35 protein-coding genes and 3 pseudogenes (1 of these 38 cut by a window edge) are annotated in these 43,226 nt (G+C 73.9%); 13 read left to right on the top strand and 25 right to left on the bottom strand.

Annotated elements, in window-relative coordinates:
• On the bottom strand, positions 1 to 456 hold the start of the coding sequence (locus V6U82_RS16410; RefSeq protein WP_334462102.1) for an MFS transporter. It extends 798 nt beyond the left edge of the window; only the first 456 of its 1,254 coding nucleotides appear in the window; it begins with the start codon at positions 454 to 456; its stop codon lies beyond the left edge, outside the window.
• Positions 457 to 660: 204 nt separating this feature from the next.
• On the opposite strand from V6U82_RS16410, the gene V6U82_RS16415 reads away from it, so the two are divergent.
• The 3 genes from V6U82_RS16415 to V6U82_RS16425 all read left to right on the top strand — a co-directional run bounded on the left by V6U82_RS16415 (position 661) and on the right by V6U82_RS16425 (position 2,418).
• Complete coding sequence (locus V6U82_RS16415) at positions 661 to 1,641, top strand: helix-turn-helix domain-containing protein (protein ID WP_128137304.1); 981 nt, start codon at positions 661 to 663, stop codon at positions 1,639 to 1,641.
• 71 nt (positions 1,642 to 1,712) lie between these two features.
• Positions 1,713 to 1,952, top strand: a complete 240-nt coding sequence (locus tag V6U82_RS16420; RefSeq protein WP_128137305.1) for a DUF397 domain-containing protein — start codon at positions 1,713 to 1,715, stop codon at positions 1,950 to 1,952.
• Positions 1,953 to 2,148: 196 nt separating this feature from the next.
• Positions 2,149 to 2,418 carry a hypothetical protein gene (locus tag V6U82_RS16425; protein WP_128137306.1) on the top strand — a complete coding sequence of 90 codons (270 nt, stop codon included), beginning with the start codon at positions 2,149 to 2,151 and terminating at the stop codon, positions 2,416 to 2,418.
• 147 nt (positions 2,419 to 2,565) lie between these two features.
• On the opposite strand, the gene nudC is transcribed toward V6U82_RS16425, so the two are convergent.
• From nudC to V6U82_RS16440, 3 genes are read right to left on the bottom strand one after another with little or no spacing between them, the layout of a single operon-like run.
• Entirely contained in the window at positions 2,566 to 3,513 is a 948-nt protein-coding gene (gene nudC, locus V6U82_RS16430) for an NAD(+) diphosphatase (RefSeq protein ID WP_334462108.1), read from the bottom strand.
• Positions 3,510 to 4,850 carry a M16 family metallopeptidase gene (locus tag V6U82_RS16435; protein ID WP_334462110.1) on the bottom strand — a complete coding sequence of 447 codons (1,341 nt, stop codon included), beginning with the start codon at positions 4,848 to 4,850 and terminating at the stop codon, positions 3,510 to 3,512. The genes nudC and V6U82_RS16435 overlap by 4 nt, the downstream gene beginning before the upstream one ends.
• Positions 4,847 to 6,157, bottom strand: a complete 1,311-nt coding sequence (locus V6U82_RS16440; RefSeq protein WP_128137309.1) for a M16 family metallopeptidase — start codon at positions 6,155 to 6,157, stop codon at positions 4,847 to 4,849. Before V6U82_RS16440 ends, V6U82_RS16435 begins: the two co-directional genes overlap by 4 nt.
• Before the next feature lie 148 nt (positions 6,158 to 6,305).
• On the opposite strand from V6U82_RS16440, the gene V6U82_RS16445 reads away from it, so the two are divergent.
• From V6U82_RS16445 to V6U82_RS16460, 4 genes are read left to right on the top strand one after another with little or no spacing between them, the layout of a single operon-like run.
• Complete coding sequence (locus tag V6U82_RS16445) at positions 6,306 to 7,364, top strand: ABC transporter substrate-binding protein (protein WP_334462113.1); 1,059 nt, start codon at positions 6,306 to 6,308, stop codon at positions 7,362 to 7,364.
• The gene (locus V6U82_RS16450) at positions 7,361 to 8,140 is read left to right on the top strand and encodes an ABC transporter ATP-binding protein (protein ID WP_128137311.1); all 780 of its coding nucleotides are present in this window, start codon (positions 7,361 to 7,363) and stop codon (positions 8,138 to 8,140) included. Before V6U82_RS16445 ends, V6U82_RS16450 begins: the two co-directional genes overlap by 4 nt.
• Positions 8,130 to 9,014: an ABC transporter permease gene (locus tag V6U82_RS16455; RefSeq protein ID WP_128137312.1), complete on the top strand. Its 885-nt coding sequence runs from the start codon at positions 8,130 to 8,132 to the stop codon at positions 9,012 to 9,014. Before V6U82_RS16450 ends, V6U82_RS16455 begins: the two co-directional genes overlap by 11 nt.
• A 4-nt stretch (positions 9,015 to 9,018) precedes the next feature.
• A complete protein-coding gene (locus V6U82_RS16460) occupies positions 9,019 to 9,462 on the top strand; it encodes an RrF2 family transcriptional regulator (RefSeq protein WP_128137313.1) in 444 nt (147 codons plus the stop codon).
• Between the two features lie 111 nt (positions 9,463 to 9,573).
• Here the strand turns inward: V6U82_RS16460 and V6U82_RS16465 are convergent, their stop codons facing one another.
• From V6U82_RS16465 to V6U82_RS16495, 7 genes and pseudogenes are all read right to left on the bottom strand, one after another.
• Positions 9,574 to 9,759, bottom strand: coding sequence for a hypothetical protein (locus V6U82_RS16465; RefSeq protein WP_334462116.1), 186 nt, complete (start codon positions 9,757 to 9,759; stop codon positions 9,574 to 9,576).
• 64 nt (positions 9,760 to 9,823) lie between these two features.
• Positions 9,824 to 11,153, bottom strand: a pseudogene (locus tag V6U82_RS16470) (DEAD/DEAH box helicase); the annotation flags it as partial.
• 178 nt (positions 11,154 to 11,331) lie between these two features.
• A complete protein-coding gene (gene cspE / locus V6U82_RS16475) occupies positions 11,332 to 11,535 on the bottom strand; it encodes a transcription antiterminator/RNA stability regulator CspE (RefSeq protein WP_013288421.1) in 204 nt (67 codons plus the stop codon).
• A 204-nt stretch (positions 11,536 to 11,739) separates the two neighbouring features.
• Positions 11,740 to 15,144 carry an ATP-dependent helicase gene (locus tag V6U82_RS16480; protein ID WP_334462122.1) on the bottom strand — a complete coding sequence of 1,135 codons (3,405 nt, stop codon included), beginning with the start codon at positions 15,142 to 15,144 and terminating at the stop codon, positions 11,740 to 11,742.
• Between the two features lie 173 nt (positions 15,145 to 15,317).
• A complete protein-coding gene (locus V6U82_RS16485; protein ID WP_334462173.1) occupies positions 15,318 to 18,947 on the bottom strand; it encodes an ATP-dependent helicase in 3,630 nt (1,209 codons plus the stop codon).
• Between the two features lie 361 nt (positions 18,948 to 19,308).
• On the bottom strand, positions 19,309 to 19,854 hold the full coding sequence (locus tag V6U82_RS16490) for a TIGR00730 family Rossman fold protein (protein WP_128138047.1): 546 nt from the start codon (positions 19,852 to 19,854) through the stop codon (positions 19,309 to 19,311).
• A gap of 3 nt (positions 19,855 to 19,857) precedes the next feature.
• Positions 19,858 to 20,710 (bottom strand): annotated as a pseudogene (locus tag V6U82_RS16495) (TIGR00730 family Rossman fold protein); the annotation flags it as partial.
• Between the two features lie 184 nt (positions 20,711 to 20,894).
• Here V6U82_RS16495 and V6U82_RS16500 point away from each other — a divergent pair.
• A complete protein-coding gene (locus tag V6U82_RS16500; RefSeq protein ID WP_181726661.1) occupies positions 20,895 to 21,056 on the top strand; it encodes a hypothetical protein in 162 nt (53 codons plus the stop codon).
• Positions 21,057 to 21,104: 48 nt separating this feature from the next.
• Here the strand turns inward: V6U82_RS16500 and dapE are convergent, their stop codons facing one another.
• On the bottom strand, positions 21,105 to 22,178 hold the full coding sequence (gene dapE, locus V6U82_RS16505; protein WP_128138048.1) for a succinyl-diaminopimelate desuccinylase: 1,074 nt from the start codon (positions 22,176 to 22,178) through the stop codon (positions 21,105 to 21,107).
• Positions 22,179 to 22,281: 103 nt separating this feature from the next.
• Here dapE and dapD point away from each other — a divergent pair, with 103 nt between their 5' ends.
• On the top strand, positions 22,282 to 23,241 hold the full coding sequence (gene dapD / locus V6U82_RS16510) for a 2,3,4,5-tetrahydropyridine-2,6-dicarboxylate N-succinyltransferase (RefSeq protein WP_120573234.1): 960 nt from the start codon (positions 22,282 to 22,284) through the stop codon (positions 23,239 to 23,241).
• Positions 23,242 to 23,292: 51 nt separating this feature from the next.
• Here the strand turns inward: dapD and V6U82_RS16515 are convergent, their stop codons facing one another.
• Positions 23,293 to 26,643 carry a S8 family serine peptidase gene (locus tag V6U82_RS16515; RefSeq protein WP_334462128.1) on the bottom strand — a complete coding sequence of 1,117 codons (3,351 nt, stop codon included), beginning with the start codon at positions 26,641 to 26,643 and terminating at the stop codon, positions 23,293 to 23,295.
• 141 nt (positions 26,644 to 26,784) lie between these two features.
• Here V6U82_RS16515 and V6U82_RS16520 point away from each other — a divergent pair, with 141 nt between their 5' ends.
• Together V6U82_RS16520 and V6U82_RS16525 are read left to right on the top strand one after the other, a co-directional pair.
• Positions 26,785 to 27,351 carry a sugar O-acetyltransferase gene (locus V6U82_RS16520; RefSeq protein ID WP_128138391.1) on the top strand — a complete coding sequence of 189 codons (567 nt, stop codon included), beginning with the start codon at positions 26,785 to 26,787 and terminating at the stop codon, positions 27,349 to 27,351.
• 83 nt (positions 27,352 to 27,434) lie between these two features.
• Positions 27,435 to 30,020 carry a hypothetical protein gene (locus tag V6U82_RS16525; RefSeq protein WP_334462131.1) on the top strand — a complete coding sequence of 862 codons (2,586 nt, stop codon included), beginning with the start codon at positions 27,435 to 27,437 and terminating at the stop codon, positions 30,018 to 30,020.
• A 35-nt stretch (positions 30,021 to 30,055) separates the two neighbouring features.
• Here the strand turns inward: V6U82_RS16525 and V6U82_RS16530 are convergent, their stop codons facing one another.
• Genes V6U82_RS16530 through fdxA form a run of 5 tightly spaced genes read right to left on the bottom strand, consistent with a single transcriptional unit; the run spans position 30,056 to position 33,803 of the window.
• Complete coding sequence (locus V6U82_RS16530; RefSeq protein WP_334462133.1) at positions 30,056 to 30,703, bottom strand: nucleoside/nucleotide kinase family protein; 648 nt, start codon at positions 30,701 to 30,703, stop codon at positions 30,056 to 30,058.
• Positions 30,703 to 31,347, bottom strand: coding sequence for an SIMPL domain-containing protein (locus V6U82_RS16535; RefSeq protein ID WP_318335611.1), 645 nt, complete (start codon positions 31,345 to 31,347; stop codon positions 30,703 to 30,705). Before V6U82_RS16535 ends, V6U82_RS16530 begins: the two co-directional genes overlap by 1 nt.
• Positions 31,348 to 31,352: 5 nt before the next feature.
• Positions 31,353 to 32,369, bottom strand: a complete 1,017-nt coding sequence (locus V6U82_RS16540; RefSeq protein ID WP_334462136.1) for a prephenate dehydrogenase — start codon at positions 32,367 to 32,369, stop codon at positions 31,353 to 31,355.
• A gap of 1 nt (position 32,370) precedes the next feature.
• Entirely contained in the window at positions 32,371 to 33,480 is a 1,110-nt protein-coding gene (gene dapC, locus V6U82_RS16545) for a succinyldiaminopimelate transaminase (protein WP_334462175.1), read from the bottom strand.
• On the bottom strand, positions 33,477 to 33,803 hold the full coding sequence (fdxA, locus tag V6U82_RS16550) for a ferredoxin (RefSeq protein WP_007464872.1): 327 nt from the start codon (positions 33,801 to 33,803) through the stop codon (positions 33,477 to 33,479). Before fdxA ends, dapC begins: the two co-directional genes overlap by 4 nt.
• 79 nt (positions 33,804 to 33,882) lie before the next feature.
• On the opposite strand from fdxA, the gene V6U82_RS16555 reads away from it, so the two are divergent.
• Positions 33,883 to 34,938 carry a GNAT family N-acetyltransferase gene (locus tag V6U82_RS16555; protein ID WP_334462138.1) on the top strand — a complete coding sequence of 352 codons (1,056 nt, stop codon included), beginning with the start codon at positions 33,883 to 33,885 and terminating at the stop codon, positions 34,936 to 34,938.
• A 12-nt stretch (positions 34,939 to 34,950) separates the two neighbouring features.
• On the opposite strand, the gene V6U82_RS16560 is transcribed toward V6U82_RS16555, so the two are convergent.
• The 3 genes from V6U82_RS16560 to mshB form a co-directional block, all read right to left on the bottom strand.
• Entirely contained in the window at positions 34,951 to 35,415 is a 465-nt protein-coding gene (locus V6U82_RS16560) for a hypothetical protein (RefSeq protein ID WP_128137773.1), read from the bottom strand.
• 86 nt (positions 35,416 to 35,501) lie between these two features.
• Positions 35,502 to 35,996 (bottom strand): hypothetical protein, encoded by a 495-nt coding sequence (locus tag V6U82_RS16565; protein ID WP_334462141.1) that lies wholly within the window; start codon positions 35,994 to 35,996, stop codon positions 35,502 to 35,504.
• The gene (mshB, locus tag V6U82_RS16570; RefSeq protein ID WP_334462142.1) at positions 35,993 to 36,916 is read right to left on the bottom strand and encodes an N-acetyl-1-D-myo-inositol-2-amino-2-deoxy-alpha-D-glucopyranoside deacetylase; all 924 of its coding nucleotides are present in this window, start codon (positions 36,914 to 36,916) and stop codon (positions 35,993 to 35,995) included. The genes V6U82_RS16565 and mshB overlap by 4 nt, the downstream gene beginning before the upstream one ends.
• A gap of 85 nt (positions 36,917 to 37,001) precedes the next feature.
• Here mshB and V6U82_RS16575 point away from each other — a divergent pair, with 85 nt between their 5' ends.
• Positions 37,002 to 39,146, top strand: coding sequence for a prolyl oligopeptidase family serine peptidase (locus V6U82_RS16575; RefSeq protein ID WP_334462143.1), 2,145 nt, complete (start codon positions 37,002 to 37,004; stop codon positions 39,144 to 39,146).
• A 49-nt stretch (positions 39,147 to 39,195) separates the two neighbouring features.
• On the opposite strand, the gene V6U82_RS16580 is transcribed toward V6U82_RS16575, so the two are convergent.
• The 4 genes and pseudogenes from V6U82_RS16580 to V6U82_RS16595 all read right to left on the bottom strand — a co-directional run.
• Positions 39,196 to 40,938 carry an ABC transporter substrate-binding protein gene (locus tag V6U82_RS16580; protein WP_135241947.1) on the bottom strand — a complete coding sequence of 581 codons (1,743 nt, stop codon included), beginning with the start codon at positions 40,936 to 40,938 and terminating at the stop codon, positions 39,196 to 39,198.
• 108 nt (positions 40,939 to 41,046) lie between these two features.
• Positions 41,047 to 42,033 carry an ABC transporter permease gene (locus V6U82_RS16585; RefSeq protein ID WP_013288442.1) on the bottom strand — a complete coding sequence of 329 codons (987 nt, stop codon included), beginning with the start codon at positions 42,031 to 42,033 and terminating at the stop codon, positions 41,047 to 41,049.
• A gap of 11 nt (positions 42,034 to 42,044) precedes the next feature.
• Positions 42,045 to 43,052, bottom strand: coding sequence for an ABC transporter permease (locus V6U82_RS16590; protein ID WP_334462150.1), 1,008 nt, complete (start codon positions 43,050 to 43,052; stop codon positions 42,045 to 42,047).
• Positions 43,049 to 43,226 (bottom strand): annotated as a pseudogene (locus V6U82_RS16595) (dipeptide/oligopeptide/nickel ABC transporter ATP-binding protein); the annotation flags it as partial. The gene V6U82_RS16590 and the pseudogene V6U82_RS16595, both read right to left, overlap by 4 nt.

The raw sequence follows: 43,226 nt of genomic DNA on the forward strand, positions 1-43,226 counted from the left end.
CAGCGGCCCGATCAGCCGCAGGCCCTGCCGGACGGTCTGCAGCAACCCGTTCGCGTCCGCCAGCAGCTCGGCCGGTACCAGATGCCGGATCAGTCCGTTGAGCACGGCGGTGAGGGTGATGTACGAGAGCCCGTAGAGCGCGGCGACCACGTAGATCACCCAGACGTCGGAGCGGTCCCGGACCGTGAGCAGCGGGCCGAGCAGCACTGCTGCGACCAGGTTGGCGGCGATGAAGAAGGGTCGCCTGCGGTAGCGGTCGACCACCCAGCCGACCAGCGGGGCGAGCACCATCGGCGCGATGACCGCGAAGATGGTCGCCCCGGCCATGCTGTCCGAACCGGTCAGATCCTTGACCCAGACGGCCAGGGCGAGCAGCAGGACCGACTCCGCCGCCATGCTCGCGACGAGCGCGGCGAACAGCAGACGGAAGTCGGGGCGGCGCAGGACGGTGCGCATCGGTTCCCTCCGGCGGGGGTGCGCCACCAGCGGCGCGTCGGGGGCGGGCGCTGGTGAAGACGCCCTCCACAGTCCTCTTTTTGTCTCGTGACACGCCCTTGCCGGAACCTCCGGCGCCGGTCGCGCCGTCCATACTGACCGTGGGGGGCGAATTTCATACAGTTACCGTCGCGTCAAGCGGCGGTCGACGGGAAAGAGGACGCCGTGCCTCCTGCCGTACCAGGCCCGATTCTGCGCCGTCGTCGACTCGGCACCGAGCTGCGTCGGCTCCGCGAACAGGCCGGTCTGACCGGTGACCAGGTCATCGAGCGGATCGGCTGGGCCTCCGCATCCAAGTTGTCCCGCCTGGAGAACGGCCGCAGCCGTCCCGACCCGGACGACGTGGACGTGTTGCTGACGCTCTACGGCGCCGACGAGGAGCAGCGCGCGGAACTGACCGGGATCACCCACGAGGCCGGCGACATGCGCGGCTGGCTGCGCAACTTCCCGGTGATGACCCAGCAGCAGCGCGCCTTCGCCGAACTGGAGGCCGGCTGTGCGGAGATCTCCGAGTACAACCCGGTGCTGGTGCCGGGGCTGTTGCAGACGCCCGGGTACGCCCGGCACCGGATCATGTCCGCCGCGCAGGTCGCCGCCGAGGCCGGTGACCCGGAGACCGAGGACCCCGAGACCGAGGTACGCGCGCGGCAGGCCCGCCAGTCGCTGCTGACCCGCTCCCCCGAGGTGCCCCGTTACACCGCGGTGCTGGAGGAGGCCGCGCTCGGCCGCCGCGCCGGGCCGCCGGAGGTGCTGCACGAGCAGCTCGTCCACCTGTGCGAGATGGCGCTGCTGCCGAACGTGACGCTGCGTCTGCTGCTGCGGGACACGCGGGTCGGTGACTGGTACCTTCCGCCGACCGCGTTCTCGGTCTACCGGTTCGCCGATCCCCTCGATCCGGAGACGCTCGCCATCGAAGGTGGGTTCACCGACGTCATGTCGACCGAGGTAAACACCCTAAATCGCTATAAAGTGGTGTTCGAGTGGCTATGCTCGTCGGCACTCTCCGCATCGGACACCCTCTCCTGGTTGATCGAGGCGACGGGACGGCTGACCGGCACGGCAGTCGAGTCCACGGTGGCGTACGGGCCGGCAACGGCGCCGGCCCAGCGACGCCGGGACTCGGGGCGCCTCACCACGGAACGGTGATCCGGCACGGACACCGCCCGCGCTCCGGCGTCGCTCGATCCCATCGGAGCACCTCACCAGGAGCAAGCACCATGAACGAGATCCACACCAGCACGACCGCCCTGTCGGGACGGCTCGCCGGCGCCGCCTGGCGCAAGAGCACCCGCAGCCAGACCTCCAACTGCGTGGAGGTCGCGCCGCTCGGCTCCGGGCCGGCCACAGTGGCGCTGCGGGACAGCAAGGACCCGAGCGGGCCGGTCCTGCTGTTCGACCGGGCCGGCTGGCTCGGCTTCCTCACCGGCACGAAGAGCGGCCAGTTCGATCTGGACTGATCCGGCGAACCACGGGGGGCCGTCGGCGCGAGCCGGCGGCCCCTCGCGCGTCCATCCCCGACAACGGTGCTGACCTGGGATCCCCCGATCGGTCGAGCTGGCGCGTTCCCCTTGCCGGGCGGACACATCGGCGTAACATGACGCGGGAGTGACGTGGAAGTTCCAGCGTGTAACCGCCGATTGTCCGGGGGACACCATGCGGTTCCTGATCGTCCGCACCGAGATCCGTAGCGCCGCCGACGCCGACATCGCCGCCGCCTGGGCGGGCGGGGGCCGTCTGCGTGACGAGACGAGCACGCCGGAGCCCCGCCGCCAGGTCGTCCACGCCGAGGACCGGGACGCCGCACTCCTGCTCGCCCGCGCACTGTCCGCAGTCGGTGCGGTACGCGCGGGCCGGCACCGGGTCAAGGTGCTGCCGATCGAGGAACCAGCCCCCGGCCACCCGTACCGCTGGGACGGCGGATGACCGGACGCTGACGTCCGTCGTGGCCGGACCGGCCTCCCCCGCCGCTTTCCCGCCTCACCCGGCCACGACGGCACGTGTTCCCGGCCCGCGACTGTCGCGGCAACGACGGTCCGGGTCGGGGCCGCGTCCACCCGCGGCGGCGGCCGGTCAGCAGTGGCCGTCGAGCCAGCGGTGCACCAGGAACAACGCGATCGAGGACGGCGGCGGCAGGACCAGCCGATCTCCCCCGCCCACCGGCACCGGCTCGCCCGCGAGCGCCGCGCCGATCTCCCGGCGGGTGAACCAGCGTGCGTGCGCGATCTCGGCCAGGTCCACCCGGATCGGCGCGTCCGCGTCGGCGCGGGCCAGGAAGCCGAGCATCAACGAGCCGGGGAACGGCCAGGACTGGCTGCCCACGTACGCGATCTGCTCGACCGGGACGCCCACCTCCTCGCGGACCTCGCGCAGCACGGCGGCCTCGGCCGACTCGCCGGGCTCGACGTATCCGGCCAGGCACGAGTAGCGGCGCTGTCCGGGGGTGCGCGGCCAGGCCGCGTTGTTGCCGAGCAGGCAGCGGCCGTCCGGACCGTCCACACCGTCGTGCACCAGCACGATCATGGCCGGGTCGGTACGCGGCCAGACCCGGTCGCCGTCCGGGTCGATCCGCGACCAGCCGGCCTCGTCGGCGCTCGTCGGCTTGCCCGTCGTCGACGAGTAGCCGTGCCGCAGGTGCCAGTTGAGCAGCGCCAGCGCGGTGGTGAACAGGCCCGAGTCCCGGTCGGTCATCAGGTGGCCCACCTCACGCAGGTGGGCCGGACGGGTGTCCGGCAGCGCCGGAAGCGGCCCGTCCACCGCGAACACGGGTACGCCATCGGGCTCGACGCCGAGGAACATCGGCACCGACCGGGGCACCTCGGGCAGCTCGCCGGGGCCGACCAGGACCAGCTCCGGCGGGTTCGCCGCGCCCCGTACCAGCGCCCTGCCCTCGGCGGCCGAGTCCAGCACCAGCACCCGGGCCCGTTCCCACGCCTCGGTCAGCCAGCCCGGATCGGTACGCCGGTGCGCGGCCCGGTCGAGCGTCGACCGGGCCAGCGGCGGGGCGGACTCCCCGCTCATGCGGATTCCGTACGCACCGGTGTCAGCGCGGCGAGCGAGTCGGCCACCCGCTCGGCGTCGCCGAGCACGACGGTGACCGCGCGGGCCGGGGCCAGGTAGCGGGCGGCCACCTCGGCCACGTCGTCCACAGTCGCGGCGGCCAGCCGGGCGGCGTGCTCGGCGAGGAAGTCCAGACGCAGCCCGTTGCCGGCGTACGCGCTGGTCAGCGATGCGAGACCGGCCTGGGTGGACATGCCGAGCTGAAGCGTGCCGAGCGCGTACTGGCGGGCCTGCTCCAGTTCGTCGGCCTTCGGCGGCACCGTCGCCAGGCGGCCCAGCTCGTAGTTCGTCTCCACCAGCGCCGCCGCGGTGACCTCGGTGGCCACCTCGGCGCCGGCGACGAGCAGCGAACCGGCCACCGAGTGCTCGACGAGCGAGTGCGGCCCGTACGTGTAGCCCTTGTCCTCGCGGATGTTCTCCACCCAGCGGGAGGAGAAGTAGCCACCGAAGATCAGGTTGGCGAGCTGCAGCGCGGCGTGGTCCGGGTGGGTACGCGGCACCGCGGGGAGCGCGAGGCGTACCGAGGACTGCACCGAGCCGGGCCGGTCGACCAGCAGCAGCGGCCCGGGCTCCAGCGGCGGCGCGGGGGGCAGCTCGGCGACGTGCCCGTCACCGCGCCACCCGGACAGCGCCTGCTCGGCCGCGTTCAGCGCCCGGTCCGGGGCCACGTCGCCGACGAGCACCAGCACCGCGCCGGCCGGATGCACCCGCTCGGCGTGCAGCCGGCGCAACGCGGCCGGGCGGACCGCCCGGACCTGGTCCGGGTCGGGCGTCTGCACCGCGTACGGGTGCCGGCCGTACACCCGCTTGAGCAGCGCGGTGCGGACCAGGTGGGACGGCTGACTCTGGGCGACCTGGATGCGGTCGACCAGCCGGTCCCGCTCGGTCTCCACCCAGTCCGCGGGGTAGGTGGCCCCGGTGAGCACCTCGGCGAGCAGCTCCAGCATCCGGTCCAGGCCGGTGACCAGGCCCGCGCCGGAGAGCATCAGCCGGTCCGGGTCGAGACCGGCGGTCAGCCCGCCGCCGACCTTCTGCAACTCGGCCGCCAGCTCGGTGGCGCTGTGCGCCTCGGTGCCGGAGAGCATGGTCTGCGCCAGCATCGCGCCGCGGGCCAGGTGGGTACGCCCGAACGGCATCCACAGTCGCAGCTCGACGAGCGGTACGGCGGAGCGGCGTACCGCGATCACGGTGAGTCCGTTGGCGAGCGTGCGCTCGGCCTGCTTGGGCACCTTGAGGCGGCGGTTCGGGCGCAGCGCCGGCAGCGGCCGGACGGTGGTGGCGGTCGTACTCGTGCTCATCGGCCACCTCCGGCGACGACCTCGACGGACGCGCGGCGCTCGGGCCGCAGGGTGGCGGCGGCGGCGCGGACCTGCTCCTCGGTCACCTCGCCGACCAGCCGGGGCAGGTCGTTGAGCAGGCCGGGTTCGCCGCGTTGCTGTTCCAGCACCGCCATCCGCAACGCGCGGCCGAGCACCGCGTCCGTGTCGCGCAGCAGGTGGGTGGCCATCCGGGCCTGGGTACGCGCCAGCTCCCCCTCGGTCAGCCCGTCGGCCGCCAGCCGGTCCAGTTCCTCGTCGATGGTGCGCAGCACCTTGTCCACGTCGCCGCCGGGCGGCAGGTGGGCCTGGAGCAGCAGCGCGGTGGGGTCGCGTACGTCGAACGGGTCGCCCATGAAGCCGAGGTACCCGCCGAGGCTGGTGACCGACCGGTCGCGCTGCACCAGCCGCTCGACCAGCCGGGAGGCGTCGCCGTCGGTGAGCACCTCGGCCAGCACCACGTACGGCAGGTAACCGGCGAAGTCGCTGACCGGGTCGGGCACCCGCCAGGCGCCGGCCACCGCGGGGAGCGGCGCCAGCGCGTCGGTGTACGTGCTGCGCCGCTCGGCGGTAAGGTCGGGCTCGGCGAAGTCGGGCCGCTGCGGGGCGGGCCGGGCCGGCACGTCCCCGAAGTGCCGCTCGATGAGCGTGGTCGCCTCGGCCACGTCGATGTCGCCGCTGACCGCGAGTACGGCGTTGCCGCTGGCGTAGTAGCGGCGGAAGAAGTCGGCGGCGTCGGCCACGGTGGCCGACTCCAGGTCGACGAAGGAGCCGTAGCCGTCGTGCGCGTTGGGGAAGGTGTCGAACATCACCGGGGGCAGCGTCAGCCAGGGGAACCCGCCGTACGGCCGGTTCAGCACGTTGACCCGGATCTCCTCCTTGACCACGTCGACCTGGTTGCGCAGGTTCTCCTCGGTCAGCCGGGGGCCGCGCATCCGGTCGGCCTCCAGGAACAGCGCCCGTTCCAGCGCGTTCGCGGGCAGCGTCTCGAAGTAGTCGGTGTAGTCCAGGTGGGTGGAGCCGTTGAACGTCCCGCCGGCGCCCTGGACGTGCCGGAAGTGGGCCAGCTTCTCCAGGTTCTCCGAGCCCTGGAACATCAGGTGCTCGAAGAGGTGGGCGAACCCGGTGCGGCCCTCGGGCTCGGAGCGGATGCCGACGTCGTAGACCACCGCCACCCCGATGACCGGGGCGCTGCGGTCCGGCGTGAGCACCACGCGCAGGCCGTTGTCGAGGGTGAACCGTTCGACCGGGTACTTCGTCGCTGGGATCTTCGCTCTCCGCGTCGGCACGAGATCGACACTAGCGCCTCGGTACCGGCTCTACCGCCGGTGTGCCATGGCCGAACGGTGGACTGTCGCGGGACGGGTCTTGACGCGGACGGCCGCTTGCCCCACTCTTCCTACCAACTAAATAGGAATACTGCGGATTGGACATTCGATGAGAGGGCTCACCCTGCGCCGCCTGGTCACCCTGGCGACCCTGGCCGCGGTCGGCGCGGCCACGCTCGGCACCGCCGCCTGCGGCGAGGACGGCGACGCCGGCGCCGCGTCCGGCCCGGTGACGCTGCGCCTGGGCTACTTCCCCAACATCACGCACGCCCCGGCCGTGGTCGGCGTGGAGAAGGGGATCTTCGCCGAGAAGCTCGGCAGCGACGTCGAGCTGGACACCAAGACGTTCAACGCCGGCCCGGCCGCCATCGAGGCCGTCTTCTCCGGCGCGCTCGACGCCACGTACATCGGCCCGAACCCGACCGTGAACGCCTTCTCGAAGTCCAAGGGCGAGGCGGTCCGGGTCGTCTCCGGCGCCGCGTCCGGCGGCGTCGCGCTCGTGGTCAAGCCCGGCATCACCTCGGTGGAGCAGCTGCGCGGCAAGAAGATCGCCACCCCGCAGCTCGGCAACACCCAGGACGTGGCGCTGCGCTTCTGGCTCAAGGAGAAGGGCCTGGAGACGACCAAGGAGGGCGGCGGCGACGTCAAGATCGTGCCGCAGGAGAACGCCCAGACGATCGAGACGTTCGGCAGCGGCGCCATCGACGGCGCCTGGGTGCCCGAACCGTTCGTCTCCCGGCTGGTCAACGCCGGCGGCAAGGTGCTCGTCGACGAGCGCGACCTGTGGCCGGACAAGAAGTTCGTCATCACCAACCTGCTGGTCAGCACCAAGTTCCTCAAGGCACACCCGGACGTGGTGAAGAAGCTGGTCGAGGGTCAGGTCGCGGCGAACGAGTTCGTCAACACCAAGCCGGACGAGGCGCAGCAGGCCATCTCCGACCACATCGGCAAGATCACCGGCAAGCCGCTGGACCTCAAGCTGATCAAGCAGGCATGGCCGACGCTGGAGTTCACCAACGACCCGATCCCGTCGTCGCTGAAGACCGGCCTGGACCACGCGGTCGCGGTCGGGCTCACCCAGCCGGTCGACCTGAACGGCCTCTACGACCTGAAGTACCTCAACGAGGTGCTCAAGGCGCAGGGCAAGGCCGAGGTCAGCCAGCCGTGACGTCGACCGGCACGACCCCGCGTAGCGCGACCGGCTCGGTCGCGCTGCGCGGCGTGACCAAGGTGTACGGCCAGGGCGAGCAGGCGGTCCTGGCACTGGACGGGCTGTCGCTGGACGTCGCCCCGGGCGAGTTCGTCTGCATGGTCGGCGCATCCGGCTGCGGCAAGAGCACGCTGCTCAACCTGGTCGCCGGCCTGGACCGGGCCAGCGGCGGCGCGATCGAGCTGGGCGAGGGCGTCAACCCGGGACTGATGTTCCAGGAGCCGGCCCTGTTCCCGTGGCTGACCGTCGAGGGCAACGTCGAGGTGCCGCTGAAGCTGCGCGGACTCCCCCGCGACCAGCGCAAGGAGCGGGTGGCCGAGCTGCTGCGCACGGTCCACCTGTCCGAGTTCGGCCGCAAGCGGCCACACCAGCTCTCCGGCGGCATGCGGCAGCGGGTCGCGCTGGCCCGCACGCTCGCGCTGGAGACGCCGGTGCTGCTGATGGACGAGCCGTTCGGCGCGCTGGACGCGATGACCCGCGACATCCTGCACGACGAGCTGGAGCGGATCTGGACCGAGCGCAAGCTCACCGTCCTGTTCGTCACACACAACGTGCGCGAGGCGGCCCGGCTCGCCGACCGCATCGTGCTGCTCTCCAGCCGGCCCGGCCGGATCATCTACTCCACCGAGGTCGCCGTGCCGCGCCCCCGGCGGATCGACTCGCCGGAGGTCTCGGCCATCGCCGCCGAGGTCACCGACCGGCTGCGCAAGGAGGTGGGCCGGCATGGCCAGTGACACCCTCACCGGGTCGGCGCGAACCGACGCGGAGATCTCCGGCCTCGACGCGCTGGAGATCGCCGGCCGGGAGAAGGGCCCGTCCCGGGTACGCCGCCTGTGGTCGGCCACCTGGCCCAAGTTCGCCGCGCTCGCACTCGCGGTGGCGATCTGGCAGGCGGTGGTCTGGTCCGGGTGGAAGGAGCCGTGGGCGCTGCCCGGCCCGGCAGTGGTCTTCGGCGACCTCGGGGAGTACCTGCTCAGCTCGGCGCTCTGGGAGGGCCTGGCCACCACCGCCCGGCGGGCGGCGGTCGGGTTCGCCGCAGCCGTCGCCGTCGGCCTGCTGCTCGGCCTGGGCGTCGCCCGGGTCAAGGTGCTCCGGGCGGCCCTCGGCTCGATGATCACCGCGTTGCAGACCATGCCGTCGATCGCCTGGTTCCCGCTGGCCATCCTGCTGTTCCAGCTCAGCGAGCAGGCGATCTTCTTCGTGGTGGTGCTCGGGGCCGCGCCGTCGGTGGCGAACGGCGTCATCCACGGCGTGGACTACGTGCCGCCGCTGCTGGTCCGCGCCGGCCGCAACCTCGGCGCGCGCGGGCTCAACCTCTACCGGTACGTGATCGCACCGGCCGCGCTCCCCGCCATCGTGGCCGGGCTCAAGCAGGGCTGGGCGTTCGCCTGGCGCAGCCTGATGGCCGGTGAGCTGCTGGTGGTCATCGCCACCCGCACCTCGATCGGCGCTCAGCTCACGTACGCGCGCGAGCTGAGCGAGGCACCCCGCCTGATGGCCATCATGATCGTCATCCTGGTGGTGGGTCTGCTCGTGGACACCGCGTTCGGGGCCGCCGACAAGGCGATCCGCCGCCGCTGGGGCGTGCTGGACCAGGCCGGCAACTGACGTCGTGTACATCTCCGCGCGCGCCGACTACGCGCTCCGGGCCATGCTCGCCGTCGCCGACGCCGCCGGGACCACCGGCGACCCGGCGGCCGGCGGCGGCGAGCTGGTCAAGGCGGCGAGCCTGGCCGAGAGCCAGGACATCCCGCTCAGCTTCCTCCAGGGGATCCTGCTCGACCTGCGGCGGGCCGGACTGCTGCACAGCCATCGCGGCACCGAGGGCGGGTACGCGCTGACCCGCCCGCCGGACGAGATCAGCGTGGGCGACGTGCTGCGCGCGGTGGGTGGTGCGATCACGAGCGTGCGAGGCATTCCCGCCGACCGGGCCGGCTACCACGGCGTGGCCACCGGCCTGCGGGACGTGTGGCTGGCGGTGGACGGCGCGATCGCCCTGGTCGTGGACCGGACCACGCTCGCCGACCTGCTGAGCGACCGGGCGACGGCACCCTGACGCGCGGGTCCGTGGCCGTCCGGGCCCTGGTTCACCGGCTTTCCGCCCGGCCGCCCGCTGCCCGGCCGGAGAAGGTATGACTCTCGACCGGGCATCACCCCTCCGCGACCGCTACGGGGCGTGCGGGGCGCTCATCCCGGGGGTGAAGCTGCGGGCGGCACCACGGTCCTGCGGGCCGTCGTCGGACGGCTGCCACGGCCCGAACGCGGCCACCGCGGCGAGCGCCAGGCCGGCGCCCGCCACCGCGAGCACCAGCAGCACTTCCCGCACTCCGCCCGATCCGGCGTCCCCCGCCATGGCCGCTCCCTCCGCGTCCGGCCGACCCCCCGACCGGTTCCCGCGCGACAGCATCACCGCCGGGCTCCGGTCGCACAGTCGGGCAGCCGACCGAACATCGACTGATTCCCGACTCAGGACCGAGCGGACGCGGGCTGCGGTCAGCGGCGGCGCGGGCGCCGCCGAGGGCGGGTCGCCGGGGCGGGGTGCGCGGCGGCGGGCGCGGTGATGGTCACCGGGACGCCGGACGGCTCCCGGGCGCCGGTGAGCCGGCTCAGCTCGCCGTCGCCGGGGCGTACCCGCGTGGTCTTCGGGTTGATGCCCGCGGTGCTCATCAGCCGGGCGACGTCGCGACGCTGGTCCGGCAGGACGAGCGTGACCACGGTGCCCGACTCGCCGGCCCGCGCGGTCCGGCCGCCCCGGTGCAGGTAGTCCTTCGCCTCGGTGGGCGGGTCGGCGTTCACGACCAGGTCCAGCCCGTCGACGTGGATGCCCCGGGCCGCCACGTCGGTCGCCACCAGCGCGGTGACCTGGCCGGTGCGGAACTGCTCCAGGATCCGGGTGCGCTGCGGCTGCGACTTGCCGCCGTGCAGCGCAGCCGCGCGTACGCCCTTGGCGAGCAGCTGGCGGGCCACCCGGTCGGCGCGGTGCTTGGTGGCGATGAACACGATGGTGCGGCCCTCGCGGGCGGCGATGTGCGCCAGCGCGGCCGGCTTGTCCTCCGCCTCCAGGTGCAGCACGTGGTGCGTCATCGCGGTGACGGTGGCGGTGCCCGGGTCGACGGAGTGCGTCACCGGGTCGGTCAGGAACCGGCGGACCAGCCGGTCCACGCCCCGGTCCAGGGTGGCCGAGAACAGCATCCGCTGCCCGCCCGGTGCGACCTGCTCCAGCAGCTTCGTCACCTGCGGCAGGAAGCCCATGTCGGCCATCTGGTCGGCCTCGTCCAGCACGGTGATGGCCACCTGGTCGAGCCGGGCGTCGCCCCTGTCGATCAGGTCGTGCAGCCGGCCCGGCGTGGCCACCAGCACCTCGGCGCCGGCGCGCAGCGCGGCCGCCTGGCGGGTCAGCGAGAGCCCGCCGACCACCGTGGCGCAGCGCAGGCCGAGCGTGGCGGCGTACGGGGCGAGCGCGGCGGTCACCTGCGCGGCCAGTTCACGGGTCGGTACGAGCACCAGCGCGAGCGGGCGGCCCGGGCGGGCCCGGCGTCCCGCCGTACGGTGCAGCAGCGGCAGCCCGAACGCGAGTGTCTTGCCGGAGCCGGTACGGCCGCGGCCGAGCACGTCCCGGCCGGCCAGCGAGTCCGGGATCGTGGCCGCCTGGATCGGGAACGGCGCGGAGATGCCCTGCGCGGCCAGCTCGGAGACGAGCGCCGGAGCCAGGCCGGTGGCGGCGAACGTGGGCAGGGTCGTGGTCATGCGGAAAGCCTTCCTCGACGCGGCACGTGTCGAGGAAGGGCGCCGGGCAGCGGCGCGTCACCGGCGTCACCGGTGGTCACAAGCACGAACCGAAAGGGACGGGCCGGCCCGGCAGAGGCGGGCCGGCCCGTGCACCACGCCCGAAGGGGCGCGATGGTGGTGCCGGTTGATCCGAAGATCAGAGCGGGCGGATGTTCTCCGCCTGCGGGCCCTTCTGGCCCTGGGTCACCTCGAACTCGACCCGCTGGTTCTCGTCCAGGCTCCGGTAGCCGGAGGTCTGGATCGCCGAGAAGTGGGCGAAGACGTCGGCGCCGCCGTCGTCCGGGGTGATGAAGCCGAAGCCCTTGTCAGCGTTGAACCACTTGACGGTGCCAATTGCCATGTGTTTCGTCTCCTTGACGGAACGGTCGGCCCGCACGTGTTGCGGGCCGGAGAGGAGCACCCCGCGCGTGGAATACGCGGCGTGCCTGTCGCTGCTGGTCGCCCCGCCCGGAGAACTCCGGACACAACAAAGAGCGCCTGGGGCCACAATCCGCCAGGCGCACACAGAGTCTCTGGAAACCAAAACTGCAACCCGGCCAACGTATCACGGATTCGTGCGCTGCGGGAGATCCCCCGGGATTTCCGGCACGGCGGCCACCAACGCGGTCAGCCCTTCCGCGTCGAGCAGGTCGGCCGGGCGGACGGTCGCGGAGTCCCGCACGTAGTGGAACGCGGCGCCGACCCGGTCCACCGGCACCCCGGCCAGTTCCGCCCAGGCCAGCCGGTAGACCGCCAGCTGGACCGCCGCCGCGTCGGCCTCCCGGCCGGTCGGCTGCCGCCCGGTCTTCCAGTCGACCACGTCGTAGCGCCCGCCCGGGCGGGCGAACACGGCGTCCATCCGCCCCCTGACCACCACCCCGGCGATGACGGTGGCGAACGGCACCTCCACCTCCACCGGCACCCGGTCGGCCCACTCGCTGGCCAGGAAGCGCTCCTGCAACTCGACGAGCGCCTCGTCCGGGGCCGCGTCCTCGTCCGCCGCGCCGGGCAGCTCGTCCACGTCGAGCAGCCGGTCGGCGCCGAAGCGCTGCTCCAGCCAGGCGTGGAATGCGGTGCCGCGCCGGGCGTACGGGTTCGGCTCGGTGGGCATCGGGCGGCGCAGCGTCCGGGCCAGCGCCTCCGGGTCGCGGCGCAACGCCACGAGCTGGGTCACCGAGAGCTGGCCGGGCAACTCGACCTCGACCGCCTCGGCCTGCCGGGCCAGCTCCGCCCGCTCGGCGAGCAGGAGATCGGCCTCGCGCCGCCAGCGGGCCACCTCGGCGTCCTCCGCCGCGCCGGTGGTGGCGAGCACGGCCGCCTCGCGGCGGGCCGTCTCCGGGTCGGCCAGGTGCCGGCGGACCAGCGCCGCCGCCTCGGTCAGGGCGGGCCGGCGGGCGCCGAGGGGGTCGGCCGGCCACTCGGCGCGCAGCACCGTCTCTGTGGTCGGGTTCACCGTGTCGCCGGCCGGCTCGGGAGTCCACGCGTCCACCACGTGCCCGTCCGCACCGGCCAGGCAGGCGTCGTGCACCTCGCGCAGGAACACCGACGGGCCGCGGAACCGTTTGGTCCCCTCCCCCCACCAGTAGCCGGAGCAGAGCAGCAGACGGCGGGGACGGGTCACCGCCACGTACGCCAGCCGGCGCTCCTCCCGCTCGTCGTGCGCCCGCCAGGCGTCGGTGAACCCGGTCAGCGCCCGGGCCACCCCGCGCTGGTCCTCCGCCTCCGGCAGGGCCAGCTCCGGCAGCCCGTCCGCGTCGCCGCGCAACGGGAACGGCAGCACGCCCAGCCCGCCCAGCCAGTGGTCGGAGTTGCGGACCGGCCCCGGCCAGACGCCCCGGGTCATCCCGGCCACCGCCACCACGTCCCACTCCAGGCCCTTCGCGGCGTGCGCGGTGAGCACCTGCACCGCGCCGGCCACCACCTCGACCTCGCCGGGCGCCAGCCCGCGCTCCTCGTCCTCGGCGGCGGCCAGGTAGGCGAGGAAACCGGCCAGCGTGGCGCCGGGCGTCTCGCCGCTGAACCGTGCCGCCACGTCGCCGAGCGCGTCCAGGTGGGCGCGGGCCAGCCCGGCGTCGCCCGCCCCGTCCCGGCCGGCCCGGACCGCCACCTCGACGTCGAGGCCGATGGTCCGCTCGATGTCCGCGATCAGTTCCGGCAGCGACTGGTCCAGCCGGTAGCGCAGCAGCGCCAGCTCCATCCCGTACGAGCGCAGCCGCGCATAGCCCTCGGCCGAGTACGCCTGCGCCGGCCCCAGATCCGCCAGCGCCTCGACGAGCGTGGCCTCGTCCAGCACGTCCACGGTGATCTCCGGGCCCTCGTCGCCGGTCAGCTCCCGGCGGCTGCGGGCGATCGCACGGGCGCGGCGGTGCAGGGCGACCAGGTCACGCGGCCCGATCCGCCAGCGCGCGCCGGTGAGCAGCCGCAGCAGCGCCGCCCCGTCGGTCGGGTCGGCGAGCACGCGCAGCGTGCACACCACGTCCCGTACCTCCGGGGTGTCCAGCAGCCCGCCCAGGCCGACCACGTCGACCGGCAGCCCGCGGGCGCGCAAGGCCGCCTCGATCGCCGGGATCTGGCTGCGCAGCCGCACCAGCACCGCCGTGGTCGGGCGGCGGTCGGCCGGGATGTGCTCGGGCAGCGCGCCGGGCATCCCGGCCGCGCCCCGCCAGGCCGCCAGCACGCTGTCCGCGATCCAGTCGGCCTCGTCGGCGTACGTCTCCAGCAGCGCGCAGTGCACTGTGCCACCCGCCTGCCCGCCCGGCGTGCGGTGCGGGATCGGGTCGCGGACGCTGAGCGCGGCGTGCAGTTCCGGCACCCGCGCGCCGGCCGCCCGCAGCGGCACCGAGAGCGTGTTGGCGACGCCGAGGATCTCCGGCCGGTTGCGCCAGCTCGTGGTCAGGCCGAGCACGTCGGCGGGACTGCCGTCGGTGCGGGCGAACTCGGGCGGGAACCGGTCGAGCGTGCCGGCGCTGGCCCCGCGCCAGCCGTAGATGGACTGGCACGGGTCGCCCACGGCGGTGACCGGGTGGCCGCCGCCGAACAGCGCGTTGAGCAGCACCACCTGGGCGTGGCTGGTGTCCTGGTACTCGTCGAGCAGCACCACCCGGAACCGGTCCCGCTCGATCACGCCGACGCCGGGGTGGTCGCGGGCCACCCGGGCCGCGCGGGCGAGCTGGTCGGCGAAGTCCATCGCCTCGAAGTCGTCCTTGCGCCGGGCGTACGCGCGCACCAGCGGCAGCAGCTTCAGCCGGGTCCGCTGGAGCTGGAGCGCCTTTCGCACGTCGGCGTACACCCGGCCGGGCCGGGACTGCACGTCGGCGAAGAACCGGCCGGTCCAGGCGGCCAGCTCGTCCGGGTCGACCAGGTGCTCGTCCAGCTCACCGGCGAGCGCCAGCACGGCGTCGGTGACGGTCGACGGCATCCGGTCCACCTCGGACATGTCGCCGTCGTAGTTGCGCACCAGCAGGTCGACGAGCTGCCAGCGGGACGCCTCGGTGAGCAGCCGGGTGGTCGGCTCGTACCCGGCGCGCAACCCGTGCTCGGTGACGATCCGCCCGGCGTACGAGTGGTACGTGGACACGGTCGGCTCGCCTGCCAGCGGGTCGTCGTGCGGATCCCGCCCCTGCCGGCCGAGCCGCCGGATGAGCTGGTCGAGGCGGGTCCGGACCCGGTGTGCCAGCTCGCCTGCCGCCTTGCGCGTGAAGGTGAGGCCGAGGATGTGCTCGGGGCGTACGTAGGAGTTGGCGACCAGCCACATCACCCGCGCGGCCATCGTCTCGGTCTTGCCCGAGCCGGCGCCCGCGACCACCAGCAGCGGTTCCACCGGCGCGGCGATGATCGCGGCCTGCTCCCGGGTGGGCGCGGGCAGCCGCAGCAGCCGGGCCAGCTCGACCGGCGTGTAGCGGGGCCCGGCGTCGGCGGTACGCGGCGTGGGCGTGGCGGAGGCGCCGAAAAGCGCCGGCTGAACAGTCATGGTCCGGTCCTCGTTCGCGACTGCGGGGCTCGCAAAACCGGCTCACTCCTCGCGCTCACGGTGCGGTCCTCGTTCGCGACTGCGGGGCTCGCAAGACCGGCTCACTCCTCGCGCTCACGGTGCGGTCCTCGTTCGCGACTGCGGGGCTCGCAAAACCGGCTCACTCCTCGCGCTCACGGCTGATTCTCCGGCGGCGGCTCGACCACCTGGCGACCCTGGCCGGACACCGGGCAGCTGGTGCGTACCGGGCAGACCCGGCACTTGGAGTTGGCCACGGCGGCGAACGTGGAGGCGGCCATCGTGTCCGCGGTACGGCGTACCAGCGCGGTGGCCCACCCCGCTTCCGGCCCCTCCCCGGCCGCGGCCTGGGTCTGCTCCTTGGCGTCCCGCGCGCCGGTGCCGAGCTGCACCAGCGCTGCCCCGCCCGGCTCCTCGCCGAACTCGGCGAACCCGCCCGCCTCCACCGCCGCCTGGTACGCACCGAGCTGCGGATGCTCGGCCACCTCCCGCTCGGTGACCGCCGTCGACTTGCCGGTCTTCAGGTCGATCACCACGAGCCGCCCCTCGTCGTCGACCTCCAGCCGGTCGACCCGCCCGGTCAGCTGGATCGGGCGGGACGGGTCGTCGAGTCGGACCGCGAACTCGTGCTCGATCGCGAGCAGCCGGCGCGGATTGCCGGCCAGCCAGCGCAGCAGCTTGTCCACCATCGCCTCGGCGCGCTGCCGCTCCGGACCGGCCATCCACCGGGCGGCCAGCTCGATCGCGTCGAACCGCGCGGCCACGTACTCCAGCAACGCCTCCCGGTCGACGCTGGCGTCCTCCGCGAGCATCGCGGCGGCGTGCACCAGGTTGCCGACGCCCTGCGCGGCGCTCGCCGGCCCGCTGCCGCCGTGCCGTTCCAGCAGCCAGCGCAGGCTGCACCGCAACGCGCTCTCCATCGCGGACGGGGTGACCCGCACCGGCTCGCCCTCGTCGACCAGCGGCCGGTCGTCGGAGAGGCCGCGCAACCCCCACCAGTCGTCCGGGTGCGCGCCGGGCACCCCGGCGGCGGCCAGCCGCGCCAGCTCACCCGCCGCCGCGTGCCGCCGGGTGATCGGCGTCGCCGGGTCGGTGACGGCGGTACGCAGTTCCGCCACCAGCGCGGACAGGGTGAGCCCACGCGGCGGCAGGGTGACCGGGAGCGCCGCGGGCGGTCCGTCCTGCGGATGCTCGTCCCCGTGCGGCACCGGCCCGTCCGCGGCTCGCCCGCGCGCGGCCGGGCCTGCCGGACCGTTCCCGGCCGGGTCCGGGCCGGGGCCGGTCGGAGCCGGGCCGGTCGGAGCCGGGCCGGTTCCGCCGGTGGCGGGTGGGTCGGCGGCTGCGAGTTCGTGCAGGAAGCGACTCGGCTGCTCCTCGTGGTCGTCCCCGCCGACCGCGGCGGACGCGACAGCGGTGACCAGCAGCCGCCGTCGCGCGCGGCTGATCGCGACGTGGAACAGCCGCCGCTCCTCGTCCAGCAGCGCGGACGTCTGCCCGACCAGGCTGGCCCGCAGCCCGGCGCCGTCGGCGCGACCGGCGAGCACGTCGACGAGCCGCTCCGAACCGAGCAGGCTGCCGCGCAGGCGCAGATCCGGCCAGACGCCCTCCTGCACCCCGGCCACCGCGACCAGATCCCACTCCAGTCCCTTGGCGGCGTGCGCGGTGAGCAGGCGTACCGCGTCGCCCCGGTCGGCGGCGGCGGCGAGCGTGTCGGCGGGCAGCTCCTGCCCGAGGACGTGGTCGAGGAACACCTCGGTACGCGCGCCGGGCAACCGGTCGGTGAACCGGGCCGCCGCGTCGAAGAGGACGAGTACCGCGTCCAGGTCGCGGTCGGCGGCCTCGGCCCGCCAGCGCTGGGCGGTCTCGTGCTCGCCGGTGGCCGCGCGTCCCCGGGTGATCGCACCGGCCCAGCGTTCGGCCAGCCCGCTCTCCCGCCACACCGCCCAGAGCACGTCCTCGACCGTGGCGCCGGGCCGGCCGGCCGTCTCCCGGGCGGTCGCGAGCAGGTGCGCCACGGCCTGCGCGGGCGCGGCCCAGCGACGCTCGATGGTGGCCAGTTCCGCCGGCTCGCGCAGCGCCTCCACCAGCAGCTCCCCGGAGGGACGGCGGTCGCCGCCGGCCAGCGCCAGGGCCCGCAGCCCCTGGCGCAGCCGCCGCTCGGCCAGCGGGTCGGCGCCGCCCAGCGGCGAGTGCAGCAACGCGACCGCCGACTCCTCGTCCAGCCGGTCGGGTTCCAGCGCGCAGCGCAGCAGAAGCAGCAGCGGGGCGACCGCCGGCTGGAGGTGCAGCGGCAGGTCCTCGCCGTGCACGACGGTCGGCACGCCTGCGGTGTGCAGCGCTCGCCGCAGCGACGGCAGTTGCCGGCCGGTGGAGCGGACCAGCACCGCCATCCGGGACCACGGCACGCCGTCGAGCAGGTGCGCCTCGCGCAACGCGTGCGCCAGCCAGGCCGACTCGCTGGTGGCGGACCGGAACGTCCGTACCTCCACCGATCCGGCGGGCGCGCCGGGAAGCGGGCGCAGCCGCCGGTGCGCCGCCGGGCCGCGCAGCCGCCGGGCCAGCCGGGCGGTGGCCGCCAGCAGTTCCGGCCCGGCCCGGTACGAGGTGGTCAGCGTGACCTGCGCGGCCGGGGCACCGGAGGCGGTCCGGAAGCGGTGCGGGAACGTGGTGACGCCCGCCGGGTCGGCGCCGCGGAAGGCGTACGTGGACGAGTCCGGGTCGGCGAACGCCACCAGGGAACGGCCGCCACCGGCCACCACGGCGAGCAGGTCGAGCTGGGCCGGGTCGGTGTCGGCCAGCTCGTCGACGTACACGTGGGCCAGCCGGCGGCGCTCGGCGGCGAGCAGCTCGGGATCGTCGAGCAGCATGCCGGTGGCGGCGCGCACCAGCTCCGCCGGGTCGTACGCGACCGAGCCCCGGTTGCTCACGTCGCGCAGGGCGAGCACGGCGACGTACTCCCGCAGGAAGCGCGCGGCGGCCGGCCAGTCGGCGCGGCCCAGCTTCTCGCCCAGCCGGGCCAGCTCCACCGGGCCGACGCCGCGCTCCGCGGCACGCATCAGCAGGTCGCGGAGCTGCTGGGCGAACGCCCGGGTACGCAGCGCCGGGCGCAGATCCTCCGGCCAGCCGACCGGGTCGTCGCCGGGCTCCTCCCCCACCACGTCGAGCAGCTCACGGATGATCAGATCCTGCTCCGGGCCGGTGAGCAGCCGGGGCGAGGGCTCGCCGCGTTCGGCCGCCGCGCGGCGCAGCAGCCCGAACGCGTACGCCGGGAACGTGCGCACCAGCGGCTCTCGGACCACGCGGTGGCCCTCTCCGGCGATCCGCGCCTCGATCCGGTGGCGCAGCTCGGTGGCCCCGCGCCGGCCGAAGGTGAGCACGAGGATCCGCTCCGGGTCGACACCCTCGGCCACGCGGGCGGCGACCGCCTCGACGAGCGTCGTCGTCTTGCCGGTGCCGGGGCCACCCACCACGAGCATCGGCCCGTCGGTGTGCGCGACCACCTCGGCCTGCACCGGATCGGCCGGGCGCGGAGTGTTCGTGCCCGGCCCGGCCGCGCTCCGCGGCGAGGCGCTCCCGGGTGAAGGCGCGCCGGTCGTCGTCTGCGACAGGGCACTCCCGGGCGGCGTGGCGGACTCCGGGTGCGCGGCATCGCCCGCCGACCCCCCGGATCGCGGCTCCGCCTCGGCCGGCCCGCCGGGCCGACCCACCCCCTGCCCCGCCCCGGCGTCGTGGGTGACCCCCGCCCCCGCGCCGCCGGGCCGGCGCACCAACCGGTACGCCTGCATCACCGACATCCCACCACGCCGGTACGACACCCGGAAACCGGCCGTCGCCCCGCGCGCCGCAGCTCATCCGGGTGACGTGACAACCGCACCTGCTGATTCCAGTCGGCGGATGCGGAGGCGGAGGCGGCGACAAGTCCGGCGCAGCGACGCCCCGTGCCCCGCCACAACCGACCAGCCGAGGCCGGCACCTCCCTCGAACGCGAACCGACGCAGCATCCACCATCCGGGAAAAGCTTCCCGCCCACCGAGATCCGCATAGATCTTGGTGGCAAAGTGCCCCCACAGGGGCCATTTGCTACCAAGATCTCCCGGCGACGCGACGCGACGCGGCGCGGCGCGGGAGGGGGCAGGGCGGGCGGGGTCAGGTCAGGCGGGCGTCGATCAGGTCGAGCGCGGCGGGGACGCTGTCGGCGACCATCAGCAGGTCCAGCGCGGCCGGCTTGAGGAACCGCTGCTCGCCGAGCCCGCGGATCCAGTCGAGCAGCGGCCGGTAGAACCCGTCCACGTCGACGATCACCATCGGCTTGGCGTGCAGGGCCAGGGTGGCGGTGGTCCAGACCTCGAACAGCTCGTCGAGCGTCCCGAGTCCGCCGGGCAGCGCGACGAACGCGTCGGACTTCTCGTCCATCAGCGTCTTGCGGCTGGCCAGGCTGTCGGTGACCAGCAGCTCGTCGGAGTCCAGGTCGGCGACCTCCAGGTCGACCAGGGACTGCGGGATGACGCCGACGGTGCGACCGCCGGCCGCCCGCGCGCCCTGCACCACGGCGCCCATCATCCCGACGCAGCCGCCGCCGCTGACCAGCGTGTGGCCGCGCCGGGCCAACTCCTCACCGGTCTCGGTGGCGAGCGCCAGCCAGCGGGCGTCGAGGGTACGGGAGGACGCGCAGAAGACACAGACGTTGGCCACGGGTCAGCTCCGTCCCGCCGGGCCCTCGGGGGCGGCCTCGGCGGCGGCGCGCTGGTCGGCGGCCACCCGGGCGACCGCCTCCTCGCGGACCGCCTCCTGCTCGGCGGAGAGCACGGCCTCGGCCTCCACGATGTGCCGGACCGCCTCGTTGACGTCGTCGGTGAGACGGATCAGGTCGAGGTCGGCCGGGCCGATCTTGCCCTCGGCGGCCATGGTGCCGCGCAGCCAGTCGAGCAGCCCACGCCAGTAGTCGGTGCCCATGAGCACGACCGGGAAGCGGGTCACCTTGCCGGTCTGCACCAGGGTGAGCGCCTCGAACAGCTCGTCCAGGGTGCCGAAGCCGCCGGGCAGCACCACGAACGCCTGGGCGTACTTGACGAACATGGTCTTGCGGGCGAAGAAGTAGCGGAAGTCGATGGCCAGGTCGACCCAGTCGTTGAGGCCCTGCTCGAACGGCAGCTCGATGCCGAGCCCGACGGAGAGGCCGCCGGCCTCACCGGCGCCCCGGTTGGCGGCCTCCATCACGCCGGGGCCGCCGCCGGTGATCACCGCATAGCCGGCCCGGGCGAGGGCACCACCCAGTTCCTCGGCCATCCGGCACTCCACGCTGTCCGGCTTGCTGCGGGCGGAGCCGAAGACGCTCACCGCCGGGGGCAGGTCGGCGAGGGTGTCGAAGCCCTCGACGAACTCGGAGAGGATGCGCAGCGCGCGCCAGGCGTCCTTGGTCTTCCAGTCGCTGCGTCCCCGGGAGTCGAGCAGCCGCTGATCCGCCGTACTCGTCGGAATCGCCCGGTTGCGCAGCGTCACCGCGCCGCGGTGCCGTTCTCCCTGGCTCCGCTCCCCCCGCCGGCCGTCCCCGGCCGTCATTCCCCTGCTCTCGCCCATGGGGTCACCGTAGTAGAGCGGCTCCGGCCCGGCGCGAAGGCCCGGGAGCCGGAGAAATCTTTGGGATCCGGGCAACTAATTCGGTCGCACGTACGTCTTACTATTCACATACCCGGTATACCCCGGGCGACGCGCCTTCGGGGGAGGAGCCAGCGTTGATCAGTAACAGCGAGATGATCCGGATCCGCCGTCAGATGCAGCGGCGGATCCGTGACGTGGTGGCCGAGCGCCGCCGCGCCCGGATGATGGAGACCCATCGGTCCGACCTGACCGGCGAGACCGGCGAGGCGGACGCACCCCTGACGACGACCGTCTGACGGTCACGGGGCCCGCGAGGCGGGCGCGGGCCCCGTGATCGCGGCGCGTCAGGCCGGGGCCAGCCAGCGGTGCAGCGTCGCCGCGCCGTCCCGGATCTTGGTCAGTTCGACGTGCTCGTCCTTGTGGTGCGCCAGGTTCGGGTCGCCGGGGCCGAAGTTCAGCGCCGGGATGCCCATGGCCGCGAACCGCGCCACGTCCGTCCAGCCCAGCTTGCCGATCGGCGCGGCGCCGACCGCCGCCAGGAACTCCTGCGCCGCCGCGCTCTCCAGTCCGGGCGGCGCACCGGCCGCCGCGTCGGTGACCTCCAGGTCGAAGCCGGCGAAGACCTCGCGCAGGTGCGCCTCGGCGCCGGCCGGGTCGCGGTCCGGGGCGTACCGGTAGTTGATCTCGATCTCGCAGCGGTCGGGGATGACGTTGCCGGCGACCCCGCCGGTGATCCGCACCGCGTTGAGGCCCTCGCGGTAGTCGCAGCCCTCGATCGTCACCCGGCGGGCCTCGTACGTGGTCAGCCGCCGCAGCACCTCGCTCGCGCCGTGGATGGCGTTCACCCCGTGCCAGGAACGCGCCGCGTGGGCCCGCTCGCCGTGCGTGGTCACCACCGCACGCATGGTGCCCTGGCAGCCCGCCTCGACGATCCCGTACGTCGGCTCCAGCAGCACCGCGAAGTCGGCCTCCAGCCACTCCGGGTGGCTCTCCGCGACCAGGGTGAGGCCGTTGTACCTCGACTCGATCTCCTCGGCCTCGTAGAAGAAGTACGTGACGTCGTAACGCGGGTCGGGCAGCGTCACCGCCAGGTGCAGCGCGAAGGCCACCCCGGACTTCATGTCGGACGTGCCGCAGCCGTACATCAGGTCGCCGCGCATGGTCGAGGGGAAGTTGCCGTTGAGCGGGACGGTGTCCAGGTGGCCGGCGAGCACCACGCGCTGCGCCCGGCCCAGGTCGGTACGGGCCATGACGGTGTTCGAGTGCCGGTAGGTGGTCAGGTGCGGCACACCGCGCAGCACCTCCTCGACGCAGTCGGCGATCGCCTTCTCGTTGAGGGACACCGACTCGATGTCGACCAGGGCGCGGGTGAGCGCCACCGGATCGGCCAGGACCTCGGGGGTCAACGGGTTCTGCATGTCTCGCACGGTACCGTCATCCTCGGTGGGCGCGAGGGACACGTGCCGCGTCCCCGGCCGCGAGCAGCGGCGGACGCCGCCGCCGGAGCAGAGAGGTGACACAGTGACGTCCGCACCATCCGCCTGGGGCATCGGCCTGGCCACCGTCACCGCACAGGACCAGGTGCTCGACACCTGGTACCCGACCGGCAAGCTGGGTCTGGGCGAGCTGCCGCTGGTGCCCGGCGAGGACCGGGCCGACGTGCTCGACCTGCCTCCGGGCGCGATCGGCGAGCGGGCGCTGCCCGGGTTGCGCACGGTCGAGGTGACCACTGTGATCGGCTCGCTGGACGACCCGATCAAGGACGCCGCCGACGCGTACCTGCGGTTGCACCTGCTCTCCCACCGCCTGGTGCGGCCCAACGAGCTGAACCTCGACGGCATCTTCGGGAAGCTGGCGAACGTGGCCTGGACGTCGGCCGGGCCGTGCCCGCCGGAGCGCGTGGACGAGCTGCGCGTCATCGAGCGGGCGGCCGGCCGTCACCTGGCCGTCTACGGGGTGGACAAGTTCCCCCGGATGACCGACTACGTGGTGCCGTCGGGGGTGCGGATCGCCGACGCGGACCGGGTCCGGCTCGGTGCGCACCTGGCCGCCGGCACCACCGTGATGCACGAGGGCTTCTGCAACTTCAACGCCGGCACGCTGGGCACCTCGATGGTCGAGGGCCGCATCGTGCAGGGCGTGGTGGTCGGCGACGGCTCCGACGTCGGCGCGGGCGCCTCGATCATGGGCACGCTCTCCGGTGGCGGCACCGACAAGGTGCGCATCGGCGAGCGCAGCCTGGTCGGCGCGAACGCCGGCATCGGCATCTCGCTCGGCGACGACTGCGTGGTGGAGGCCGGCTGCTACGTCACCGCCGGTTCCAAGGTCACGCTGCCGGACGGCCGGGTGGTCAAGGCCCGCGAGCTGTCCGGCGTCGACGGGCTGCTGTTCTGGCGCAACTCGGTGACCGGCGCGCTGGAGGCGAAGCCCCGCACCGGCCAGGGCATCACGCTCAACGCCGCGCTGCACGCCAACGACTGAGCCGTACCCCCGTCCGGGTCCGCGCTCACCGCGCGGACCCGGACGGCCGGCTCACCGCAGGCGGTACGCCTGGATGATCCGCTGGGTCACGGTGTTGCCGGCGTCGTCACGTGCGGTGGCCCGCAGCGACGCGTACCCCGGGCCGGCCGGGTGCCGGACGGTGGCCGTCCACGCCCCGCCCTGCTTCTTCAGCGCCGCCTTCCGCCAGGTCTTCCCGCCGTCGTACGAGACGTCGACGGTGAGCGCCACGACCCGGCCGGACGGCGCGCCGGGCTGACGCTGCACCGTCACCGGCACGGTGAACGTCCGGCCCGCCGGGGCGGAGCTGTCCACCGCCAGCGGCGGGGTGAACCGGACCGCCATGGCGGGGAGCCGGGCGGGCACGTCACCCGGCACCCGCTTGGAGCGGAACGTCCAGCTCGCCGAGACCTCGGTGCTCAGGTCGGTGAAGCCGCGCGTCGCAGTGGTCTCCAACCGGTAGTTCGCCGTTCCCGGCGGCAGCGTGAACTCGCCGTACCCCGGGTAGGGCGACTCGGCGAACAGCTTGCCGTTGCGGTAGAGCCGCGTCTGCTCGGTGTCGTTCAGCGAGCCGCCCGGGTGCCCGGCCGCGTCGCTGTGCACCGGCAGCGAGACCACGAGGGTGTCGCCGGTACGGGTGATGCCCTGCTCCGGCCACCGCGGCTGCGGGAACGACGGGCCGAACGGGGCCTTGTTCCACTCGTCGCGGTAGGTGTGCCCGGCCCGGTAACGGGTCGGCCCGGACTCCAGCGCCGCCCGCGGCTGCAACCAGCCGTCCTCGTCCCGCTCACCGAAGGCCAGTTCGGTGCTCCAGCGGGTCCGGTTGGTGGTGAGGTGGTCGATCCGCTTGCCGGGCACTTGTACGGGCAGAATGACCGCCGAGCCGCCCATGTTGTAGTCGGGCTCCGCGTACACGACCAGTTCGTTGTCCATCCCGGTGTAGCCGGCGGCGAACCGGTTGGCGACGGTGGCCAGGTCGGCGGGCCGGTAGTTCCGGACGAAGCCGGTCGGGAGGCGGCCCGGGAACAGCTCGTTCAGTCCGTAGAAGTACGGGCTGCGCTCGGGCGCGGTCGGCTCGGCCCACTGGCTGGCGAGCGAACCGACGAACACCTTGTCGGAGACGTTGCGGCCGACCTGGGCCGAGTAGAGGCCCTCGAACCGGTCGGTCCAGAGCCCGAAACTGGCGTAGTAGTCGTCGAATCCCCAGGCCGCGGTGAGGTCGATCAGCAGTGGTGCCGCGCCGCGCTGCGGCACCGTGGTGCGGACCGGCTTCGCCCGCCGGGCGTCCAGTGCCAGCCGCTGGTTGCCGGCGACCACCAGCTCCGGCCGAGCGAGGAAGGAGACCTCGGACCAGCCCTGGTCGCCGTCGACGAAGATCAGGCTCTGCACGCCGTACCGGCCCTTGGGCACCCGGATCCTGGCCTCGCCGTCGGCGTCGTACACGTCGCGGTAGCTGCCGTCGTCGAGCCCGAGCAGGCTCGTGTAGTAGCCGTCGGTCAGGGCGCCGGAGCGGTTGCGGTGCGTCACGGTCAGGTCGTAGCTCTCCACCTCGCGGTCGACCGCGAGCGGGGTCACCGCCACCGCGTCGCCGGCGCGGGCGAGCAGGCGACCCGTCCAGTAGCCGTCGGCGCCGCCGAGCCGGGTGTCCACCACGACCGTCACCTGGGCGGTGCCGCCCGCCGGGACGGTCAGCCGGGAGGTGCTGAGGGTGAGCATGCCGGCCGGTGCGGTCCGACCGCCCGGCCCGGTGAACCCGGTGCTCAGGTCCAGCGTGAGCGGGGCGTTCCCGCCGTTGCGGTAGGTGACCGTCCGGCTGATCGGCTGGTCGTCGGTGTGCGGCCAGGTCGCCACGCCGAACGAGAGGGACGCCGGTTCGCTCGTCACCTGCTGGGTGATCGCGCGGGCGAGGTCGACCCGGCCGGCGCCCTGCTGGAACGCGGTCTGCTCCGGGTGCGGCTTCGCCGAGGCCATCAGCGTCGCCTTGTAGCGGCCGGGCGTCCAGCCGGGGTGCTGCTGGGCGAGCAGCGCGACCGCGCCGGCCACGTGCGGGGTCGCCATCGACGTGCCGGACAGCGAGGCGTACCGGTCCCCCACCGGGTCGCCGATCTGGCCGTTCGCGGCCCGTGCGGCCACGATCTCCACGCCGGGGGCGGTGATGTCGGGCTTGATCGCCCCGTCGCCGACGCGGGGACCGCGGCTGGAGAAGTCGGCGAGCGCGTCGTCCCGGTCCACGGCGCCGACCGCGAGCGCGGCGTCGGCGGTGGCCGGCGAGCCGACCGAGCCGTCGGCGCCGTCGTTGCCGGCGGCGATCACGAAAAGCGTCCCGTGCTGCTCGGTGAGCGTCCCGACCGCCTCCTCCAGCGGGTCCACCTCCGGGGAGTCGCCGCCGCTGAGGCTCATGTTGACCACGGTGGCGTGCTGCTCGGCCGCGGCCCACTGCATGCCGGCCAGAATGGCCGACTCGGTGCAGCCGTAGACCTCGCAGACCTTCCCGGACAGCAGCGTGGCGTCCGGCGCCACGCCCCGGTACTTCCCGCCGGAGGCGGCGCCGCTGCCGGCGATGGTGGAGGCCACGTGCGTGCCGTGCCCGACGATGTCGTCCGGGTTCGCCTCCTCGGTGAAGTTGCGCGACTCGGCGACCTTGCCGGCCAGGTCCGGGTGGGTGAGGTCGACGCCGGTGTCGAGCACCGCGACCCGCACGCCCTTACCGGTGTAACCGGCGGCCCAGGCGGTCGGGGCGCCGATCTGCGGCACGCTGTGGTCGAGCGTCACCCGCCGCCGGCCGTCGAGCCAGATCCGGTCGACACCCCCCGCCGCGTCGAGCCGTGCGCCGGAGCGGTCCGCGCTCACCGCCTTCCAGAGCGCGCCGGTGTCGCCCTTGTCGGCGACGACAGCTGCGCCGTCGATCGCCGGCAGGTCGCGGATCACCCGGGCGCCGGCGAGCGGGTCCGCCGTCCGCCGGGCCACCCCCGGCCGGTACGTCACGAGCAGCGGCACGGTGGCGCGGCGCGCGTCGTCGTACCCGGCCTCGATCAGCCCGGTCACGTCGAACAGCCGCCGGTCGAGCTTGCCCGCGCGCACCAGCGGGAGCGCGTCCTGCGGCAGCACGGTGAGCCGGTCGCGCTCCCGTCCGACCACGAACTGGATGCCGGCGCGGCCCGCGCCGGGGCGTACCGCCGCACGGCCGCCGGGAGCGACGCTGACCCGGTCGCCGGTGATCAGGGTGACGGTGACCGGGCCGGCACCGGGCTGGGCGGACGGCCCGGTACGGGCGGACGGGCCGGTCGGGGCCGTGGGCGCGGCGGCCAGCGCGGGCACCGGCAGGCCGAGCGCCAGCGCCAGGCCGAGGCCGAGCGCCGTCAGCTTTCTGCGGTTCCGGAGCAACCTTTCCTCCTTCGTCGGACGTTTCATCGATGAGAGACACATCGACGCGGGTATCAGAATTGCATACCGCGTATGCAACAGGAAGTCGCCGATCCGACGGAACCGCCACCCCGCTCCCGGGTCGGCCGGGACGATCGAGCGATGACCTCCATGAAGGACCGGATGCTGGCCGGCGAGCAGTACATCGCCGACGACCCCGCGATCATCGCCGACCTGGAGCGCGCGGCCCGGCTCGGCGAACGCTTCAACCGCAGCTCCGCCGACGACCCGCCGGGCCGCCTCGCCGCGCTGCGCGAGCTGCTCGGCTCACTCGGCGAGGACGCCTGGGTCCGGCCACCGCTGTACTGCGACTACGGACACCGGACGCACATCGGCCCGCGCACCTTCGTCAACTTCAACGCGGTCTTCCTCGACGTCGCCCGTATCACCATCGGCGCGGACGTCCAGATCGGACCGAACGTGCAGCTGCTCACCGCCACCCACCCGGTGGAGCCGGAGGCACGGCGGGCGAAGTGGGAGTCGGCCCTGCCAATCACCATCGGTGACAACGCCTGGCTCGGCGGGGGCGTGATCGTGCTGGCCGGAGTGACCATCGGAGAGAACACGGTGGTCGGCGCCGGCGCGGTGGTCACCCGCGATCTGCCGGCGAACGTGGTGGCGGTGGGTAACCCCGCTCGCCCGATCAGGAGCCTGGCCCAACCGTCCTGAGCTGCGGGAACAACCGTTCCAGCGGATGCGGATTCCCGACCCGTCGCGCACTCTGGGTAGTAGAGCGTTTACCAGGAGGCACAATGGAACGGGTCCTCGAACTGCGGGTGCACGGGGTCTCAAACACCCCGCCGGATCAGCTGCTCGGCCTGACCGCCGGCGCCAACGGTGACGGTGCGCAACCAGCACTGGTCGCCGGCGGTCAGGTGACCGGCTTCTACCGGTCCAGCACCGCGGGCCGGGACGACCCGATCACGGTCGAGGCGTACAGCTGGGGGCAGTTGACCTCCGGCGCGCGGACCCGGCGGGACGTGGAACGGGCGCTGTGGACGCTGATGCTCCCTTTCGCGCTGGCGAACGTCGCGCTGCACGCCCGCGCCGGCATCCCGCCCGACCCGGACCAGGAACGCTGGGCCAGCCGGTCCGGCATCACCGCCTGGCTCATCCGCCTGTTCTGCCTGAGCCTGACCTGCACGCTCGTCCTCACCGTGACCGGCGTCGGGGTGGACCTGATCGGCTGGCAGTGCGTGGAGGCGGACTGCCTCGGCCGGCTCCCCGGCCCGTGGGAGTTCCTCGGCGACTCCTGGTGGCGCGAGGACACCCGGGCGCTCGCGCTCGGGCTGCTGCTGCCACTGCTCGTGCTCGCCGCGATCGGACTCGTCGCCTTCCGCACCTACCAGTACGAGGCGCAGATGCCCGCCGACCCGCACCACCATGCGCCGGCCAAGGAGGACGGAGAGCCGGTCGAACGGCCGGACCCGCGTGAGCCCCCGCAGAACCCGCTCCAGGACCCGACGTTCTGGAACGGGGAGGGGCAACTGCGCCGGGCCGCCGTGCTGCACCTGTGCACCGGGGCGGTCAGCGCCGCCGCCGTACCGGTCGTCGCGGTGATGATCATGGACCCGCCGCGCGGTCTGCGGTCCGCCGTCGCCTGGCCCACCGTGGCGCTGCTCGCCACCGTGGTGGTGATCGCCGTGGTGGCGGTCGCCCGGCCCTGGCTGACCCGGCGCCAGGGCGCCACCCCGCTCGGCCGGTGGAGCGCGGCGGTCGCGACGCTCACCACGCTCGGACTGATCGGGGCGTTCGTCCTGCTGCTGCTCCCCGACGGGGCGGCCGGGCAGCCGCTGTCGACGTACCGGCCGCCGGACGGGTGCGCGGCGCAGCCGGACACCGCCGCCTGTCACGCCGACCGGTCCCTTCCCGGCTACGACACCGCTGTCGCCTGGCTCGTCGCGTACCAGGTGCTGTTGCTGCTCGCCATCGCCGCGGCGAACCGCTCCGGCCGCCGGGCGCTGATCGGACCCACCGCCGGGATGCTGCTGCTGCCGCTCGGTGCGGCCTGGATCGAACGCGGCCTGCCCGCGCTGCCGGCCGCGCCGGACGAGCTGCGCACCTGGATGCTCGTCGGCCCGGCCGTCGCGCTGGCCACCGCCGGACTGTTCCTGCCCCGCCTGCGGCCGGCGGTGCCGACCCAGCCGCTCGGCGCGTACACCGATCTCGCCTGGCACGGGTGCGCCCCGGCGGTCATCGCCGGGTTCGGCTGGATGATGGCGGTGGCGTACTGCGCCGGGCTGCTCTACTGGGTCAGCGACCGGCTCGACGCGTCGGCCGAACCGAGCGGCCCGAGCCGGGTCGTGCCGCCGCTGGCCGTGTTCTGGGCCGGGCTGGCCTGCGCGATCGGCCTGGCCGCGTTGATCGGGCTGCTGATCCGGGCGGTCGTCCTGCTGCATCGCCTGCGCCGGGTCGAGTACGCCCGGCTCGCCGCCACACCCGGCCTGTCCGCGCACGACCTGCGGCGCTGCCGCGACGTCAGCACCTACCGGGCGCTGCACCGGCTCGTCGGCGAGCACGCGGTACGGCTGCTGGGCTGCTACGCCGCGTTCTGCGCGATCCTGGTCACGCTCTGCTGCGCCGCCGCGCTGTCCGGCGAACGGCCCAGCCCGCTGTCCCCGTCCGGCTGGCAGACCGCCATCCACTGGACCGCCGAGCGCGGCGACACCGTCCTCGGCTGGCTGCCGGTGGTGATGGCGGCGCTCGGGCTGCTCGTCTACCGCACCGACTCGGTGCGCCGCTCGGTCGGCGTGATCTGGGACGTGTGCACGTTCTGGCCCCGGGCCGCGCATCCGCTCGCGCCGCCCAGCTACGCCGAGCGCGCCGTGCCGGAACTCCAGACCCGGGTGGCGGGGCTGCTGGCGTTGCCGCCGCACCACAGCGACCGGATGGACGGCGTCATCCTCTCCGGGCACAGCCAGGGCACCGTCATCTGCGCCGCGGTGCTGCTGCAACTGCCCCGCCGGTGGCGGCTGCGGACCTGGTTCTTCTCCTACGGCTGCCAGCTCACCCGGCTCTACGGTCGGGTCTTCCCGTCCTACTTCGGGCCGGAACGGCTGCGGGCGCTGGCCGGCGCGCTCACCTGGCCCGGCGGGCACGTGGCCTGGACGAACTTCTGGCGGGACACCGACCCGCTGGGCTGGCAGGTCAGCGCCGGTCAGCGGGACGTGCCGGTGGCCGACCCGGAGGCGCTGCACCCGTCCGGCGGCGAGGTCGCCGACCCGCCCATCCGCAGCCACAGCGGCTACCCGGAGGCGGTGGAGTTCACCCGCGAGCGGGCGGTGGTGGCCCGGCTACTGCGCCGCACCGTGCCGTCACCCCGGCAGCGGACCGGTTGACCGTGCGCCACTACGGCGGCGGGTCGCCCCCGGCGTCACGTCTGCGGCGGGTCGGCCAGGCGTACCACCAGGTCGGCGTGCCCGGCCGTGCCGGCGACCCGCCGGGCGTTCTCCTCGTCGCTGCCGAGCGCCCAGGCGCGGGCCTGCTCGGGCGACTTCCCGTACGCCTCGTGGCGCGCGGTGAGCCGGCGCAGCCGCAGCTCCGCGTCCAGGTCCAGGAACCAGATCTGGTGTACGAGGGTGCGCACCTCCTCCCACGGGTCGTCCCGCAGCAGCAGGTAGTTGCCCTCGGTGACCACCAGGCGCACCTCGGGCGGCACCTCGATCGCCCCGGCGACCGGCTCCTCCAGGTCGCGGCGGAACTCCGGCACCCACACCGACGTCGGTTCCAGCCGGCGCAACCGGCGCAGCACGGAGACGAAACCGTTGACGTCGAACGTGTCCGGCGCGCCCTTGCGTCCGGCCCGGCCGAGCCGTTCCAGCGCCGATCCGGCCAGGTGGAAGCCGTCCATCGGGACCAGCCGGGCGACCGGGCCGAGCGCGGCCACGATCCGTTCCGCCAGGGTGGACTTGCCCGCACCGGGCGCGCCGGCGATGCCGAGCAGCTGACGCGGGCCGGCCTCGGCCAGCGTGCGCGCCCGGGCGACCAGGTCGTCGAGCCCGAGCACCTCCGCGGGCGGCATCAGCCCAGCACCGGCTCGCTGATGGTGAACCGCGCCTCGACCGCCGCCTGCACCGGCTGCGGCGCCGGGTCCAGTTCCAGTTCGCGCTCCGGCTCGCCGGAGCGCGAGTACGCCGCCCCGACCATCATCATCGGCGGGGCGGCGCTCATCCCGGTGTCGGACAGCTCGCGCAACGCGATCACCCGGGCGCCGAGCGCCTCGGCGTACTCCCGGGCCCGGACCAGCGCGTCGGCGATGGCGGCCTGCCGCGCCTCCCGGTAGGCCGGGCTGTCCGGACGCAGCGACCACACCGGCCCGGCCACCTCGACCTGCTCCTGGTCGGCCAGGCGGAGCATCAGCTCGCCGAGCGCGGTGAAGTCGGTGGTCGTGACGGTGGTGCTCACACTCCCCTGGTAGGCCACCACCCGCTCGCCGGAACGCTTCGTCACCGGCCAGACGTGGACCTGGCCGGTCTCCCGGCGCTCCACCGCCGGCTCGGCGGCGTCGAGCAGCGCGCGCACCGCGGCGGCCCGTTCGGCCAGCCGGGTCAGCGTGGTCTCCCGGTCCCGGTCGCGCGCCACCGCCGTCACCGTGAACCGGGCCAGCTCGGGAGCCACCTCCCGGTACGCCTCACCGCGTACCGCCACGACCGGTGCGTCAGCCATGCCGCTCAGCCTAACGGCGGGGTGGCCGGCAGGTGCCCCATGTAGGTGACCGCGCCGGCCGTCTCCCGTACCCCGCTCAGGTGACCGCCCGCCGCGCCCAGCTCCCGCAGGTACGCCAGCTCGCCCGCGTGGTCGGCGGCGGCCGGGAACTCCCGCCGGTGCGTGCTGAACGTACGCGCCCGCAGCGTCGCGCGGACGTCCCGCCCCTCGGCGAACCGGTCCGCCAGCGCACCGGCGTCGCCACCGCGCAGCGCCTCGGTCAGCTCGCTCAGGAACGCGCCGAGCGCGTCCAGTTCGGCGAGGACGCGGTCCCGGTTGCCGAGCAGCATGTTCGCGGTCCGTTCGGGCGGCCCGCCGGCGACACGGGTGCCGTCGGAGAAGCTGCCGGCGGCGAGCGTCAGCACCGCGTCCCGCAACGCCGACCGGTGCACGGTGCCGGCCAGCGCTCCCGCCAGCACGTGCGGTACGTGCGAGGCGAGCGCGGCGGCGCCGTCGTGTTCCGGGGCGGACATCGGCACCACCCGGGCGTGGAAGACGTCCACCAGCAGCACCGCCAGCCGCCGGAACGCGCCCAGGCCGGTCGGCCCCGGGCAGAGCACCCAGGCGGCGCCGTCGAGCAGGTCCGGGCCGGCCGCGGCCGCTCCGGCCCGGTCCGCGCCGGCCATCGGGTGCCCCGGCACGACCCGGTGCCCGAGCCCCTGCACGGTGGCGGCGGTGCTCACCTCGGCCTTGACGCTGCCCACGTCGGTGAGTACGCAGTCGTCGTCGGTCACGGCGGCGACCCGGGCCAGTGTCGCCGGCAGCGTGGGCAGCGGGCCGCAGAGGAACACCACGTCCCGGCCGGTGACCGCCTCCTCGAGCGTGCCGGGCGCGTCGACGCCCCGGTCGCGTACCAGCCGGCGGGCCGCCGGATCGGGATCCCAGCCGGCGACGTCCAGCCCGGCGGCGTGCAGCCGCAGCAGCACCGAACCGCCGATCAGCCCGGTGCCGACCACCGCCGCCCGCGCCAGCCCGCCCGCCACGTCAGGCCTCGGCGAGCCGCCCGGCCACCGCGTCCACGTGCTCGTCGGACTCGGTGAGGGCCGCCCGGACGTGCCGGGCGCCGGCCGGGCCGTAGAAGACACCGGCGGCCACCAGGATGCCCCGGCGGGCCAGCCGGTCCACTGTCTCCCAGCAGTCCTCGTCCCGGGTGAGCCAGAGGTAGAGCCCGGCCTCCGAGTGCTCGACGGCGAAGCCGGCAGCGGTGAACGCCGCGCGCAGCTTCTCCCGCCGGACGCGGTAGCGCTCCCGCTGGGCGTCGGCGTGCTCCTGGTCGCCGAGCGCGGCCACCATCGCGGCCTGCACCGGCGCCGGCACGATCAGACCCGCGTGCTTGCGGATCTTGAGCAGCTCGGCCACCAGCGCCGGGTCACCGGCGACGAACCCGGCCCGGTAGCCGGCCAGGTTGGAGCGCTTGGACAGCGAGTGCACCGCCAGCACGCCGTCGTACGAGCCGCCGCACACCTCGGGCGAGAGCACCGAGACGGGCTCGGCGTCCCAGCCCAGCGGCAGGTAGCACTCGTCGCTGGCGACCACCGCGCCCCGCTCGCGCGCCCACTCGACCACCTTGCGCAGGTGGGCGGCGGGCAGCACCCGGCCGGTCGGGTTACCGGGCGAGTTGACCCAGACCAGGCGGACCCGGGGATCCGGGCCCAGCGCGGTCAGCGAGTCGGTGCGTACCGTCGTCGCGCCGGCCAGCCGGGCCCCGTCCTCGTAGGTCGGGTAGGCCACCGACGGCACCACCACCACGTCACCCGGGCCGAGCCCGAGCAGCGTGGGCAGCCAGGCCACCAGCTCCTTGGAGCCGATCGTCGGCAGCACACCCAGGCCGTCGACACCCGCGCCGCAGGCCCGCGCGACCCACGCCGCGATCGCGTCCCGCAGGGCGGGCGTACCGGCGGTGAGCGGGTAGCCCGGCGCGTTCGACGCGTCGGCCAGGGCCCGGCGGATCAGCTCCGGCACCGGGTCGACCGGCGTGCCCATCGACAGGTTGATGAGACCGCCCGGGTGCGCCGCGGCCGTGGCGGCCGCGGCGTCCAGGGTGTCCCAGGTGAAGTCGGGCAGCCGTGCCGAGACCGGCGAGCGCCGGTTCAGTGGCCCTCGCCGCGCGGCGGCTGCGCGGCGACGAAGGTGGCGTCCTTCTCCACCTTGCCGATCTTCGAGGCGCCCCCGGGCGAGCCCAGGTCCTCGAAGAACTCGTAGTTGGCCCCGGTGTAGTCCTTCCACTGCTCCGGGACGTCGTCCTCGTAGAAGATCGCTTCCACCGGGCAGACCGGCTCACAGGCACCACAGTCGACGCACTCGTCGGGGTGGATGTAGAGCATCCGGTTGCCCTCGTAGATGCAGTCGACCGGGCACTCCTCGATGCATGCCTTGTCGAGCACATCCACGCACGGCTCGGCGATGATGTAGGTCACCGGTCTTCTCCTCCGCAAGACTCGTCGCGATCAACCGCAACGGTAAGAGCCTAGTATCTCGCCGGGGAGGGGGTCGATCGTGCTCCGACAGCAGGACGTGGGACACCGGATCGTGGTCCGCCGGATTGTGGGGATTCGCGAGGGCCGCACGCTGTTCTCCGACGCGCTCGGCGAGCTCGTGGAGCTGAGCGAGACCCACATCACTCTGTCCACCGACGCCGGGCCGCTGCGCGTACCGGTGGCCGAGGTGCACCGGGCAAAGCGGGTGCCACCGGCCCGGCGGCCCACCGCCGCCGCCGTGGTCGCGCTGGAGCTGGCCGCCGACGAGGCGTGGCCCGCGCCGGTACGCGGACGGCTCGGCGACTGGCGGCTGCGCTGGGCCGACGGCTGGACCGGGCGGGCGAACAGCGCGCTACCCGTCGGCGACCCGGACCGCGCGCTGCCCGCCGCGCTGGACGCGGTGCAGCGCTGGTACGCCGAGCGCGGCGGGCCCGCCCTGGTGAACACCCCGCTGCCGCTGGCCGCCCCGGTCGGCGCTGAGCTGGACGCACGCGGCTGGACGTCCCGGCCCCCGGTGCTGGTCCAGACCGTCCCGCTGCGCACCCTGACCGTGCCGCCGCCCGCCGTCCCGATGCCGGCTGCCGTCCCACTGCCGGCTGCCGTTCCGCTGCCGGCGACCGGACCGCTGCCCGCCGACGCCTCGCTTCCGGCTGCCGCCCCCGCCGGTGTGCCGCCGGTGACGCTCGCGGACGCGCCCGCCGACGACTGGCTGGCGATCGCCGCAGGCCGCAAGGGCGGGCTGCCGGACGCCGCCCGGCAGGTGCTCACCGGGACGCCCCGCGTCCGCTTCGCCGAGCTGCGCGAGGACGGCCGGCTGCTCGCGGTCGGGCGGGGCACGGTGACCGGCGGGGGCCGCTGGCTCGGCGTCAGCCTGCTGGAGACGGTGCCGGAAGCGCGCCGCCGAGGGCTCGCCGCCGCTGTCGTCCGCGCTCTGGCCGGCTGGGGCGCCGCCGAGGGCGCCACCCACGCCTTCCTCCAGGTCGAGCAGAGCAACACCGGCGCCGTGGCGCTCTACCGAGGGCTCGGCTTCACCACCCACCACACCTACCTGACCCGGGTCGCCCCGGCGGCCTGAGCGGCACCCCGGTCAGCGCCGGACGATCTTGCGGGGCCGGGTGCGCTTCATCTCGGCGTACCGCTTGAGCTGGCGGGACCGGTAGTCCCGGCCCAGCGCGGTCAGGATCAGGTAGCCGACCAGCACGCCCGCCGCGGTGGCCGCGAGATAGAGCCAGATCTGGGCGAAGAAGAGGCCCGCGCCGCCGCCGAACGGGTTCTCCCCGACCAGCAGCGGACCGGCGAACACGGTGAGCGCCAGCGCGACCGCGACGGCGGCGGCCAGGTCGCCGGCCCAGCGGCCCAGCGGCCGGTCGGCGCCCCACCGGAACGCGGTGCCGGCCAGGATCAGCCCGATGACCAGGAACATGGCGAGCGAGACGCGGCCGGAGGCGGTGTCGTCGTCCGGGAACGCGAGTTTGATGACCAGCCGGGCCACCACGTTCACCCCGAACAACGCGGCCGCCAGCACGCCTACCGCACGCCACCGCTGAGCCATCGCACGCCTCCCGCCGTACCGCCCGCTCCCTCGGCGGGCCTCCTGGCAGGAATGTCTACCACCGCGAGCTGTGCGGCGTCAGCACCTCACCGTGCGTCCGGCGGTGTCACCAGGCGCCGGAAGCCCAGTACCGCGAACGTGACCGCACCGGCCACGATCAACGCGAGGCCGAGCACGTTGTCACCGGCGAGCGCCAGATCGCCCTCGACGGTCCGGAAACCCCCCACCACGATCACCAGGAACCACGGCAGCGCGCCGAGCACAACCGCCCAGCGCGTACCCGTCGACCGGTGGGCGAACCGGCCCAGCAGCACCGTCGTCGCCACCACGGCGACCACCCCGGCGGCCACCAGGCCGATACCGAGAAGCGCCCGCAGCCCGCCGGAGCGGCCCTGCACCGTCTCCCAGGCCCAGGTCGCGAAGATCAGGTCGAGCAGCGCCAGCAGGACGCCGGCCCAGACCGTCACGACGCCGCCGGCCACCCGCAGCGCGCGGTCGAGCATCCGCTCCGCCGGGCTCGGCGTCGCGGCCGTCGGCGGCTGCTCGGGGAGGGTCGACACGGGTACGGCCGGCAGCGTCACCGGAGACCGGCCGCCGCGACCGGGGACCGCTGCGTGCCGTCCAGGGCGATCCCGGCGAACAGGTCGTCCTCCCAGCCGTACGGGCCGGCGCCCGGGCCCTTCTCGCCAACCGCGAGCGTGAAGTACTCCACCCCCATGAACTCGCCGCCGAAGTTGCCGGCGATCGAGTAGAGCCAGGAGTTCGCCGGGATCTGGGTGGCGTGGGCGCGCATCGCCGCCTCCTTGGCGGCGTGCTGGTCGGTGCCGTCGATCCGGGCGGCGATCTCCGCGTCCGGCGTGCCGAACGGCAGGTCGTCGGCGCTCTCGATGCCGGCGAACGGGTTGTCCGAGGACTCGGTGAACGTCTCCAGGCCCGCGTCGAGCACGCTGCGCGGCATGGCCGTCCAGTAGACCTTCGCCGGGGCGATCCCCTCGGCCGCGGCCAGCTCCACCGCCCGCATCGCCACCCGGTGCGCCTGGATGTGGTCGGGGTGGCCGTAGAAGCCGTCGGGGTCGTACGTGACGAGCACCTGGGGGCGGACCTCGCGGATGACCTCCACCAGGTACCCGGCTGCGACGTCCAGGTCGGCCTGCCAGAACGCCCGCGGGTGCTCGTTGGTGGTCAGGCCCATCATCCCGGAGTCGCGGTAGCGGCCCGCGCCGCCGAGGAACCGATGGTCGGTGACGCCGAGCGCGGCGCAGGCGGCGGCCAGCTCCCCGATCCGGTAGCCGCCGAGCTGGTCCGCCTCGGCCGCGCAGAGCTGGGCCAGCGGCGGGACGTGGATCTCGCCCTCCTCGCCCAGCGTGCAGGTGACGAGCGTGACGTGGGCGCCGGTGGCGGCGTAGTGCGCCATCGTCGCGCCGGTGCCGATCGACTCGTCGTCGGGATGCGCGTGGACCAGCAGGAGGCGTCGGTCGGGCAGGGTCGTCACGCCCGTCACTCTAACCGGCGGTCCTGCCCGCTCGACGGTGATGCGTCCGCCCAGGTCGGCCACATCACCACCGGCGCCCGCCTACTCTGCAGGCGTGGACTTTCCCGAGCTGGCCGCCCGTACCCGTCGGTTCAGCCACGGGGCGCCGCGCGCCGTCGCCGTCGCGGGCGACGGCGCCCGGGTGATCTTCCTGCGTTCCGCGGGACCGGAGGACCCGGCCGACGCGCTCTGGCTGCTCGACGTCGACAGCGGCGAGGAACGACTGGTCGCGGACCCGGCGGTGCTGCTGGGCACCGACGCCGAGCCGGCCCGCCTCGCCCCCGGTGAGCGGGCGCTGCGCGAGCGGTTGCGGCTCAGCTCCGGCGGCATCGGCTCGTACGCGCTGGACTCGGCCGGCCGGGTCGCCGCGTTCGCGCTGGCCGGGCGGCTGTTCCGGGCCGACCTGGTGCACGGCGACGTGGTCGAGGTGGCGGCCGTCGGGCCGGTGATCGACCCGCGGCCCGACCCGGCCGGCGAACGGCTGGCGTACGTCACCGACACCGCCGAGGGAGTGCGCCGGGGCCAGTTGCGGGTGGTGGAGCCGGACGGTACGGACAACCTGCTCGCCGGGGAGGACAGCGGCGTCACCTGGGGGCTGGCCGAGCACATCGCGGCCGAGGAGTTCCACCGCTACCGGGGCTACTGGTGGGCGCCGGACGGCCGCAGCGTGCTGGCCGCCCGGGTCGACGAATCCCGCCTGGAACGCTGGTATCTGCACGACCCCGCCGACCCGGCGAGCCCGCCGACGTCGCTCGCGTACCCCGTGGCGGGTGGCCCGAACGCGGAGGTCAGCCTGCACCTGCTCGACCTCGACGGCGGCTGGGTCGACGTGCACTGGGACCGCGAGACCTATCCGTACCTGAGTTCGGTGGACTGGACCGAGGGCGGCCCGTTGATCACCGTGCTGCGCCGCTCGCAGCAGCACGGCCTGGTGCTCGCGGTGGACCCGCGCACCGGAGAGACGCAGGTGCACGCCGAGCTGGCCGATCCGCGCTGGGTGGAGCCGATCCCCGGCACCCCGGCGCACCTGCCCGACGGGCGGGTGCTGGTCGGCGGCGAGCTGGCCCACGACGGGTACGACGCCCGCTGCCTGTTCGCCGACGGCACGCTGCTCACCCCGCCCTCGCTGTACGTGCGGCGAGTGGTCGGGCGGCTGCCGAACGGCCCGAACGCGGCGGCGGACCTGCTGGTGGAGGCGAGCGAGGGCGAGCCGAGCCAGCGCCACCTCTACCGGGTGCGGACCACGATCGGCGGCGGCATGGACGCCCGCCGGATGGGCAGCGACCCGGGCTGGCACACGGCCTCGATCGGCGGGTCCACGCTGGCCGTGGGCATCGCGTCGCTGGAGCACGCCGGGGTCCGCTGGCGGGTGTGGCACGGCGACCGCGAGGTGGGTGAGCTGCGCTCGTTCGCCGCCACCTGCTCGTACGCGCCACGGCCGACGATGGTCCGGGTGACCGACCGGCGGCTGCCCAGCGCGGTGCTCTACCCGGCCGAGCACGTCAAGGGCACCCGGTTGCCGGTGCTGCTGGACGTCTACGGCGGGCCCGGTCACCAGGAGGTGGTGGCGGCCCGCAGTGTCTGGCTGGAACGGCAGTGGTGGGCCGAGCAGGGTTTCGCGGTGGTCACCATCGACAACCGGGGCACCCCGGGCATCGCGCCGTCGTTCGAGAAGGCGATCCACCGCCGGGTCGCGGACGTGATCCTGACCGACCAGGTGGACGCGCTCACCGCGCTGGCCGACAAGCACCCGGATCTGGACCTGGAGCGGGTGGCGGTGCGCGGCTGGTCGTTCGGCGGCTGGCTGGCCGGGCTGGCGGTGCTGCGCCACCCGGAGTTGTTCAAGTGCGCGATCGTGGGCGCGCCGGTCACCGACTGGGCGCTGTACGACACCGCGTACAGCGAGCGCTACCTCGGCATGCCGGACGACGGGATGGACGTCTACGCCCACCACTCGCTGGTCGAGCTGGCCGCCGAGCCGCTCGGCGACCCGGCGCAGGCCCGGCCGATGCTGCTGGTGCACGGCCTGGCCGACGACAACGTGCTGGCCGCGCACACGCTGCGGCTGTCGGCGGCGCTGCTGGCGACGGGCCGCCCGCACGCGGTGCTGCCGCTCACCGGCGCGAGCCACCTGGCCGCCGGCGGGGTGTCCGAGCGGCTGCTCCGGCTGGAGCTGGACTTCCTCCGCCGCTACCTGTGACGGCGAGGGCCCCCGCCGACAGGCGTCGGCAGGGGCCCTCGTCCGGCTGCTACTGCTTGACGTACGCGTTGACGAAGTTCGGGTAGCCGAACACGGAGGAGATGAACACCCCGCCCGCCTTGGACCCGTGCACGTTGTACGCCACGTCCACGTAGAGCGGCACCACCGGCGCGTGCTCCTTCATGATCCGCTCGTCGAGCTTGCCCCACTCCGGGCCCTGCTCGGACGGCGGCAGCGCCAGGATCCGGTCCATCTCGGCGTTGATCGCGTCGTCGTTGAAGTACGACTGGTTGCTGTTGCCCTCGGCCTTGATGGTCCGGCCGTCGTAGAGCACCGGCAGGATCGACGCACCGCTGGGCCAGTCCGCCGCCCAGTTACCGATGTACAGGTCCCAGGGGTTGTTCTTCTTCTTGACCTCGTCCAGCTTCGCGTCGTCCGGGATGTTCCGGACGGTGATCTTGAAGCCGGCGCGCTCCAGGTTGCCCTTGAGCTGGACCGCCTCCGCCTGCTCGGTCGTGTTGTCCGCGACGCCGAGGACCAGCTCGGGCGTCTGGCCGCCGAGCAGCTCCTTGGCCTTCTCCACGTTGCCGTTGGCGCCCGCCGGGTACGCGTCGTACGCCTTGTAGCCGATGGTCGACGGCGGCATCAGCGTGGTGATCGGCTGCGCGACGGTCTGGCCGCCGAGCGCCTTGACCAGGCCCTCGCGGTCGATCGCGTAGTTCAGCGCCTGGCGGATCTTCAGGTCCTTGACCCGCTGGGTGTTGATCACGAGCTGGTTGGCGCTCGGCGTCGGCGACAGCAGCGTGCGGGACTTCAGCGCCGGGTCACCGGCCACCTTCGCCACGAGCGAGGCCGGCACCGCGTTGAACGCCAGCGCGCTCTGGTCGGCGCCGTTGTCGGCGATCACCCGGTTGTTGGCGGCGTCGGCGGTCGGCCCGAAGCTCCACACGAACTGGTCCGGGTACTGGTGCCGCACCGGGTCGGTCTTCGCGTCCCAGTTCGGGTTGCGGTCGAGCGTGAGCTGGACCCCGACCTGGTTCTTGGCGATCTTGTACGGGCCGGACGAGAACGGCTTCTGGTCCAGGTTGACCCCGGTGTCCTTCTCCGGCTTGAGCGGCGCCGTGGTGGGCAGCGAGACCGCGAACGGCAGGTCACAGCGGGGCTTGGCGAACTCGAAGCGCAGCGTCTTGTCGTCCGGTGTGGTCAGGCCCGGCGGCAGCGACGTCTTGTTCTTCTTGAAGTCCCACTTGGTGTCGTACTGCGCGGTGTCGGCCAGCCACTCCTGGATGTAGGTGGGGCCGCCGGTGAGGTCCGGGTCGAAGGAGCGGGCGATGCCGTACGCGATCTCCTTCGAGGTGATCGGGCTGCCGTCCTCGAACTTCACCCCGTCCTTGATGGTGAATTCCCAGACCTTGCAGTCGTTGTTGACGTTCTTGCCCGGCGTCTCGGCCAGGTCACCCACGAGGACCAGGCCACCCTTGCCGTCGTCCTTCCAGGTGGTCAGGTAGCGGGCGAAGAGCGGGTTGGCCATCAGACCGGCGAACGAGTACGTCCGCTGCGGGTCCAGGTGGGAGATGGGGGTCTCCCGGATGATGGTGAACGTCCCGCCCTTGGCCGCACCGTCGATCTCGGCGGCCGGTCCCTGCGAGTCCTTGGGGTCGGTCGCGATGACCCCGGTCTGCTGCCGGTTGCCGTCCACCTTGGTGCCTTCGCCCGTGTTCTCCGAGCAGGCACCGAGTGCCACAACCAGTGCGATGGCGCCGCCAGCGGCGGCCGCTGCGCGTGGTCGCATGTCCTACCTCCTCCACCCGTTCGCCGAGCGCATCCGCCGACGTCCCGAGGATCGTAAAGAAGAAAAACTACGAGTTGGGTAACAGTTGTCGATAAATTTCGTCGCGGTTCAGCCGAGCCGCACCCGCGGGTCGATCACCGCGTAGAGCAGGTCCACCACCACGTTCGCCAGCACCACGAAGACCGCCGCGATCAACACGGTCGCCATGATCGTCGGCAGGTCTCCCGAGCGGACCGCGTCGACAGCGGTACGCCCCATGCCGTTCAAACCGAAGGTCGTCTCGGTGATCACCGTGCCGCCCAGCGCCCCGCCCACGTCCAGACCGGCGATCGTCACCACCGGTGTGATCGCCGCGCGCAGCGCGTGCCGGCCGTACACCTTGCGTTTGGCCAGGCCCTTCGCCCGCGCGGTCCGGACGAAGTCCTCCGACAGCGTCTCCAGCATCTGCGCCCGGGACAGACGGGCGTAGATCGCGGAGAAGAGGAACGCCAGCGCCACCCAGGCCAGCACCAGCCCGCTCGTCCACTTCAACGGGTTGTCGAACAACGATGTGTAGCTCGGCACCGGCAGCAGGCGCAGGTTGTAGACGAAGACGATGAGCAGCACCGCGCCGACGAAGTAGAGCTGCAACGAGGCGCCGGTGAGCGAGAAGCCGATCGCCGCCCGGTCCAGCCAGCTGCCCCGGCGCAGCGCCGAGAGCATGCCCAGGCCGACGCCGAGCAGCAGCCAGAGGATCGCCGCCGGGATGACGATGCTCAGCGTCACCGGCAGCACCCGGGCGATGGTGTCCGAGACCGCCTCGTTCGACACGTACGACCAGCCGAGGCAGGGGGCGTCGCACCGGCCGCCCTGGGCGCTGCCCAGGTCCCGGCCGGTGAAGATGCCCTTCATGTAGCCGGCGTACTGGCTGATCAGCGGATCACGCAGGCCCAGTTCCTGGCGGACCCGCTCCAGTCGCTCCGGGTTGCAGTTCTTCGGGCACATGCCGGTGACCGGGTCGCGGGGCAGCGCGAAGAACATCAGGAAGCTGAGCACGCTCACCGCGAACAGCGTGAGCGCGGCGGACAGCAGCCGGCGGATGAGGAATCGCGTCATGGGCCGGCCTCCTACCGGGACGACTTCGGGTCGAGCGCGTCGCGCAGCGCGTCACCGAAGAGGTTGAAGGCGAACACGAGCGCGAAGATGGTGATGCCCGGGAAGAAGACGTACGCCGGGTCGGTCTGCAGGTAGTCGAGGCTGCGGTAGATCATGCGGCCGAAGCTCGGGGTCTCGTCGGTGAGCCCGACGCCGATGAACGACAACGCTGCCTCGCTGGTGATGTACTGCGGCACGGCGAGCGAGAAGGCGACCAGGATCGGCGCCCAGGCGTTCGGCAGCAACTGCCGGAACAGCATGTGCCCGAGGCCCGCGCCGCTGGCCCGCGCCGCCTCCACGAACTCGCGTTCGCGCAGGGCGATGATCTGGCCCCGGACCAGCCGGGCCGTACCGGTCCAGCCGAACAGGGCGAAGATCGCGATGAGCACACCGATCTGGAAGTACGCCGGCACGGCCTCGCGCTGCCCGTAGAAGCGCAGCGCGACGGTCGGCATCAGGGCCAGCGCGATGATCAGGAACGGCATGGCCAGGGTCAGGTCGGTGATCCAGTTGATCACCGTGTCCAGCCAGCCGCCCAGGTAGCCGGCGAGCGTTCCCAGCGTCACGCCGATCATCGCGGTCAGCACGGCCGCCGCGAACGCGATGAACAGCGACGTCCGCAGCCCGTGCACCATCCGGATGAAGATGTCCCGGCCGAGACCGGGTTCCAGCCCGAACCAGTGCTCCCCGGTCACGCCCCCGGCGTAACCCAGCGGCATGCCGTAGCCGTCGAGGCGGTTCTGGAACTGCTCCTTCGGGCCCACCCCGTACAGCGCCTCGATGAGCGGCACTGCGAGCGCGACGAGCACGAAGAACGCCAGCAGGCCGCCGCTGATCAGCGCGGTGCGGTCCCGCTTGAGCCGCGCGAGGGCGAGCTGGCCGGGTGACCGGCCGACGAACTCCTTCTTGCCGCTCTCGCCGCCCTCACCGGGCGACTCGATCTCGGCGAGCGCGACGCCCTCGACCGGCGACAGGCTCATTGGGACACCTCCACGGGTTCGCCGGTCGGCACGCCGACCGGTCCGCTCTCCGGGTAGTGGCAGGCGGCGAGCTGCCGGCCGTCGTCCCGCGTGGTCAGCGCCGGTTCCTCCGTGGCGCAGTGGTCGGTGGCCTTCCAGCAGCGGGTGCGGAAGCGGCAGCCCGACGGCGGGTTG

It is taken from the genome of Micromonospora sp. CPCC 205554, from assembly GCF_036902745.1.
GTDB classification, from domain to species: Bacteria; Actinomycetota; Actinomycetes; order Mycobacteriales; family Micromonosporaceae; genus Micromonospora; species Micromonospora tulbaghiae.

Bases quoted from the DNA above. Each gene is read 5' to 3' on its own strand.
- dapE (WP_128138048.1), bottom strand. From the start codon at position 22,178: ATGCAGAACCCGTTGACCCCCGAGGTCCTGGCCGATCCGGTGGCGCTC.
- nudC (WP_334462108.1), bottom strand. From the start codon at position 3,513: ATGAGCGGGGAGTCCGCCCCGCCGCTGGCCCGGTCGACGCTCGACCGG.
- V6U82_RS16445 (WP_334462113.1), top strand. From the start codon at position 6,306: ATGAGAGGGCTCACCCTGCGCCGCCTGGTCACCCTGGCGACCCTGGCC.
- V6U82_RS16585 (WP_013288442.1), bottom strand. From the start codon at position 42,033: ATGACGCGATTCCTCATCCGCCGGCTGCTGTCCGCCGCGCTCACGCTG.
- V6U82_RS16590 (WP_334462150.1), bottom strand. From the start codon at position 43,052: ATGAGCCTGTCGCCGGTCGAGGGCGTCGCGCTCGCCGAGATCGAGTCG.
- V6U82_RS16485 (WP_334462173.1), bottom strand. From the start codon at position 18,947: ATGCAGGCGTACCGGTTGGTGCGCCGGCCCGGCGGCGCGGGGGCGGGG.
- cspE (WP_013288421.1), bottom strand. From the start codon at position 11,535: ATGGCAATTGGCACCGTCAAGTGGTTCAACGCTGACAAGGGCTTCGGC.
- V6U82_RS16435 (WP_334462110.1), bottom strand. From the start codon at position 4,850: ATGAGCACGAGTACGACCGCCACCACCGTCCGGCCGCTGCCGGCGCTG.
- V6U82_RS16535 (WP_318335611.1), bottom strand. From the start codon at position 31,347: ATGGCTGACGCACCGGTCGTGGCGGTACGCGGTGAGGCGTACCGGGAG.
- V6U82_RS16530 (WP_334462133.1), bottom strand. From the start codon at position 30,703: ATGCCGCCCGCGGAGGTGCTCGGGCTCGACGACCTGGTCGCCCGGGCG.
- V6U82_RS16455 (WP_128137312.1), top strand. From the start codon at position 8,130: ATGGCCAGTGACACCCTCACCGGGTCGGCGCGAACCGACGCGGAGATC.
- V6U82_RS16560 (WP_128137773.1), bottom strand. From the start codon at position 35,415: ATGGCTCAGCGGTGGCGTGCGGTAGGCGTGCTGGCGGCCGCGTTGTTC.
- V6U82_RS16420 (WP_128137305.1), top strand. From the start codon at position 1,713: ATGAACGAGATCCACACCAGCACGACCGCCCTGTCGGGACGGCTCGCC.
- V6U82_RS16465 (WP_334462116.1), bottom strand. From the start codon at position 9,759: ATGGCGGGGGACGCCGGATCGGGCGGAGTGCGGGAAGTGCTGCTGGTG.
- V6U82_RS16525 (WP_334462131.1), top strand. From the start codon at position 27,435: ATGGAACGGGTCCTCGAACTGCGGGTGCACGGGGTCTCAAACACCCCG.
- V6U82_RS16580 (WP_135241947.1), bottom strand. From the start codon at position 40,938: ATGCGACCACGCGCAGCGGCCGCCGCTGGCGGCGCCATCGCACTGGTT.
- V6U82_RS16480 (WP_334462122.1), bottom strand. From the start codon at position 15,144: ATGACTGTTCAGCCGGCGCTTTTCGGCGCCTCCGCCACGCCCACGCCG.
- V6U82_RS16425 (WP_128137306.1), top strand. From the start codon at position 2,149: ATGCGGTTCCTGATCGTCCGCACCGAGATCCGTAGCGCCGCCGACGCC.
- V6U82_RS16520 (WP_128138391.1), top strand. From the start codon at position 26,785: ATGACCTCCATGAAGGACCGGATGCTGGCCGGCGAGCAGTACATCGCC.